We start from the raw sequence: 57105 nt of genomic DNA, 5'->3' as shown, positions 1-57105 counted from the left end.
CTGCGAACGGCCGGACCGGGCGCGGCGCGTCAGACGCCGTCGCCCGGCCGGCCGCCGGCGCCGGATCCGACCGCGGCCGGCACCGGCGGCGTGGACGGCACGGCGCGCAACGCCGGTGCGGTGAACCGCGGACGCGGGACACGGGCGAGCCGCGGCCGTCCCTCCGCCACGGAGTCCCGCAGCGCGTCGGCGAACCGCTCGATGTCCTCGGCGCGGTCGCCGGGGTGGACGGACGCGCGTACGGCCGTGCCGACACCGCGCCCGGGCAGGTACAGCGGGGTCTCCTGGGCGACCGTCTTCCACACGACGACTCCGCGGTCCGCCAGGCGACGGCGCAGCAGTGCGGCCGGCAGTTCCTCGTGCTGGAAGGTGACGATGCCGGACTGGACGCGGCCGGGGGCGATCAGTGCGGTGCCGGACGTGTTCTCCACGGCGGCGCGCAGCCGGGAACCGAGGTCCTCGGGCGCGGGAGCGGGCACGCGCAGGGCGAGGGCCGTGTTCAGCGCCGCGACGGCGGCGCCGTGCGGCGGCACGAGCGGCAGGCCGCCGTGCGGTGCCAGGACCTGGCGCAACCGCGGTGCCGCATAGGCGAACCCGACGGACTGCGGGCCGCGCAGGAAGCGCCAGCCGTCACCGGTGAGCAGGTGGCAGCCGACACGGTCGACGTCCACGGGGAGTTGTCCCACGGCGTACGAGGCGTCGACGGCGTACAGGCACCGGTGCGGAGCGAGGATGCGCCCGACTTCCTCGACGGGGTTGACGATGCCGCAGCTCGAGGGGACGTACGGGACGCTGACGAGGGCGACGTCGTCGCCGATGTGCTGCGCCATCCACTCCAGGTCCAGGTCCCCGTCCGAACGCAGCGGTACGACGTCCAGCCGGCAGCGGGTGCGGGCGCGCAGGGCGAAGAGGGCGCTGAGGTTGGCGGCCGACTCGTAGGGGGTCGTCCAGACACGGTCGCCCGGGCCGAGCGGGAGCCGGGACAGGACGGCGGCGAACGCGTCGGCGGCCCCGGTGCACACGGCGGTGTCGCCGGACGGCGCGCCGAGCAGGGCGCCCAGTCGCTCGTGGATCTCCCGGTGCAGGACGTCGTCGAGGCGTTCCGCCAGCTCGTACGGCCCGTACCGGTCCTCGAAGCGCGTCCATTCGGTGAGGACCTCGAGTGCGGCGGCGGGCATGCGGCCGAGACCGGCCGAGTTCAGATGGACCCTTTGGTCACCGTGGGACATCGCGTTCACTTCCGGGGCCTCCCCCGCGTCTCAGGAAATTTATTGCCGGGTAGTTGGCAATACATTGCCTCCATGGATGGGAAGTTGGCAACATCGGGCAGTACCGGCTCCGGCGGGGCTCGAGTTGAGGGGCCGCCGGCCCGGGGCTCTGCCGCGTCTGGCTCTCTTCACCAGGAATTGCCAAGCGTTGCCAGAGCGTCCGGGATTCTGCCAAGAATCAGCGTTTCCGCAGCTCAATAGGGTTTTCCTGCGGCAACTCCAGTGCGTGCACACCTCCTTTGGGGCACTCCTGGTGGCAATCTTGAGCAGAAATCCACCCATTTTCCAGCAATTCCCGAGATTCGCTTGCCAATCTTCTTGGCAAGAGGTTGCCAAGCAACGAACACGGAATTGACACCGAGGAGCCCGCCATGAACCGCATCGCCCGGATCGCCACCGCCGCCGCCATCACCGCCGTCGCCGCCTTCTCCACCGCCGGCGTCGCCGCCGCGAGCCCCGCCATCGACTGGCCGACCGCCCCGGCCACCGCCAAGGCCGCCACCGCCAGCCCGGCCATCGACTGGCCGGCCGCCCCCGCCACCGTCACCACCGCCGCGAGCCCCGCCATCGACTGGCCGGCCGCCCCGGCCACCGCCAAGGCCACCTCCGGTCCGGCCATCGACTGGCCGGCCGCCCCCGCAGCCGTCAAGGCCACCTCCGGCCCCGCCATCGACTGGCCGAAGGTCGCCTCCGTCTGAGGTGTGCCCCCGGGCAGCCGAGCCCGCCCCGTGACGCCCCCGCAGGCCGCCGTGCCGTAGCGGGGGCTTCGGCGTTTCCGGGGTCTCTCGCCTCCGCCCCCGCTTCCCCTCTCCCGCGGCCGGGCCCGCCCGGTGGGCCACCTGGCAACCCCGGCCCCCGTGCCCCGGCCACAACCCCGCCCCGCGACCTGCGACTCCATTGCCGCTCGACCGGCCCGAGACTCCTCCTCAGGCCGCCGTTGCCAACATTCAGGCAACGTTTTGCCAAGCCGGAAGTCGCTGTCGTTAAGGAGCGTGCCGATGTCCCTCTCCGGCCTCGTCGAGCAGCAGGTCCAGGAGCGTCCCGACGCGATCGCGGTCCACTACCCCCGGCACGCCGACGGCCGGGGCGACCGCCTCACCTACCGGGAGCTGAGCGGCGCGGCCAACCGTCTCGCCGCCCACCTGTGCGCCCGTGGCATCAGCCGCGGCGACCGGGTGGTGACCTCGCTGCGGCCGGGCCCGGAGATGGTGACCGCGTTCCTCGGGATCGTGCGGGCCGGCGCCGCCTACGTCCCGGTCGACCCCGCCGACCCGGCCGAGCGGCGCCGGCTGATCGTGCGCGACAGCGCGGCCGCCGCGGTGCTGACCGAGCAGCCGGACGCCGCGGACTACGCGGGCCTGGGCACGGTGGTCGTCGCCCTGGACGCCGAGGCCCACGAGATCGCCCGCCGCTCCGGCGCCCTGCCCGAGCAGACCACCGGCCCGGACGACGCCTGCTGCGTCCGCTACGCCACCGGCGCCTCCGAGGGAGTCGTCGTACCGCACCGCGCGGTGCTGGACTTCGTACGCTCCACCGACTGCCTGCGGCTGACACCGGCCGACGCGGTGGCCCAGGCCGCGGGTCCCGCCGCCGACGCGGCCACCTTCGAGGTGTGGACGACGCTGACCGGGGGCGCCCGGCTGGTCGGCCTCGGCGCGGACACCGTCGCCGACCCGGGCCGCTTCCAGGACGCGGTCCGCGCCCACGGCATCTCCGTGGTCCTGATGACGACCGCCCTGTTCGGCCTGATCGCCCGGGAGCGGCCGGCCGCCTTCGCGCCGCTGCGCACGGTCCTGTCCGACGGCGCGGCCTGCGACCCGCGCCGGGTGCGCCTCGGCGACGACGGCGCGCCGGAGTTCGTCGGCCGGGTGGACGCGCGGACCACCGCGGGGAAGGGGACGCACGAGATGCTCCACGACGGTGCCGCCGCGGCGCGCCCGGGCGACGACTTCACCGGGCTGGGCAACGACTTCACCGGCTGGAACAGCAGTTACGACGGCCTGCCGATCCCGGTCGAGCACCTGAGGCAGTGGCGGGACGCCACCCTCGACCGGATCCGCGAGCTGCCGCGCCGCCGGGTGCTGGAGATCGGTGCCGGCACCGGTCTGCTGATGGCCCGCCTCGCCCATGACGAGGAGGTCGACGAGTACTGGGCCACCGACTTCTCCCCCGCCGCCGTCGCCGCGCTCACCGAGCAGGTGGAGGCCGACCCGGTCCTGAAGGAGAAGGTCCGGCTCGACTGCCGGGGCGCCGAGGACATGGGCGGGCTGCCCGCGGGCCACTTCGACACGATCGTCCTCAACTCGGTCGTCCAGGACTTCCCGAGCCTGTCCCACCTGCGCGGCGTCGTCGAGCGGGCCCTGCCGCTGCTCGCCCCGGGCGGCTCGCTGCTCCTCGGCGACCTGCGCAACCTCGACCTCGCCCGCTGCTTGCAGACCGGCATCGCACTGGCCCGGCCCGGCGCCGCCCGGGGCGACCGGGAGGCGCTGCGCCGCACCATCGACCAGCGGGTCGCCGCCGAGCCCCAACTGCTGCTCTCCCCCGCCCTGTTCGACGCACTCGCCCGGGAGCTGCCCGCCGTGCGCGCGGTCGACGTACGCGCCAAGCGGGGCCGGCACCACAACGAGCTGACCCGCTACCGCTACGAGGCGGTGCTCTCCACCGCCGAGCCGGTCGCCGACCTCACCGCCGCGCCCGTCCTGCACTGGGGCCGGGACATCACCGGCGCCCTCGAGGCCGAACACCGCCTGAGCACCGCGCGCCCCGCCGTGCTGCGCCTGGCCGGGGTGCCCAACCGCCGGGTGCACGACGAGTACACGGCCATGCAGTCGCTCTTCGACCCCCTGGAGAGCATCGACCTCGCGCCGCAGGACGCGCCCGCCCCCGACCCGGAGGCGCTGTGCGAGCTGGCCGAGCGCCTGGGCTACCGGGCCCTGCCCACCTGGGGTGCGAGCCCCGACCTCCTCGACATCGTCCTCCTCGACCCCGAGCAGGTCCCCGCGGGCGCGCTGACCGGCGTGTACGCGGCACCCGTCACCGACGCCGAGAGCTGCGCCAACACCCCGGCCACCGGCACGATGCCGTCCGCGCCGACGAGCGCGGACGCCCCGCCGCCGACCGCCGGCGGCACGGTGGACCGCACGGCCCCGCCCGCGCCCGCCCGCGCCGCCGACCGCCCCGGCAGCCGGCCCGGGACGCCGGTCCAGGAGATCGTGCGCGACCTGTTCGCCGAGGCGCTGGGCCTGCCGCGGCACAGGGTGCACGCCGAGTCCGACTTCTTCCGCCTCGGCGGCCACGCCCCGGCGGCGGCCCGGCTGCTGTCCAGGACCCGCGCGGTCCTCGGCGTCGACCCGGGCAGCCGGGCGCTGCACGAGGCGCCGACCCCGGCCGCGTTCGCCGCGCTCGTCGGCGACGCCCCCGCCGCGGCGACCGGGCCGGGCGCCGCCGCCGGCGACACCGCGGAGTTCTCGGTGCGGCTGCGCGGCGCGCTGGACACCCGGATCCTGGGAGCGGCCCTGACGGACCTCGGCCGCCGCCACCCCTCGCTGCGCAACTCCCTGCTCGGCTCGGCCGGCACCCGGCTGCGCGCGCTGGCCGCCGACGACCACCTGCTGGAACTGGCCCTGCCCGCCGACTCGGTCGACCTGTGGTCCCACCTGCCGCTGGCCGCCGAACTCGCCCGGGCCTACGGGGCGCGGGCCACGGGGCAGGCCCCGGACCACTCCCCCGCCGCACTGGACGCGGCGCCCCGCGCGCTCTTCGGCGACCTGGCGCCCACCCCGCTGCCGGGCAGCGCACCGCAGGCCGGCGACGCCTCCTGCGGCCGCCTGGAGACCGAGCTGGACGCGGAACTGCACGCGCGGCTCACCCGGTTGGCCGCCGAGCACGGCACCACCCTGTTCATGGTGGTGCACGCGGCGGTCGCCGCCCTGCTGAACCGGCTCGGCGCGGCCGGCCCGGTCACGGTGGCCGCCCCCGTGCCGGCCCGGGACACCGCCGCGCTGCGCGAGGCGGTCGGCCCCTACGGGCGGGTGCTGGCCCTGACCGTGGACACCTCCGGCGACCCGGCCTTCGCCGAACTGCTGCGCCGGGTCCGCGAGCGGGACCTGGCCGCCTACCGGGACGGCGGGGCGGCGCTGGCGGCGCTGCCCGGCGGGATCGCGCTGACCGTGCTCCAGGAGTGCGCGGGCCGGTTCGAGGCGGCCGGGCTGTCCGTGCAGGCCGAGCACTGCGCACTGCCGGGCCCGGCCACCGACCTGGGACTGACGCTGACGGAACGGCAGAGCCCCGCGGGCGCTCCGGCCGGCATCACCGTCACCGCCACCTTCCGCCACGACACGGTCGGCGAGACGGCCGCCGCCTCCCTCACCGGTCAGCTCACCGCCGTACTGCGGTCGGCCCTCGCGGCGCCCGGGACCCCGCTCAGCCGGCTGCGACTGCTGCCCGGCCCGGCCGCCGTGAGCGGGGTGTGGGCGGGTGCGGACGTGCCGGTCGCGGGGCAGGACGTGGCAGCGCTGTTCGCGGCGCAGGTGGCACGGGCCCCCAGGGCGCTCGCACTGCCCGGCCTGGACTACGCCGAACTCGACGCCCGCTCCGACCTGTTGGCGCATGCCCTCATCGCGCACCAGGCCGGTCCCGGCACCTGTGTGCTCACCGCCCTGTCGTCACCGGCCGGGTTCGCGGTGGCGGCGATCGCCGTCGCGAAGACGGGAGCCGCGCTGCTGCCGGTCGACCCGTCGCTGGATCTCGCCGAGTCGCTGCGCCCCGCGGTGCTGCTGCTCGACGAGACCGCGGACCTGCTGCTGCCCGCCGTGCCCGGCGCGGCCCGCCTGGTCCGCGAGGACGCCGCGGACCGGCTGCCGCCGGCCGGGCGCTGGCCGGTGGCGGAGGCCGACCGGACCCGGCCGCTGCGCGGCGGCGACCCGCTCCTGCTGCTGCCCGGCGAGGGCGGCACCGTGGCGGTGGGCGGCGAGGCCGTCACCGCGGCGACGCTGGCGGCACCGGCCGACGCGGCCTGGCTGGTGCACGGCTACCCGGACGGGGACGCGGCGATCGGGCTGCTGAGCGCCCTGGCCTGCGGCGCCCGCGTGCACGTCCCGGACGGCTCGCTCAGCCGCGACGTGCCGCACGAGGTGCTGGGCTGGCTGCGCCGGCAGGGGGCCCGGGTGGTGCTGGGCGGCGCCGACGACGTGCTGTGCGCGCTGGTGTCGCTCGCCCGGACCGAGGGCACGGAGCTGACCGTGAGCGGTGGCTGGGCCGAGGGCCGGCTCGTCGTCGAGCAGCTGCCCGGCGTCCCGGCCAGGCCCGCCCCCGGCCACCGGGCCTACCTCCTCGACTCGCGGCTGCGCCCGGTGGCCCCGGGCCGCACCGGGGCCCTGTACATCGCGGGCGCGGGCGTGGCGCAGGGCTACGTCGGGGCGCCCGGGGCCAGCGGCGAGCGGTTCCTGCCCGACCCGTTCGGCGGCCCGGACGGCAGCACCGCCCGCATGTGGCGCACCGGCCGTGCCGCCCGCCTGGACCGGAACGGCGACCTGCGGGTGCTGGAGGATCCGGCTCATGACGACCCGTTCGACGACCCGTTCGCCACCTTCGTGGTGCTGGCCGACTCCACCGGGCACCGCGCCCTGTGGCCGGCGGCGGCCGCCGTCCCCGAGGGCTGGTACGAGACCCACGCCGAGGACGGGTACGAGCTGTGCCTCGACCACATCAACGACCACCTCGGCGACCACCTCGGCGACCCGTTCTAGAACGCCGGACCGGCCCGGTCCGTGGACCGGGGTGCGACGGCGTCACACCGCGGTGCCCCGCTGCGTCGCGGACTCGGCCAGGGACTCGGCGAGGATGCGCCAGATCTGCGCGGCCAGGTCGATGTTGGCATCGGCCTGGGCCTGCTCGGCGAGGGCCCGCAGGCCCTGGATACCGCTGTCGTCGCCGGAGCGGATGCACAGCTGGTGGCGCAGGATGTCCATCTGCACCCGCTCCCGGTAGGTCATCCGGGGCTCGGCCTGGGCGAGTTCGCGGAGCAGGGCGCGGGCGTCGTCGTACCGGGCGGTGACGAAGGCCAGGTCGGCCTTGAGGGCGAGCAGCTGCTGGCGCAGGCCGGGCGTGCCCACGAACGCGAGCGCCGACTCGGCCGCCGTGACGCACCGCTCGGCGGCCTCGGGGTCCGGCGGCAGCTTCTCCAGGTGCAGTCGGCCGGCCGTGAGCCGGAGCCGGAGCCAGAGCACCAGGTCCTCCCCGCTGGCGAACTTCTCCAGCGCCTCCTCCAGGTAGGCCTGCGCCGCGGTGTGGTCGCCCTGCCGGACCCGGACGACCGCCGCGGTCCACATCGCCTCCGCCCACAGCGCGTCCGACCGGCCCGCGACCAGCTCGACCAGCTCGTCGACGTGCGCCCGGGCGTCGGGCGTCCGGCCCGCCTCGCCCTCCACCGAGACCAGGGCCAGCAGGACCGCGGCGCGGTCCTCCACCTCCAGGTCGTCCTCGCGGGCCAGGTGGTGGGCGGTCATCGCGGCGTCGAGGGCGTCGTTGATGTCACCGAGCGAGCGCAGGCAGCGGGCGAGCCGGGTCAGCCCGCGCACGCGCAGCGCGGTCAGCCCGACCGCGTCGCCGAGCTGCACCAGCTCCTCCAGGTACTCCCGTTCGCCGGCGTGGTCGCCCTGGAGCCGCCGTTGGCCGGCCAGTTGCCACAGCGCCTGCCAGCGCAGCACCGGTGCCTCGTGTCCCTCGGCGGCCAGGGCCTCGCGGAGCGTCTCCATCGCCGTGCCGGAGCCGGTGGAGGCGACCAGGGACAGCGCGTTGGCGAGGGAACCGCCCGCGGGCTCCTCGAAGTCCGCCACGTCCAGGCCGAGTCGTCCGGCGAGGTAGGCGACGGCCCGCTCGGTGGGCTGGCGGGCGCCGGACTCCAGCCGGGAGAGGTATCCCGTGGACATGCCGTCACCCGCCAGCGCGGTCTGGGACAGCCCACGGGACTGGCGCAGTTTCCTCAGACGACTGCCGAAAGCGGGCTGCTGCAGCATGTGACCATTCCCTGGGGACGGACGAGTGGGGGCGGCCGCGGCGGGAGGGATCACCGCCGAAAGCCGCATCGAGCGTAGGGGGCCGGGCAAGAGCCGGGCAATGTTTTGCCAGGTGCCGTGCCGTGGGCCTCGTGCGAGTCTCACGGGGCTCTCATGCGTTCCTCGAGCGGTTCTTTACCGGTTACGGGCAGCATCTCGAGCGTCAGTGGCAGTGCCTGCGCACCAGCCCGCCGATTGTCACGGGAGCTGGTCCCGTCCATGTCCACGGGAGTCGTCCATGAAGCAGCCGGTTCCTGCCCGCCCCACTGCCCGGGAGGGCCGCGCGGGACGACCGGGACCCGTGCGCGGTACGGCCTCCGACGACGACATCGACTGGCCGTAGGAGGGGACATGACGCACCCCGCGCCGCACCCGGCCTCCCGCCCGCTCGCCCCTGTTCCGGACCCCGTGCGGGCCTCCGCCGGCGCCGGGACCGGCCTCACCGACCCGCTCGCCTCGGCGGTCTCACCGACCGGGGCCGCATCGGCGCTCCGGGCCGTCGCGCAGGACCTCGCCCGCCGTCGCGCGACCGGCGACGCCCGCACCCCGCGGCACACCTGACCTCCCGCCCGCCACGGGCAGCCGGGGCCCCGCGCGCGGCGGATGCGCCGAGGCCCGCCGCTTCCGGCACCGTGGAGCACGGCGGCCGCGGTGCCGGAGGTCGCTCAGCCGGGCCTGCCGGGCCGGGGCGGCCGCCGCCGTCGCTGCTGCGCGCGGATGGGCGGCCGGCGGGAACACGCCCGCCTCGGACTCCTGGTCGGCACCGGGGAAGCCGCCTCCACGCCCGCGTCGCCGTGACCGCCGGGGTGACGGTCCGGTGTGCGGGCATGCTCGGGGCCGGTTCCGGCCAGGTGTGCGGTCGCCGCCTCAGGACGGGGCAGGTGACGCGCTTGCTCGCTGCAGGGCTCTCGCCAGGCCGCGGGGACCGTCCGGATCGTCGCCGGCGCCGCCGACCACAACCAGGGGCGGGCGCGTTCCGGGTTCCGTGACGCTCCGGGCCAGTTCGCACGCGAGGGCGCCGGCGCCGGAGTATCCGCCGAGCACCAGCCGGCCGGGCGGGCGGGCCAGCCGGCCCAGGGCGGCGGCCGGGACGGCGTCCTCGCCGGCGGTGAACCGCAGCGCGGTGAGCGCCTCCGGCCCGCGGTAGTGCCGTACCAGCTCCCCGTGCCCGGTGCGCGGCGCGCCCGGCACCTCGACCAGGCACACGGTCGCCGCCGCGGGCGCCGTCGCGCCGCGCAGCGGCACCAGCGGCGCCGCGTCCCGGGCGGCGGGCCCGTCCGGCACCCGGGGCGTCACGGCACCCGGCAGCCAGGCGAGCACCTCCCCGACGGTGGTGTCCTCGGTCGCGGCGCCCGGCAGCAGGCGCAACAGGCGCGCGGTGTGCGCCAGCAGGGTGCGGGCGGCGGCGCCGTCGACGAGGTCGCGGTCGTAGGCACAGGTGAGCACCAGGCCGCGGCCGGCGTCGTGACCGGCGCGCAGCCGCAGGGCGTATCCGGCGGGCGACCCGGCGGCCTCCTGCTCCTCGAGACGTATCCCGTGCTCGGCGAGCGCGTCGCCGTACGCCTCCTCGGGGCGCGGGCCGCAGTCGAAGGCCAGCAGGCCACCGGCGCGGGCCCCGGCGCGGGCGCGGGGGTCGGGCGTCGCGGCCGCGAGCCATTCGTCCGCGGCCATGTCGATGACCCGGTCGCGCAGTTCGCGCAGCAGCCCGGGCAGCCCCAGCGCCGCGTCGACGGCGATGGTGAGGGACCGCGCGTTCTCGAACGGGCCGGGGATGCCCTCGATGCCCTCCAGGAGCAGCCCCCGCCCCGGAAGGTCCAAGCCGAAGCCGATGTCGGCCGGCTCCGGTGCCGCGTCCGACGCCCGGTACAGGAGCATCGCCCACACCGCCTGCAGCACACTGCTCTCCGCCACGCCCCAGCGGGTCGCCCAGTGGGCCAGCCGCGCGCTCTCGGCCGGGGACAGGGCGGCGCGGTGGACGCCGGTGCCGCCGCTGCCGGCGGGACCGGCCGCGGCGTCCCGGGACGGTGCCGGCAGGCCGGCGGCCCGAGGCGGGGCGCCACCGGCCGGGCCGGGCTCCTGGGCGGCGAGCCGGCGGGCGCAGTCGGCGAGGTCGGGACGGCGTTCGCCGCCGGGCAGCACCCCGTCGGCGAGGTAGGCGCGGCAGCACTCGCGCATCAGCAGCCGGACGCTCCAACTGTCCAGCAGGGCACGGTGATAGGTGAGGAGTACGTCGGTGAAGGGCGCCGCCTCCTCCCCGGGGCCGCTGTCCAGCAGCGCCACCCGCAAGGGCCCGGGGCGGCGCAGGTCGAAGGCGCGGGCCCGCTCGCGGACGAGCAGCGTGGCACGCCGGATCGCCGTGCCGTGGCGGTGGCGGACGATGTCCACGTGGCCCCGGTCGAAGACGACGGCACGCGGCCGCGGGTCCCAGAGGAAGGCGGTCCGCAGCACGCTCTCGTGCTCGCCCACGGCCTGCCAGGCCGCCGTGAAGCGGGCGGTGTCGAGGGGGCCGTACCAGCGCCAGACGACTTGTTCGACCTGGTGGCCGGGCCGGACCAGGGCGTCGGCGAGCCGCTGCCGCTGCAGCGGGGTGACCGGATGGGTGCGCGGCAGCGTCCCGCAGGGCCGGCCCGGCGCCGGGGCCTCGGACGGCCCGCCGCCGGGAGGGCCGTCGTGGACGGGCTCAGGTGCGGCGGTGAGCAGGTCGGCGAGCAGACCGACGGGATAGGGCACGGACGCGTCGGTGCCGGCGGGGAATTCGACGGTGTGCAGGTCGGGGCCGTGCCGCAGCAGCCGGGGCCCTTGGTGCCGGACGCCCGGGCAGATCTCGGCGATGCGGTGCAGCGCCCGGTGGAAACAGGCGGCGTCCAGCGGCCCGTGCAGTTCGAGGGCGCCGTGGGCCCCCCGTTCGGGGTCGATCACTGCGCATACGCCGGCGGACCGGACGTCGTTCATCGCCTCCCCCTTCCCCAGGACGACTGGACAGCTGCTGCGGACCGGGCCGTCGCCGCCCGGGGGCCGACGGGCCGCGGTGTGTGCCCGGCCCGAGGGGTGGGCGGCGGCCGGCCCGGACGGCGCAGGGCCGCGCCGCACGGGCCCGCGGCGCCCCGCAGCACGGCACCGCGCGCCACAGCACCGGACCCTGCCCACCGCGCCGCGGCGGCCCGGACGGCGCGCGGGTGTACGGCTCGGATCCCGGCGGCGGTACGCGCCGGCCGGTGTGACGCTCGCCCATGGCCGCCTCCTTCCCTCCAGCCTCCTCACGCTAGCCCCGCCGTGTCCCGTCGGTCCGTTTTCTCCAGCGGCGCGCGAACGGTGCCCGACCTGTGCTCGTTCGCCGGGGGGCGTAGCGCGGGAGCCGGTCGAGCCGCCAGCGGGCAGGGACGGTTGGGAAGGCGTCCCGCCGGGGTCAGGGGGATTGCGTCGGGCGTCGGGGAGATGGCGGTCGGGCGTCGGGGCATCAGCGTCCGGACGCCCGCACGGATGCCGGGCGCGCCTGCCGCACACGCGGTGCGTCGGCCGCCCGCGCCCTCCCGGGCGACCGCTGCGACCCGCCCGTACGTCACGAGGGACAGGGCTTTCAGGGCCAGCCGGACCACGCCGCTATTACGCCGTAATAGCCCGGCCGCGGCCCACGTGGCTGTGACGCCGTGACAGCCCGGCCCCGCGAGGCACCCTGCATCCCCCTGCGAGCCGGGCGAGATGGGGCCGAGCGGGTGGCGGTCAGGCCGCCCCGCGGGCCACCAGCATGTCGTGGTAGTGAGCGATGTGGCCGGCCGCGTCGAAGCCGAGCTCCGCGACCAGCGACCAGGCCGCCCGTCCGGCGCGCGCCGTCGCCCTCAGCACGACGGCGTCACCGTCGGCCAGGACGCTCTCGGGCGTCAGCGCCAGCCCCTCGGGCAGCGCCCGCCCGCCGGTGCCGGCGAGTCCGGCCCAGTGCCGGGTGAGCTGGTTGGCCTCGCCCCGGTTGCCCGCCGCGACCAGCGCGAGGACGAGTTCCTTGTTGCGCTCGCGGAGGCTGCGAGCGGTGAGGAGTTCGTGCAGCACCCCGCTGAGGGGCTCGGTCAGCGCAGACGCCATGACGAGGGGTCCTTCCTCATGGTCCGTCGTCCCGGACAGCTGTCGTCGCCACCATGGCCGACCCTGCTGGAGAGGCGGTGGAGAGCGGGTGAAACCCCCGCGCGCCGGGAAGCACGGAGTCGTCGCCCCGCTTCGGCACGGCGACACCGTTCCGCTCGGCCGGCCTGTTCATGCAGCAGCACAATTCGTCCACCTGAGGGAGACGGTGCCCGGTCAGCGGACGGCCGCCTGAGGCCCGTCGGGAGAACGCCGAACGCCCGGCCCGGCTGCCGCGGTCCGGACGGGGCCGTCCGTCACGCCGCGAACAGGTCGAACGTCGAGGTGTGGCGCGGCCCCGCCAGCACGTCCAGCTGCGGATCCACGGCCAGCATGGCCTGGTGCATGCGCTGCAACTGCGGGGAGGGCTCGACACCGAGGTCGTCGATGAGCCGCATGCGCAGCCTGCGGTAGACCTCCAGCGCGGTGGCCTGCCGGCCCGAGCGGTACATCGCCACCATGACCTGGGAGTGCAGCCCCTCGTGGTGCGGATGGCGGGCGGTCAGCTCGGTCAGCTCGGCGATCAGTTCCGCGTGGCGGCCGAGGCGCAGGTCGGCGTCGATGCGCCGCTCCACGGTGACCAGCCTGCTCTCCTGCAGCCGCATCACCTCGATGTCGAGGACCGGACCGAGCTTCACGTCGACCAGCGGTGCGCCGGTCCACAGGTCGAGTGCCGCGCGGAAGCGTGCCGCGGACACCTCGTCGTCGCCCTCCTCGAACGCCGCCTGTCCCTGCCGGACCAGTTCCTCGTACTGGTGCACATCGACACAGCTCCTGTCGATCTGCAGCAGATATCCCCCGTGCCGCGTGGCGAGAATGTCCTTGGCCCCGGTCGGCACGCCCGGGCCCATGGCCGTACCGAGCCGCCTGCGCAGTTGAAGAATGTATGTCTGCAGGGTCGTCAGCGCGCTTGCCGGCGGCTCGGTCCCCCAGAGTTCCTCCATGAGCGTGGGAACGGGCATGACCCGCCCCGGATAGAGCGCCAGCAGCGACAGAATCTGCCGCGGCTTACCGGCCGTCGGAACGATCGATCCCCCGTTGACCTCGGCACTCAACGGACCCAGAACCTGAATCTTCATGGTGTCCTCCCCACCTCGTCGAGTTCCTTGTCCAGTTCCTTTTGGTGGCCAGAAATCTCCGCCGCTACGCACGCTAGCCGTGTCCGTGCCCCTCAAGCGTTTTCCTGTAGCGGTCCTCTAGCGGTGCTCCAAGTGGGGTGTTGCACAAGGCTCTTTTCCCACTCAAGAACATATGTACCAATGCTGGAAATGAACTCCTGGTTCCGGTCGGGATTTGCGCGTGCCGGATAATCTCGCGCTGCCTGCGCGCTCTTTTCCCCGCGGCTGCGGGCGCGTTCCCGCCCGGCCGGCCTACTCGCGCGGCAGGCCCACGGGCTCGGGCAGGACGATGGTGTGCGGCGCGGACCGGTCCCAGGGAAATCCGTGGTGCAACTCCAGGTGCGTGGCGGGTTGTTCGTCCGCGGGTACGGCCACGGCGGCGAGCACGTCGGGCACCGGCTCCAGTTCCAGGAACCGCCAGCGCCCGGTCAGGTCGTCGGCGGGCGGCCGGAAGCCGCGCACCCCCCGGTCCTCGGCCAGGGAGAAGGAGAACTCGTCGAAGGGCAGCCCGAGTCCCAGTCCGCGGGCCTTGGAGTACGCCTCCTTCAGGGTCCACAGCCTGAGCACCCGCCGGTCGCGCCGCCGCCCCGGGGGCGCACCGGCCGCCCACCGCTGCTCCTCGGGGGTGAAGGTGGTCAGGATGGTCTCCAGGGACCCGGCCTCCCGCCCGAGTCCCTCGACGTCGACTCCGATGCGCTGCCTGCGGACGATGCCCAGCAGGCTGTAGCCGCCTGCGTGAGAGAGGTTGAAGTCCAGGTGGTCGCCGCCTCTGGGCAGGCCGCCGGGCAGCGGCTGCAGGAACGGCCGCCCGCGGGAGGAACGCCAGATGACCAGCTCGGACTCGGCGAGGCCGGCCTCCAGCGCCAGCGCCCGGCGGACCAGGGTGTGGGCGACGAGGTACTGCCGGCGGTCGCGTTCGAACAGGAACCGGCCCGCGGTCGTGTGTTCGCGCTCGTCGAGCCAGTGCGACGCCAGGACCTGCGCGATGGCGGGCGGGAGGGCGTCGTTGGGGCACAGCCACAGCTTCACCGGGGGCACCGTCTCGGTGCGCGGTGCGGGCCGGGCACCGAGGGACTCCGGTGCGGTGATGGTCATGATGTCGTTTCAGTCCGTCTCGGTTCGCCGTCCCACTGCGGGCGGCGCGACGACGCGGCCCGGAGGCCGCCTGGGCCGAAGCAGGCGGGGAGCCGCCGGTGCTCCACGGGTGGCGCCTTTCGTTCAGGCGGAACGGTCCGCCAGCAGCGCGGCGGCCTCGTCGACGCCGATCCGGTCGCCGCGCACCGCGTCGAGGAGCGCGACCAGCTCGTCCTGGGAGAGCGGGGGCCGCTGCCCGGCCGCGGCGGCCGGCGGCCCGGGCCTCGGGTCCGCCGCGGCCGGGGTGGCCGGGATGGCCGGGGCGGCCGGGGTGGCCGGGGTGGCCGGGATGGCCGGGTCGCCGCTGCCGGCGTCCGGCACCACGGGGGGCACCGCGCCTGCCGTGCGGGACGCGATGTAGGCGGCCATGGCCGCGAGGCTGGGGTGTTCGTGGACGGTGACGGGGCGCTCGTTCAGCCCGTAGGCCCGGTTGACCCCGGCGATGAAGTCCGCGGCCAGGATGGAGTCGATGCCCAGCTCGGCGAAGGCGGCGCCGCCGTCGATCTCCCACGGGTCGCAGTGCAGGATCCGCGCCAGCTGCCCGCGCAGCACCTGCAGCACCTCCGCCGAGGCACCGGCGCCCCGGACGGCGGGAGCGTCGTCGCCGCCACGGCGGACGGCGGCCAGGTGGCGGGCGAGGAGGGCCGGCGTGGGGTACTCGTAGAGGTCGGCGCCGGCGATCCGGACGCCGAAGCGCCGGGCGATGGCCGTGACGAACTCGACGGTCAGCAGGGAGTCCAGGCCGAGGACGGGGAAGGGCTGTTCGGGGTCGACCCGTTCGGGGTCGGCGTCCACGACACCGGCCAGCACGGCCGTGAGCTCGGCAAGGGTGTCTCCGTGGCCGGCGGAAGCTGCCGTCGGCTCACTGGTCATGGTGGTTGCCTCCAAGGATCTGGCGCCTCGCGCCGGAGGGTCAGTGGGTCGGTGCCAGGGGTCCGTCGTGCGGGTGCGCGGCTCGGGCGGCGCGGGCCGGTGCCGCCGGACCCGGCGCGGTCTCGGGCGCGGCCATCAGGATCGAGTGCTGCAGCCGGCGCAGCCGCGGCGAGGGTTCCAGGCCCAGGTCGCGCCCGAGGGTGGTGCGCAGCTGCAGGTAGGCGTCGAGCGCCTCGCCCCGCCGCCCCGAGCGGTGCAGCGCGATCATGAACTGGGCGTGCAGGTTCTCATGCGTGCGGTAACGGCTCGTCAGCACCGTCAGTTCGGCGAGCACCTCGCGGTGCCGGCCGAGCCGCAGGTCCGCCTCGATGCGCTGGTCGAGTGCGCACAGCCGGCTCTCCTCGAGGCGCTTGGCCTCCACGGTGAGCAGGGGCCCGGTCTGCACGTCCGCGAAGGCGGATCCGGACCACAGGTCCAGGGCGGCGGCGAGGGTGCGCGAGGCACCCGCGAAGTCACCGGCGTCCATGGCCCGGTAGCCCAGCCCCGCCAGCCGCTCGAACTCCCGGACGTCGCTGGTGCCGCCGCCGGCGGAGAGCAGGTATCCGCCCGGCAGCGTGAGCAGCACGTCCTTGGCGGTACGGCGCTCCGGCCCGGCGCCGGACTGCTGTCCGGGGCCGCGGGCGAGCGCCGTCGCGATGAGCTCGCGCAGTTGCAGCACATAGGTCTGCAGGGTGGTGCGCGCGCTGCGCGGCGGCCGGTCCGACCAGAGCTCCTCCACGAGTGAGGCGACCGGCACCACCCGGTCCGCGTGCAGCGCCAGCAGCGCCAGAACCTGGCGCGGCTTCGGCGCCGTCGGGGCGACGGACACCCCGTTCTCCCTCACGTCCAGTGCGCCCAGTACGTCGATGTCCACGCCGTCTCCCCTAGTCCGCGTGCGCTGCTGGCACTTCACGATTTAAAAACAGCACGTACGGTATGTCAATACGAGACCAGTCGTCCTGTTTTTAACAGCCTTCGAGCGGCAGTGCAGCAGACCTCGAAGACAGTCGCCCACCTGCCAACTCACCCGATCTGGCAGTCGACTTGGTGCCCGGCATGCACACCTGGAGACCGGTATGCGCCGCCACGAAGAGGACGGCTCGCCGCCAGGTGAACAGACCATCCGGCCCCAAGGGACCACCAAGAAACAGACCGTGAGTTCTTGTCGCGTGACCGGGGCGGTGCTTCCTCACTGCCAGCTGTGCGATCCGTGGTACCCCGTCGGCCGCCGCCACCAGCGCGGGGCGTCGACCGGCCGCACCGGTGCGACCGCGTCCGCCGGCCGGCCACGCAGGGCCAGCAGTACGACGGCCAGTGCGGCCAGTTCCTCCTCGGTCGCCGTGCCGCGCTCGACGCGCAGAGCCGGTCCGCCGCGGTCGGTGTCGCCCATGCCGCCTCCTCTTTTCGGCCACCGTCGGCCATGGCGCTCGAGAGACGCTCTCGGCGCGGTGGACGGAACGGGCGGCGGCACCACCGCTCAGGCGCTGCGCGCCTGCACCGCCCGCAGGGCCCGGGACAACGCCTCCGCGCTCTCGACGGCACCGCCGACCCCGGTCATGACCACGGCCGGAACCTCGCCCGTCCGCTCCGCCGTACGGCGGGCGATCTCGTGGGCGACCGGGCCGGCCGGACCGACACCGCACAGGGTCAACCGCCGCCCGCCGCCGAGCAGTTCCCGGAGGGGATCGGGCGGCACCTGCCGGCCCGTCACGCTGAGCGAGACGATGCGCTCCGGCCCCTCGTGCTCGCGCATGAGCGTCTCGTACGCGCCGGGCGTGACACCGGGAACGGTGACCAGGCACACGACGTCCGCCTCGGGCTCCCCGGCCCGCAGCACCGCCAGCGCCCGCCGGCTCCCGTCGGGCTCGGGCGCTGTCACGCGGGGCACCTCGGCGGTGCCCAGCAACCGCAGGGCGTCGCCGACGGTGAACCCCTCCTCCGAACGCTCGGGCAGACCGCGCAGCAGGCGCAGGCACTGCGAGAGGAGGCCGGAGGCGTCGGTGTCGGTGACCCTGGCCCGGTCGTACAGGACGGTCAGCACGAGGGCGCCCTCGGTGTCGTAGTGCGCGACGAGCGTGACGGGCGGAATCGTGTCACCGCCGGCGCTCTGCGGCGCCTCCACCCGGATGCCCTGCGCCGCCAGCTCGGCCCGCAGGTTGTCGGGCAGTTCGGGGTGGCTGTCGAAGCGGACGGTGGTCTCGGTGAGGCCGGAGCCCGGGGCGCGCCCGCTCCACTCCCGGATCCGGTCCCCGCCGACCCAGGCGTAAGGGGTGAGGTCGAGCGCGGCGTCCCGCACCCGGAGCAGCAGGTCCGCCAGCGGCGCGGCGGGGTCCACGGTGACCGTCAGCGGCAGCGGGTTGCCCAGCAGACCGGGGATGTCGGCCGCGGCCCGCAGCGACATGTCCCGCCCGGACAGATGCACGCCGAAGGCCACCGGCAGCGGTCCCTCGGCCCCGGCCGCCCGGTACAGCAACAGGGCCCACACCACGTGCAGGGCGCTGCTCTCCCCCGCGCCCCGCTCCGCGGCCCAGGAACGCAGCCGGGAGGTCCCGGGCGGCCCGAGCCGGCGCTGGAGCCGGCCCGGCCCCTCGGCGTGCCGCTGCGGTGGCCCGCCGGTGCGGCCCGGGCTGACGGCGGCGCCGGCGGGCGGTGCGGCCGTCGACCAGAACTCCCTGGCGCCGGCCGTGTCCTGGCGGGTCAGCCACTGGGCGTGGTCCCGGATGTCGGGCCGCCGGTCCCCGCCGGGCAGCACGCCGCCGGCGAGGTAGGAACGGTAGAACTGACGCACCAGCAGGCGTGCCCCGCGCTCGTCGAGCAGGGCCCGGTGATAGGTCACCAGCAGACGGGTGGACGACCGCCCAGCTCCGGCCGCGTCCGGCGATTTGTCGAGCAGGGAGACGCGCAGCAGACCCGGCCGGTACAGCTCGAAGCCGCGGGCCCGGTCCTGCCGGAGCAGTTCGCCCCAGCCGACGTCGGCCTGCACGTGGCGTACGACCTCCACGACCGCGCGCTCGTGGAGCACCAGGCGGGCGGCGCCGGCCCAGTCGAAGGACGCCCGCAGCACCGCCTCCCGCTCGGCGACGGACTGCCAGGCGGTGACGAACCGGCCGAGGTCCAGCGGCCCCGCCCAGTCCCAGAAGAGCTGCTCCACGTACCGGCCGGGGCCGTCCTGACCGCCGACCGCCGCCGCGAGCAGCGCCCGCTGGTCGCCGGTCACGGCGATCGTGTCCGCCGCGAGCGGCGCCAGCAGGTCGGCCAGCAGCTCGTCGCTGAGCGGCCCGCCGGGGTCGGCCGGGTCGCGGGGTGTGAGCCGCAGGAGACACCGGCCGAAGCGCCCGCCGTCCGGCACGTCGTCCGGCACGGCGTCCAGTTCGACGTCGTACGCCCGGTGGCGCTCGGCGACGCGCGCGGCGACCGCCTCGGCATCCGCGGGGGCGAGTCCGCACAGCTCGAAGACGAGCGGCGACCAGGCCTGGATGCCGAGCGGTTCGTGCACCACGGCGAGGACGGCGCCCCGTTGCGAGTGATGGCTCCTCATCCGCTCCCCGGGGTGCCGGACACCTCTGCCGCAGCAGCCGTCTCCGGCACCCCGACCTCCTTTTCGAATCGTTTCTGCACAGCGCGTCCGGCCGACACCCGCCAGTCCCGCCCGACGCGGCCCCGCCCGACGCTGCCGCTCATCGCTGCCGGGGGCCCCGCCGCCCCGGAAAGCCGATGACCCGGGCGCCGTGCGGCTCCTCCGCCGAGGGCGTCCGCACCTCCTCGGCCGCGGGTGACGGGGCCCGCGTCCCCTCCGCAACCGCGGGGGCGGGGGCCTGCCGGTGCGCCTCGCTCACCAGGAAACGCCCCTCGACGAGATGGGTGGCGAAGTCCCACTCCCCGGCCGTGTCCCCGGTCAGGCGGGCGGTTCCCGTCGCGTCCCACGCGAAGCCGAACGCCGAGAACCTGCGCCGCATGCCGTGCCCGAGCGCCTTGGTGTACGCCTCCTTCAGCGTCCACAGCCGCAGGAACCGGTCGGCGCGCTCCTCCTCGGGCAGGGCCATGAGCACTTCGGCCTCCTCGGCGGTGCACACGTGGTCGCGCAGCGCCGCCAGGGAGATCCGGCGCCCGGCGGGTTCGGCGTCCACACCGACCGGCCCGGTCCGGCTGACGCCGACCACGATCAGCTCGTCGGTGTGGCTGAGGCTCACCTGCAGGTCCGCGCCGAGCCCGCGCAGCACGGGCCGCCCGCCCGGCAGACAGCCGAGGTCGATCCGGTCGGCGGGGACCTGGAGAGCCGCGGCGGCCGTGTACTTGAGCACCACCCGGGAGACGGCGAGGGTCAGCCGGCCGGACGGGGCCGGATGCCGGCGGTAGCGGGGCCAGTCGCGGCCGAGCAGCGTACGCAGCCCGGGATCGAGCAGGGCCGGTGTCAGCCACTGGCCCCAGGTGGCGTGCACCACCGCCCGGCCCGTCCGCTCCATCCGCTCCTGGACCTCTTCCCAGGGCCCGTCCGGCCCGGGAACGTGGTGCGGCGACGGGAACGGCACCGCCGGTGCGCGGCCGTGCGCCGCGCCTGTCGTGTTCACCATGGCAGCCTCGTCGCATACAGGTCGCAGTCCACGCCGTGCGCCGCGCGCCCGGCCAGTTCCGCCCAGACGCCCGGCTGCGGGGCGGGCATCCGGTCGGGCAGCGGCAGTCCGAGCCGCTCGACGATCCGTCCGAGCGCCAGCAGCGCCCAGCCGGCACCGCCGAGAAAGGACAGCCGCCCCCCGGCCGCCGCCTCCCGCACCCCCAGCGTCGCGGCGGCCAGGACCAGCAGGGCCTGACGGTCCGCCAGGGCACGCGCCGCCGGGTCGGCGGGGTCGTGCACGGCGGTGGCCGCGCAGGCGGCCCGCAGCGCCCGCTGTTCGACGACCAGCCTGCGGGCGGCACGGCCGAGCGCCTCGGTGTCGGCGTCGCCGGCACCGGCGAGCCGGTCGGCGGCACCGGCGAGCGTCGCCGCGACGGCCTGCGGGCCGGTGCCCGGTGCCCCGGCGGGGGCCGCCTCGCTGATCCGGAACAGCGCCGCGCCGTCCGCGCCCTCGTCCGGCCACGAGCCGCCCGCCGCGCTCAGCCCCCGCACGATCCGGGTCTGGGCGGCACTGGCGGCCGTCCAGTCGGCCCGGGCGAACGCCCGGTCCCGGAGGATCTTGGCCAGCGTGCGCCGTTCGACGGTGTCGCCGTCGAAACCGCACTCGTTCAGCACCAGTTCGAGATCGCCCAGCAGCTCCCCGACCAACTCGGGCACGAGGTACCCGACCACGGCGGCGAGCGGCTCGCCGGCCTCCCGCTGCGGCGTCCCCGGGCCGGAGCAGGACCGCAGGGCCACGGCGGTCAGGCTCTCGCAGGCCAGCAGGTCCGCGAAGACGCAGGCCAGGACCGGCTGCCACGGCCGGGCCGTGGCCTCGTACCTGCTCAGGCCGTCCACGATGCGGGTCACGCTGCGCAGGACGCCGCCCGCCGACGCGAGGAGCGCCGCCGGCCCGAGCAACGCGGCCGCCGGGTGCGGCACCGGTGTGCTCAGCAGCGGACGGATGCTCCAGGCGTGGGCGAGGGCGAGGTCCCGGCGCAGGAGCGGGCGCAGGGCGCGGGCGAGCTGATCGGCGGCCGGCAGCTCCGCGGCACCGGGAAGGCCCGCGGGCGGGGCGGGCAAGGAGTCGTGGCCCGCGGCCCACAGGGCGGACCGGCCGTAGGGGTTGGCGGGGTCGCGGGGGTCGCCGAGCAGCGCTTCGAGGCGCGCCGCACACTGCGCCGCGCCTGCCGGTCCGTCCGCCGGGCCGGGCGGGATCCGGGTCGTCGGGGGCCGCCCGGCATGCGGGGCCGGCCGGGTCGGGGCCATCGCCGATCTCCTCGTCGTCGTGGTGCCGGGCGCCGTGCGGTCTGTCTCCGGCGGGCTCATCGCAGTCGGCGTACGGCGCTCTCGGCGTGCCACCGCGCCAGGCTCAGGGCCTCCGTGCTCGACCGGCCCAGCCATTCGCGCACGTACCGGCGGGCGTCCACGAGAAGAGCGCCCTCGCCGAGGACGGCCTCCACCGCGCTCTCCCGGAGCATCACGTGGTGGCCGGAGACGACCCGCACTCCGGTCGCGTCGGGCTCCAGGTACCACTCCCCGTAGTGCGCGGCGACGGGATCGGGCGTCACGGTCTCCTTGTGGACGATCCGTCCGGCGGCCGGGAAGCACAGCCGTACGGCCTCGGACACCAGCGTCCGCCCGGTGTCGGGGGCGCAGGTGTGCAGGACCGTCATCTGCACGCCCGGCTGGTCCTCGGTGACCTCGGCCCGCTCGACGTGGGGAACCAGGTCGACCCAGTCCTCGATGCGGTAGAGGATGTCGTAGACGAGTTCCGGGGAGCCGGAGACGTACACGCTGTCCTCGAAGGACAGCAGCAGTTCGTCCAGCCGGTCCCAGCGCTCGGCCGCCCCGCGCAGCGCCACCAGTTCGGTGGTCACGTCCGTCTCGAGTGCCTCGGGCGTCTCCCAGGGGTCGGCCGGGCGCTCATGGCGCAGGGTCAGCAGGCACCGGTCGGCGCCGTCGGGTGCCACGCTCCAGACGCCGGACGTCGGCGCGCCGGGCAGCAGGGCGTCCTGCAGTTCGAACTCGATACGGCGCTCCCGGGGCCGCAGCACGCGGCGGGCGAGCGCGGAACACACCTGGCCGTGCCGCAGGTGCCACAGCCGCAGGTTCTCCTCGGTGCCGTCGAAGTCGATGCGCTCGACGTGGACGAAGGGGGGCAGCAGGACCGGCCAGCGCGGGGCGTCGGCGAGCAGGCCGTAGACGACGCCGGCGGGCGCCGCGACCGGGACGGTGTGCTGGGCGGAGTGCACTCGCTGCGACGACATGCGCGACCCCCTCCTCCAGGTATGTGACCCACGCTGCACCGCCGGGCCTGAGCGGTGCTCGATTCCTGGTGGAGGGGGGCGAGGTGACCCGGTGTCAGCCCACGGGGGCCATGGACGCGCTCGCCGCGGGGCGGGCCGGGAGGGTGCCGGGGCCGGACACCAGGATGGAGCGCTGCAGCTTGGCGAGCGCGGGGGACGGTTCGAGGCCCATGGTGCGCACCAGGGTGGCGCGCAGCCGCTGGTAGGCGTCGAGCGCCTCGCCGCGGCGGCCGGAGCGGTACAGCGCGAGCATGTACTGACCGCACAGGCTCTCGTGCGTGGGGTACTGGTTGACCAGCACGGTCAGTTCGGCGAGCAGCTCACGGTGCCGGCCGAGCCGCAGGTCCGCCTCGACACGCTGGTCCAGGGCGCACAGCCGGCTCTCCTCCAGCCGTTTGACCTCGGTGCGCAGCTGGGGGCCGGTGTGGACGTCGGCGAGCGCGGGGGCGGTCCACAGCCCGAGCGCCTCGCGCAGCAGCCGGGCCGCCTGCGGGAAGTCCTCGGCGTCCATGGCCCGGTACCCGGATCCGGCCAGCCGCTCGAACTCCCGTACGTCACTGGTGCCGTCGCCGCCCTTGAGCAGATAGCCGCCGGGTACGGTCAGCAGCACGTCCTTGGCCTGGCGTCGCTGCCCGGCGCCGCCCCCGTCGCCGTTCGCCAGGGCGGCGGTGATGAGTTCGCGCAGCTGCAGGATGTAGGTCTGCAGGGTGGCGCGGGCGCTGCGCGGGGGCTCGGCCCCCCACAGCTCCTCGGTCAGGACACCCACCGGTACGACCTGACCGGCGCGCAGCGCCAGCAGAGCGAGCACCTGGCGCGGCTTGGGTGCCGTCGGCGCGATGGACACCCCGTTGAGCCGTACGGCGAGTGTGCCGAGCACGTCGATGTCCACGGCGTCTCCCCCATTCTTGGTGCCGTCTGCAGCGTTCCCCTAGCACCTCGAGTAAAAAACAGCATGCGCGGTATGTCAATACGGTACCGGCCGCCCTGTTTACCCTCGACGAGGACTCAAGACGCCCGCGAGCGCGGTGAATTGTCGGGACTTGTCGGGGCAGATGCCTCGGAAAGGGGTTCCGATGAGGACGCATGGTGCGGTCGCGGACCGGACCATTACCCGTCCCCTGGACGGTTTTCGGGGAAGGCCCGCCGCACCGGGGCCCGGTCACCCGGTGGCCGTCCCCTCACCACTGCGCCCGTGGGCCCACTCCGCCCCGTGGACCCACCCCGCTCCACGGGGCCGTCGCGCCCCGGCGGGCCACCCGGCCCCCCTCGGACCGTCCGGTCCGCCGGGGCCTGTCACGGCGGGGCCGCCAGCAGGGGCAGCAGAAGGCTCCAGAAGCGGGTCGCCCGCTCCCCCGACAGCCAGTCGCGGTTCCAGGTGCCCAGCACCTCGAAGCCGGCCGTCGCGGCGACGATGGCCGCGGCGGCGTCCTCGGGCGAGACACCCTGCGCCAGTTCCCCCTTCTCCTGGGCCTGGGAGACCAGGTCCTGCACCCACGCGCACCACCACCGCCACAGCCCCCCTTCCCCGCTCTTGCGCGAGGGATCCCGACCCAGCCTGAAGCCGGCCCTGACCAGGGGATCGCCGGCCACGGTGTCGAGCAGCCGGCAGGTGGCGTCCGCGAGCGAGTGCAGCAGGGTGTCGGCGGAGTCGCGGCAGCTCTCCGCCATCTTCTGCACGACCTCGGCCGCGGCCCCCTCGACCTCCCGCGCCAGCTCCTCCTTGCTGGCGAAGTGGAAGTGCAGGGCGCCGTTGCTCACCCCGGCCTGCGAGCTGATCGCGGTGAGCGACGCCAGGGCGTACCCCTCCCGCTCGAACACCTCGGCCGCGGACCTGATCAGGTTCTCCCTCGTCCGCACCGCCCGTTCCTGTTTGACCATCACGTACTCCGTTACTGAGGGAATTCCCGTGCTTCCTCGCCGGCGGGTCGGTGTGCTTGACGCGTAGGCATGGTCAGGGAGTCGATCAGCACCTTGCAGACGTCACGCTAACAAACCGCAGGGATGGTTTGTAAGTGGGTATAGAAACTAGTTGGGTCGCGGAGCATGTGCTCGGTGACGTCCGGGCGGGGGGATCACCGGCTGAATCGCCTCATCATCCACCGACTTTCGGCCATCTACCGCCCACCCGCTCAAAGATCGCTGCAGGGCGGCTTGAGCAGCGCAACGCCTGCGCGGGCAGTGCTTCCGGCCCAGAATCGCAGGGGGGCAGGGGTGGGCGCGCGAGCGGATGGATCGCCTCCACATCTCGCTCAGGCGGAAGCTCCGCTACCGGTAGAAACGAAACCGGTTGGTATGTATCTTCCTTGCTCGAGCGCCACACCCACCGCGCACAAACCCACCGCGCCACACTCACCGCGCCACGGCACCAGGGGGGAAGCCATGTCTGCGAGTACGTTCCAGGTCGAGCGCGCACCGCTGTCCGGGGTGAAGGGGGGTACAGCGGTCCCGACGCCCGAACCGGCTGCCTTCGCCTTCCCCGCGCTGACCACGACCGTTCCCAAGGAGTTCGTCCATCGCGCGGCGGTCGCCGAGGTCATGCTGACGAGCTGGAAGCGCCAGGACGACACCCGCTTCACGGTGACCGCGCAATGGCCGCGCGCGCACAGCTTCTTCACTCCGTCCGAGGACGGGCTGCACGATCCGCTCATCGCCGCGGAGACGGTCCGGCAGGTCGGCTCGCTTCTGGCCCACGCCGAGTACGGGGTTCCGCTCGGCCACCACTTCCTCATGTGGCGCCTCGACATCGCCGTGGAGCCCGCAGGGCTCCTGGTCGGGGGCGTGCCGGCCTCCCTGGAACTCCTCGTCACCGCCACCGACGTCAAGTGCCGCGGCGGGAGCCTCGCCCAGCTCGGCTACGAGGCGACGGTGCTGCGGGACGGGGCCCCCGTGGCAAGGGGCAAGGCCTCGTTCAGCACGGCGACGCCGACGGTGTACGGCCGGCTGCGGGGCCGCCAGGACCTGTCCCTCATCCGCGCGCTGCCGCTCACCGCGCCCGCCTCGCCGCAGAGCGTCGGACGCACCTCGCCGGTCGACGTCGTGCTGTCGCCCGCCGACGGGCCGCACCGCTGGCAGCTGAGGGTGGACACCCGCCATCCGGTCCTGTTCGACCACCCGGTCGACCATGTGCCGGGCATGGTCCTGATCGAGGCGGCACGGCAGGCCACGGCTGGTGTGCTGGAACGTTCCTCCTTGTCTCCTCTCCGCATGAACAGCACCTTCAAGCGGTACGTCGAACTGGACGCACCCTGCTTGATCGAGGCCACGCACCAGGGGCGTTCGGCTGACGGTACGACCGAGTCGGTCCAGGTGACGGCCCGGCAGAACGGCGCCGAGGTGTTCACCTGCCTCGTGAGCGCGATGGCCTCCCACACCAGGCCCTGAGACAGCGGCGCCAGGCCCGGCGCCGGGCGACCCGTGTCCGCCCCTCGCCGGGCGTGCTGTCACCTCGGGCACCGTATGCCGCACCCCCGCCTTCGCGCGGTCGAGCCGGCACCGGGCGCTGTGCGGCAACGCTTCGACGACCGGCTCCGGGTGCCGGGCCCGCGGCCCCACGCGGGTGGCGTCCTCACGCAGCTCCTCATAACGGAGCGGACGGCCCAGCAGCCGGGAGAGCCGGGCCGTCCTCCCTCGGAGGCCGCCCAGGACAGCGTGTTCGCGACAGTGCTCCCGCCCCACGGCCGGCAGCACGCGCATCCGGGGTACGGGCCCGTCGCCCCCGTCCTCGGCCGAGCTCACGCCGGACGGGCGTACACATGGGCCGATCACACCAAGGCCGCCCCAACGAGTCAGGTGTCCTCCCGTGCCCCGCTCACCGCATCGGGAGGCCGTACCGCCTGCGGCAGTGTGAGGGCCGGCCCCGTTGAGCCCGCCGAACGCCCGGTTTCGGGCACGGTCACAGGACGCCGGTTCGGGTCAGATGTGCCATGTACCAAGCGCGGCACTCGGCGAAGCGGTGTTCCAGACCGGGCCCCGGGTCGTCGGCGATGGCGGTCCACAGGCGAGTGCTGTCGTACCAATGGTCCTGGGTGAGCAGAGCGTACTGATGGGGCGAGAGTCCGGGCATGGCCCGGGCGGTCAGCGCACGGTGCTCGGCCACCGGCATGGTGTACTCGGGCAGCGGCAGGCCGAGGGTGCGATGCATGACCTGCAGGAGTCGGTCCATCTGCACGGGCTCCGGATCCGCCGCGTGGTAGACATCGGGACCATGCGGCGTCTCCCGGCCGTGCACCAGGGACACCACACAGCGCGCGAGATCGTTCACGCTGATCATCGACAGGCGCGGCAACGCGTCCGCCGGCCAGTAGGGCACCCGCGCCAGCAGACGGGCGATGGCCGGGACGACCCAGATGTCCCCCTGGCCGTAGACGAGATGGGGGCGCAGGACGATGCCCCCCGCGTCGAGCACCGCTTGTTCCGCCCGCAGACGTGACGCGCTCGCCGCAGACTCCGGATGCGGCGTCAACTGTCCCTCCCGCGCCTCACGGTGAGGCCCCGTGCCGTACACGGAGGTGGTGCTGACATAGACGCAACGCTCGACGCCCGCCCGGCGGGCCTCCTTGAGAAGCGCCTGAGTGCCACGGTGGTTGACCGCCTCACAGCGCTCCTCGTCACGCCCCACGTAGGACGCGACATGCAGGAGAGATGTCACACCCTCGCACACACCACGGAGGGTGTCCGGTCGGGTCAGATCGGCCCGCACGTGCCGCACCCCGGCGACGGACGTCGCCGGCACCACGCGGGAGGACAGCACACGGATGTCCGAGCCGGCGGAGGAACCACCTCGTGAGAGCAGTTCCCGCACCACGGCGTTGCCGACGAATCCTGTGCCCCCGACGACGAGCACGGCGCCCCGCGAGGTCCGCGGGGCCCGGACGGAAGCGGTCACGAGCGGCTCACCCTTTCCGTCCATGAGCACCGGGACCCGGCGGACGCCGGCCCGCGCATGCGCCTGGTGAACGCGGATGGTGGGCGAACGCGGGTTCGCGGTGCCCGCTGTACCGGGCCGAGCGTCCTCACAGTCGCGATCCTCCAGACGCGTCGATGCACTGACCGGTGATCCAGCGCGAAGCGTCGGACGCGAGAAACGCCACTATGTCGGCGACGTCCGAAGGCTGTCCGATGCGGTCGAAGACGGACCACGACGCCAGTTGTGCCGCCGCTTCGGGTGTGCTGCGCTTCGCTCGGTTCATGTCTGTCTCGATGAATCCGGGACGCACGGCGTTCACCGTGATGCCACGCGGTCCGAGCTCCTTGGCCAGAGCGAGCGTCAGAGTGTCCACCGCCCCCTTGCTCATCGCGTACGCGACGGACTCCGGGTACGCGATCCGGGTGGCCGCCGACGAGACATTGATGATGCGGCCGCCCTCGCGCATCCGCTGCAGCCCCTGTTGCACGACGAAGAGGAGCGCCTTGGCGTTCACCGCGAAAATCCGGTCGAAGAGCTCAGGAGTCACCTCGTCGATGCGGGCCGACCCGCTGGTTCCCGCGTTGTTCACCAGTATGTCGAGCCGGGGAGCCCGGCCGTACCTCGCCAACCCGGCATCGAATTCGCCGTACAACGTCTCGGCGTCCTGTGGAACGCCCAACTGTGCTTTGAGGGCGAACGCCTGCCCTCCGCTGGACGCGATCGTGTCCAGCGTCTTGTCAGCCGCAGCCCGGTCAGCATGGAAGTGCACGGCGACCAGGGCGCCTTCCTGCGCCAGCTTCGTCGCAATGGTTCGACCGATACCTCTGCTGGCACCGGTGACCAGCGCGGTTTTCCCCGTCAGGACACCCATGTCCGCCTCCCCCCGTGACGACCATCATTATGAGCAGTCCCGGGTCGTTCCCGGGTGCTGATCCGCTGGTCGCTGCTCAGCGGCTTCGGGGACGGCGGCTTGCCGCCGTGGGCAGCCGCAGGAGGACACGAGTGAGCGGCTCGATCGGATCGATTTCCTCCGCATCTCGGCCAGGCGGAGTCTGCGCTACCGGTAGAAACGAAACCGGTTGGTATGTATCTTTCTTCACCGGGAAGCGCCACACCGCGCGTCGCCACGGCCCAGGGGGAGCCATGTCCGCGATCACGTTCCAGGTCGAGCGCACGTCACCCCACGAGGCGGAGGGGGGCGCGGTGGCCTCACCCTCAAGACGACCGTCTTGGCCTTGCGCGCACGGCTTTTTCACACGCCTTCAGGGCTGGCTCCACGACCCGCTCATCCTCGCTGAAACAATCCGGCAGGTCGGTTCTCTGCTCGCCCACGCGGAGCACGAGGTGGCTCCGGCTTCGCCGCAGCGGGTCGGACGCACCTCGCCGTCCGACGTCGTGCTGGCGGGCATGGTCCTGGTCGAGGCGGCCCGGCAGGCTGCAGCTGCAGCGCTGGAACGTTCCTGCAGGGTGCCTCTCAGCATGAGCAGCACCTTCAACCGGTCCGTCGAACCGGACGAGTGCTGTCTGATCGCGGCCGCGCATCAGGGGCTGTCGCCCGACGGCACGACGCAGTCGGTCCTGGTGACCGGTCGTCAGAACGCATGCGAGGTGTTCCAGTGCCTTGTCACCGCGGCAGCCTGTCCCCGCTAGATCCGGTGCCGACGACGGCCGGTGCGGGGCGATCCGCGGCCCGCCCCGGACCGAATGGCCACGAGACTCAGGCGACAGCGGACGGACGGTCCTCGGCCTGCGTACGGAAAGGCCGGGCCGGGAACCGTGTCGCCTCGGACACCGCAGGACGCGCCCCGACCGGGGTACCAGTTCCCGATGCCGCGTCGCACAGCCCCGGCGGCCGGCTCCCGGGCCGGGCCACCCGGCACGGTGCGCGCCGGCTCCTCCCCCGGCGCCTCACGGCGCTGCGGACGGCCGGGCAGCCGGGCGGGCGGGACGATCTGCCCGACGGCGGCGACCAGCTCGAGGCCGGTTGCCGCCGCGGTCGCCGTGCCCGGCGTCGGTCGAAGTCCGCACAGGGCCCGCTCGCGCAAGCAGGCGCACAGTACTTGCCCGTCGGCGCGCCGGCGGCAGGCGATGGGGCCGTCCGCACCGAGGTCGGTGTCGGCGGCTGCCGGCAGTTCCACGATCCGTCGGATTCCGGTCAGACGCGCGACACCCACGAAGCGCTCGCCGCCGCCTCGGTCGCCAGGACCGGTGACGAGAAACGCACGCTGCGACCCCTCCGGGGAATGCGTCGAACGGCCCTCGCCGGAGCCGGCGTACGACGTGCCACCTCACGGTTCCGCCGTCTCCGGTTACGCGGGGCACGGGTGTTCCGCCTTCCACCCTGTCGGCAACTGGTTAGCGTGTTTTGTTCCCTCTCGGCGTGGCCGGTCCCGGACCTTCGGTCCCACGTGGCGGACGGTCTGATTCACAGCGGGCCGTTCGCGTGTAATATACAAACTGGGCGGTTTGTTTGCCCTGGCAAGAGTACGGCGCACCGGACGGAGTGTTCATGGCAATGCAGGACCGTGCGATCCGCACCCGCCGGAAGATCCTTTCCGCGGCGGCCGAAGTCTTCGAGTCGCGCGGCTACCGGTCGGCGACCATCAGCGAGGTCCTCAACGCCGCCGGCGTGACGAAGGGGGCCCTCTACTTCCACTTCCAGTCCAAGGAAGACCTGGCGCAGGGCGTGCTGAGCGCCCAGGACCAGGTGATCAGTCTGCCGGAACGCCCGAGCAAGGTGCAGGAGCTCGTGGACGTGGTGATGCTCCACGCGCACCGGCTGCAGACCGACCCCATGGTGCGCGCGGGCGTGCGGCTGGCCATGGACCAGACGTCCCACGGACTGGACCGCAGGACGCCTTTCCTGAAGTGGAGCACCCTCGCGTCCCAGCTGCTCGAACAGGCCCGCGCCCAGGGCGAGTTGCTGCCCCATGTCGTACCGGAGGAGACGGCCGACGTACTGACCGGTGCCTTCGCGGGCGTCCAGTCCATGTCGCACGCGATGAGCGACTACGACGACCTGATGCAGCGCTCCTGCGCCCTGCTGCGGCACATCCTGCCGAGCGTGGTCACGCCCTCGCTGATCACCGCTCTGGACCTGTCGGAGACGCGAGGGGCCAGGGTCTTCGCCGAAGTACAGGCCTCGCTGGACGAGGTGGCCGGGGTCACCGTCGCCTAGGAGAGCGCGCGGACGCCGCCGATCGGGCCGGCCCACGGGCGCCGGGGACGCGGACCGCCACCCTCGGGCGGCCGCCGTGCTCGTGCCGGAAGGCGCTCCGGGCCCGTCCGGGATCCGTCCGGCCGTGTCGCGCCTACCGCGGCGACGACACCGCCCCGCCCTCCGACCGCTGCGTCTTGCGCCCCTTGCTCCCCGGCGCCAGGGTGCGCGGGTCGATGGCCTCGGCGGGCGCCCCGGTGGCGTACAGCCCGTCGGGGACGGTGTCCCGGTCGTGCGGCAGCAGCCAGAACACCCGGCGGCGGAAGGTCCCCGACGAGCGGGACGGCTTGGCCTTCGGGCCGAGCAGCGCGTAGCCGACCATGCGGCCGTCGCGGTGGTAGGCGGGCCTGCCCCGGCGGGTCGGCAGCCGGTCCAGGCTCTGCCGTACGTAGTCCAGCCCGCTGATGTCCTCGAGCCAGACGAGGTCGACCTCGTGGACGATCTCGTCCTCGGCTATGAGGGCACTCATACTGTCTCCTCGTCGGCTGCCAACCCGATGCCCGGATAGTACTTGCGCTGGTTGGACAGGATCATCTGCTTCGGAGACGCCAGTCCCACCACCTCCCGGACCCGCGCGGCGAAGGACCGGGACGAGACGGCCGGGGCTCCCTCATTCTGGCACCACGTCCTGTAGGCCGCGTAGAGACCGGCCTGTTCCGCCCTCAGCCCCGGCTCGCGCCGGCAGGACTCGCCGAGGAAGCGCCCGATGTGGTCCTCGGTCTCCGCGTACGCCGTGGTGGCGATGCGCACCGCCTCCGGGCCCAGCAGGTCCCGCTCCCCGCCGAGGTAGCGCCGTGCCCCGGCGACGAGCCAGTTGAGGATGCCCGCCCCCTCCTCGGTCACGAGGATGTCCGCCAGGTTGTCGACCTTCCGGTGGTCCGGCACGACCCGCTCGAACGGGATCAGCCGCATCCGCCGCCAGAACGCGAACCCGCCTGTGCCCACCTCGGGCCGGTGGTTGCCCAGCAGCCACAGCTTGTGGGTCGGCTGGAAGCTGAAGAAGTCCTGCCGCATCCGCCGTGCCTTGATGCGGTCGCCGCCGGTCAGCAGCTTCACCCGGGCCTCGTCGAACCGGTCCCCCGGCTTGACCTCGCTGCACACGATGACCCGGCGCCCGTGCAGTTCGGCCAGGTCGGTGGGGTGTCCCTCGTAGGGGCGGGCCATGAGGAACCCGGGCGGCGCGGCGTCCGCGTAGTCGCCGACGAGCTTCATCACCACGTCCAGCAGCACCGACTTGCCGTTCTTGCCGGAGCCGAACAGGAACGGCATCACCTGGGCGCCGACGTCGCCGGTGATGGAGTAACCCAGCAGCAGCTGCAGGAAGTCGGTCATCTCCCGGCCCCCGGCGTCGTCACCGAAGGTGTCGGCGAGGAACCGGTCCCAGCGGGGCGTCGGCATCGGTTCGGGTGTCACGGTGGTGGAGCGGGAGTGGAAGTCCTTGTCCGGGTCCGGCACGCGCTGCAGCCCGGTGCGCAGGTCGACGATGCCGCCGGGCGTGCACAGGGCGTACGGATCGGCGTCCAGCAGCGCCGCGTTGAGCACCATGCCGGGGGCGGATCTCGCCTGGGTGAGCATCGCGTTCATCCCGCTGGTGCTCAGCGCCCGCCGGCGGTGCTGCTGCAGGGCGGTCGTGCTGTGCACGCCCCGCGGGTCGGTGGTGGCGAGGGACTCCGCCAGGTCGCCGGCGGCCCACAGCACGGTGTCGTCCTCGTCGATCTGCCAGCGGGTGCTGTCCCACCGGAACCAGCCGAGCCCGGGCACGTGCCGGTAGTCGTTGGCGTAGAGGCTGACGAACAGCTTGGCGTTGCCACGGTCGCTGAGGGTGTCGGGCAGCAGCCCGTCGGCGCAGGCCGCCCCCGCGGGCCGGGGGCCGCCGTGGCCCTCCGTACGGCCCTGGGTGCCGCCCTGGGCCTCTCTGCGCGCCTGGGGGACGGTCTGGGCCAGGATCTGCGCGGCGACCGAGCCGGCGTCGAAGAGGGCGTTGTCCTGGCCCGTCACTGGCGGCCTCCCGGGGACAGCGGACGGGTACGGCCCGCGCTCAGCCCGCCGCGGATGACGGCGCCGTAGCGCCGCTCCTGCCCGGGCCGCGCCTGCGCGGCGGCTTCTCGCAGGACCCGCTCGGCGCTCTCCTCGTCCAGCAGGCCGGCGGCGACGAGCCCGCCCGCGGTGTACGCCGCCCGGTTGAGCTTCTCGGTGAATCCCGCTCCCTCCGGTACGGCACCGCAGGCGGCCACCTCGGCCAGCAGCGGGGCCAGCGCCCGGCCCGCGGCTCCGCGGCCGCCCGAGGCGGCCAGGACGGCCTGCCGGGCCCGCGGCGGCACCGGGCGGGGCGCGGGCAGGTGCGCGGGCGGCAGATGGCCGGTGCGCTCCAGTTCCCGCGCGAGCCAGCCCGGCAGCGGAGCGGGCTCGCGTGCCGTGCCCAGGGCCTCGTACGGACCGGCCGCGGTCACGGTGCCCGGGGCGACGATGTACCCGCCGTGCGCCCGTACGTCGACCTGCCAGGCCAGCGCCCGGCCGCCGCCCGAGCCGGCGGAGCACTGCCAGCGGTGCCCGCCCAGGGCCCGGTACCACACGTGCAGCCCGCCGGAGGGCGTGCGCACCCGCAGGGTCGTCCCGTCGTCCGCGGGAGAGACCGCGCCGCGCAGCGCGGCCAGCACCCCGAGCGTGTGGAAGCCGTTGGCGAGCCCGGTCAGGTCGACGGTCTCGGCGATGTCGATGCCGGGCAGCAGACGGTCGCGTCCGGGCAGCTGACGGGCGTGGGCATCGATGTCGACGACGACCAGTCCGGCGGGGCCGCAGGCGATCCCGACCCCCAGCTCCGGGTGGTTCCCCCACCACTGCTCGATCCGGGCGAAGTCCAGTGTGGCGGCCCGGAATCCGTGGCACCAGCGACCGGCGGCGGGACAACCGCAGCCCCGGTGGGTGTGCCCGGGCTCACGGCAGACCGCGCAGTTGCCCGCGGGCGTCTTGCGTCCCGGGGCCAGTGGGTGAACCGGCCAGCCGCGGCTGGCGCACCACCGGGCGATGGCCAAGGACTGCGAGGCGCCCGCCCGGTCAGTGGCGGATCGCCGTGAGTCGCTGCGTAAAGCCCGCAGCTCATCGGTCATGTGTTTCCCCCGTCAGCGACCGAAGCGACTCAAGGATAGGAACACACTAGCGAAGCGCTGACAAAGGTGGGGCCAAGTGAGCAAGAAGTGATTCCGCATCCGGGGAGCGGCAGCGACCCAACGACGGCCCGCAGCGACCGAAAGCGACTCGGCCAGTGCTTCGGTCGCTGCTTCAGTCGCTGACAGAATCGCAGGTCAAGGCCCAACTACCCGCCAATCAGCGACTGAAGCGACTCAAGTTCCCTCCATATGACGCCCACACGCGCACGCACGCGCATACGCGCACACACGCGAATGTCTCCATATACCCGGAACTTGAGTCGCTTCAGTCGCTGTCCGGCCGCCAACAGGCCTCTGACCTGGCCTTCTACCCAGCTGTCGAGCAGCGACCCAACAGCGGCCCGGCCCTCGTCCGGTCGCTTTTCCTCAGTCGCTGCGCCCCGGCCGCCGCCCTTGGGTCGCTGTCCCCTGAGCGACCCAAGCGACTCAAGCGACTCTGGACCGAACTTGGATGACCGTTTCTGCATCGGGCTGTCCACCCGGCACCAGCGACCGAAGCGACCGACCGACCGACCACCCACCCAACCGAGCGGGGCTGGGTTCAAGACGCGGCGCCGGCTATGGCGGACGGCCCGCGCTGGGACCGGGGCGTCTTGCTGCCGGGCTTCCTGGGCTCGATGGTGCGCGGATCCACCGCCTCACCGGGCGCCCCTTCCCGGTACAGGCCCTCGGGAAGGCTGTCCCGGTCGTGGGGAAGCAGGAAGAACACCCGCCGCCGGTACAGCCCGCTGTCGGGATCGGCCTCCGCCGCGTCGTCCAGAACGGCGTAGCCGACCATGCGCCCGTCACGGGCGTACGGGGGCTTGGTGCCCCGGCGTCTGGTCTTGTCGAGCGCCTGGCGCACGTAGTCCAGGCCGTCCACGGGCTCCAGCCACACCACCTTCGCTTCGTGGATGAGGTCGCTCTCGTTCAGAAGCGAGCTCATGGCTCCAGCCCCTCCTTCGGCGGCCGGCCCTCCGCAGCGGGCCCGGCCTGGTGTGTATGTGTCGTGCTGTGGTCCGCGTCCCGGCGACCGGGGCGGGAGAGCGCCGCGGGAACGGCCGTTCGCCCCCCATCGTAGGAGGCCTCCCGCGCGGGGCGGAGATGCCGCCGTACGGCCCGCGGACGGGACGGGGCGGTCATTCCGCCCCCGTGAGGGCGATCCCCGGGTAGTACTTGCGGCCGTTGGACTTGATCATGGCGGCGGGCGAGGTGAGGCCCAGTTCCTGCCGGACGCGCGTGGCGAAGGCCCGCGGAGTGGCCGGGCGGATCCCCTCGCCCGCGGTGCACCATCCCTGGTACGTGGTGTAGAGCAGGCCCTGCTCGACCCGCAGTTCGGCCGGGCCGGCGCTCTCCCGGATGCAGCACTCGCCGAGGAAGCGGCCGATGTGGTCCTCGGTCTGCGCGTACTCCGTGGTCGCCACCCGTACCCGGTCGGGGCCGTCCAGCGGGTCCCGGGTGGCCAGGTAGCGGCGCGCGCCCTCGACGAGCCAGTTGAGGATGCCGGGCCCCTCGTCGCGGACCAGCTCGAAGGCGAGGTTGTCGATGCGGCGCTCGGCGGGCACGATCCGGGTGAACGGGATCAGCCGGATCCGCCGCCAGAACGCGAACCCGCCCGTCGACACCTCGGGCCGGTGGTTGCCCAGCAGCCACAGGTGGTGGGTGGGCGTGAACGAGAAGTAGTCCTGCCGCATCCGCCTGGCCTTGATCTTGTCGCCGCCGGTGAGGAGGCGGACCCGGGCCTCGTCGAACTTGTCGTTGGGCTTCAGCTCGCTGCACACCACCAGCCGCCGGCCGTGCAGCTCCGTCAGCTCGGTGGAGTGCTCGGAGAAGGCCCCACGGTCCATCAGGAAGCCCGGGGGCGCGGCGTCCGCGTAGTCGCCCAGGATCTGGATCATGGTGTCGAGCAGGACGGACTTGCCGTTCTTGCCCTCACCGTGCAGGAAGGGCAGAACCTGGGCGCCGACGTCGCCGGTGATGGAGTACCCCAGCAGCAGGTGCAGGAAGTCGACCATCTCCCGGCCCTCGGCGTCGTCACCGAAGGTGTCGGCCAGGAAGCGTTCCCACCGGGGGGTGGGCATCCGCTGCGGCGCGACACCGGTGGCCCGGGAGTGGAAGTCCCGTTTCGGATCGGGCTTGCTCAGCTGACCGGTGCGCAGATCGACCACGCCGGACGGCGTGCACAGCGTGTACGGATCGCCGTCCAGCGTGTCGGGATCCACGGACAGGTCCGGAGCGGCCTTGGCCTGGGTGAGCAGCGCCTTTATCCCGGTCGTGGACAGCGTCCGCCGCTTGTGCGTGGTCAGTTCACGGTCGCCGTACCGGCCGAGCGGGTCGGTCTCCGGCAGGTCCTCGGCCATCTCGCCCGCCGCCCACAGGGCCGCCTTCTCCCCGCCGGTGCGTTTCCAGCGGTAGCCGTCCCAGGCGAACCATCCCAGCCCCTCGACATGGCGGAACCGGTCGCGGTACAGCTGCACGAACAGCCGGGCGTTGCCGCGGTCGCTCAGGTGCGGGGGCATCCGCACCGGCTCCTGCCGTGCGCTGTCCGGCGCGCAGAAGTCCTGGGGCGGGGCGGCCTGCGCGGGCAGGACGGCGGCGGGCGGCTCGTTCTCCTGCAGCTCGAGCATCTGCTGAGCGGCAGCCTGGGGATCGAACCGCGGCGTGCTCTCGGCGCTGCTCATGTACGTCCTTCGAGGTGGAACGGGCGCGCGCGGCCTGCGGCCAGCCCGTCGTCGATGATCTTCTCGTTACGGCGATCCTGCCAGGGACGCGCGCTGTGTGCCGCGGCCAGCAACTCCTCGCGTATCCCGGCGTGCTCGAGGTGCCCGGCGGCCGCGAGCCCGCCCGCCGTGTAGGCGGCCCGGTTGAGCTTCTCGGTGAACCCGGTGCCCTCCGGTGCGGTCCCGCAGCGCACGACCTCCGCCAGCAACGGCTCGAGAACGCGCCGTGCGGCCGTACCCCGCCCCCTGCGCCGCGCGGCCCCTCCCCCGACGGTCTGGGGCGCACCAGCGGCCTGTTGGCGCCCAGCGGGCGGCTGTGGCCCCACAGGCGGCTGCGGCCCGGCGAGGGTGACCAGATGCCCGGTGCGGACCAGCTCGGTGTGCAGCCAGGCGGGCAGCGGTGCCGGCGTCCGGGCGGGCCCCTGAACCTCGTACGTGCCCTGAGCGGTCCGTGTGGTGGGCGCGACGATGTACCCGCCGTGCGCCCGCACGTCGACCTGCCAGGCCAGCGCCACCTTCGCACTGGACCCCGTCGAGCAGCGGAACCGGGTGCCCGGCTCGGGCACGCGGTACCAGATGTGCAGGCCGCCCGACGGTGTGCGCACCCGCAGGGTGTCCTCGTCCCGGGCGGGGTCGGGCTGCCCGCGGAACGCCGCCAGCAGCGCGAGCGTGTCGAACCCCGAGGCGAGACCGGCCAGGTCCACAGTCTCGTGAATGGGTATGCCGGGCAGGAGCCTGCTGCGGTCGGGCACCGGAGCCGGGTGGGCGTCGACATCGAGGACGACGAGTCCCGCGGGCCCGCAGGCCACTCCGACACCGGCCGCGGGACTCCGCCCCCACCAGGTGTCGATGCGTTCCTGATCGGTCGTCGCCGCGTGGAAGCCATGGCAGGCCCGGCCCTCTGCCGGGCACGGGCACGTCCGCGGGTCATGGCTGCGGCCCCGGCAGGCCGGACAGTTCGCGGCGGGCGTCTTGCGGCCCGGGGCGAGCGGATGCACCGGCCACCCCTGCAGGGCGCACCAGCGGGCCACGGCATGCGGGGTCACCTGCCTGGCCTGCGCGGCGGGCGCGGCGGTCTGACCGGGGCACGGCACGTGGATCGTCCTCGTCGCTCTTGAGTCTCGGTCCCCGCGGACGGCGAAAACACCGGGCCGGGCGGGAGCGTGAGGCGTTCTCAGGGACCGAAGGGACTGTCTTTCGCGCAAAGTTTAGGGCCGTGTCCGCCGGGCGCGACGCAGCTCCCCTCCCGCGTGCCGCCCTGTCGGTCGGGCCGGTCCCTTGAGTCCCTGCGGAGGACCTTAGCGGCCCAGGGACTCACCGGAACAAGGCGGTTTATCGCATTTTCTGAGTGACTGAAGGGACTTTCGAGCGAGGTTCGAGCAAACCTCCGACGCGGACCGCCGGTCCAGGGCCAGGGACCGAAGAAGGGCCCCTGCCAGAGTCCCTTCGGACCCTTGCGTCCCTGCGGAGAAAACCACAGGTCAGAGCGTTCTTACCGGGCCTCGCAGGGACTGAAGGGACTAGACACGCCCAATTATGAGCTGAACTAGCAATATTGATCTTGTGGTCTGTTCACATGCGCACGCGCGTACGAAAGATCACCCTCCCCTACTCAGTTCACGTCATAATGGGGGCAGTTGAGTCCCTTCAGTCCCTGAGAAGGCTGCTGCACCCCCTCTGACCAGGCAAAACGCTTCAGGGACCAAAGCCCCTCCAGGCCCTGGGCCTTCAGTCCCTGATCCCTCGGTCCCTCCCCCTTCGGACCCTCCGCCGCGCACCCGCGTACGGACAGCCGTACAGACAGCCGTGTGCGATCCACCGTCGATTCGAAGCGTGATCGAGAGAGCGATCGGGATAGGGTGGGCACGGAGGTGAGCTCCGTGCCCACTCAGGACGAGCTGTTCAGCGCGGTCGACGCGCTGCTGGAGGAAGTCGCCCAGAACGACCTGCCCTCGCCCGCCGAGCGCAGGCGCCTGCGGGAGGCCGCGGGGCTGAGCCAGGCCCAGGTCGCGACCGCGCTGGCGACCCGCCGGGAGACGGTCGCGAGCTGGGAGTCGGGCAGGAACGAGCCCCGGCCGCCCCAACGGGCCGCCTACGCCCGCTTCCTGGAGAAGCTGGCCGAACGGTTCCCCGCCCCGCCCCCGCCGCCCCAGGAGCCCTCCACCCCTCCCCCCGCGCCCTCACCCCCCGCGCCCGGGGAACGCCGGCCCGCCGCCCCCCTCCCCCCGCAGCAGGACACACGCACGCAGCCGAACGCCACGCCCGCACCCGCGCCCGCCCGGCGGACCGGGGCGAGCCCCGCCCCCAGGCCCCGGCCGGAGCCCGCACCGGGAAAGCCCTCCAGGACACCGGCGGCCTCCGGGACCGCGGCCGCCCCGCCCCCTCCCCGCTTCGAGAACGGCCCCCTCGCCGTCATCGGCCTCGACGGCGACCAGGTGGTGGCCTACTGCGTGGGCGGCCTCGTACTGGACGTCCCCGCCCGGAGCATCCCGGCCCTGGTGGACTGGACGCTCACCGAGGCCGGGCTCGGCCAGCCCCGGCTGCACCGGCACGGCCGCGACGCCGATCCCGTCCTGGTCCTCACCCCCGCCGCCCTGGAGCGCTACGGCCTGCCGGAAAACCTGTCCGCGGAGGAACGGCGCGCCGGCCGGCTGGAGGACGGTCACAAGGTCGTCCGGCAGGTCAAGAAGGCCGGGCTGCAGCTGACCCAGCTCGGCTTCGGACCGTGGGCGCGCCTGTACCGCGACCCGGAGGGCGCCCGCCGCCGCTGCGTACAGCTGTGCATCCCGTCCTGGGGCGCGCTGCCCGTGGAGGAGTGGGACGACAGGAACGACCCCCGCCTTCCCGCCATGCCGGCCGCCGACCTCGCACGGTTCCTCGGCACCTACGCGGAGCGAGTGATGACCCCGCGCGGCACCACGGCGGTCACCGGCCTGGAACTGATGACGGCCCTGCGCCCGCCGACCCGCGCCGAGAAGGCCCCGGACACCGGAGAGTTCCGGCAGGCCTTCAACGCCGACGCCCTCACCGAGGTGTACGACGTCGTCGAGTGCGAGGTGCCGGACGAGCACCCGCTGCTCAAGGGCAGGTTCGCCCGCCACCACCAGCGCACCCCGGCCGAGATGCTGCTGGAGGAACCGTACGACTGGTGCCGGGAGCTCACCGACGACGAGTGCATGCAGCCGTACCTGGTCGCCATCGACGTCAACATGGCGTTCGCGGCGGCCGCCAACGGCCTGACCGTCGGGCTGAACGGACCGACCCACCTCACCGGCAACCCCCGCTTCGACCCCGCACTGCCCGGCTCATGGCTGGTGGACCTCTCCCACGTCGACCTCTCCCGGGTGGAGGTGGCCGGCCGCACCCTGGACGCCGGCCGGCTGCCGTCACCGTTCACGCCGAGGGGCGACCGGCCCGAGGGCCCGGCCTGGTACGCCACGCCGACCGTGGCGTACGCGGTGGAACTCGGCTTCGACGTCGCGCCGATCGAGGCCTACGTCCGCACCCGCACCGGCCGTTACCTCGACCCCTGGTACAAGCGGCTGCGCGACGCGTACATCGCCACCATGGCCGACCTCGGGGTGAGCACCGCGCTGGACGGCGAGGAGTTCCTGCAGGCCATGGCCCGCTCCCGGCACGCCGATCCGACGCTGGCCCTGGTGCTCAAGGCCATCAAGGCGACGGCCAAGGGCGGCATCGGCAAACTGCGCCAGCGCAACCGGGGCCAGGTGCCGTACTACGAGCCGTGGCCGGCGCTCTCCCGGCCGACCTGGCGCCCCGACATCCGGGCGGCCGTCCTGGCCACGGTCCGGGTCAGCATGCACCGCAAGATCATGAAGACGGCGGCCGCCACCGACCGCTATCCCGTGGCCATCGGCACCGACGCCCTTGTCTACCCCTCCCCCGGTCCCAGCCCCCTGGACTTCCTGCCGTACACCCCCGAGGGCAAGCCCGTGCCGGGCACCTTCCGGCTCGGCGTGAGCCCCGGCATGATCAAGCACCAGGGCACCCGGACCGTGCTGTGGGCGGAGGAACAGTTCGAGCAGCACGGCGGTGTGTTCAACATCGCCAACCACATCAAGAACGACGGCACCGCCGCCGAAGGGGAGTAGCCCGCCATGGACTCGGTAGGGGACAGCCTGGACCGCGCGCTGGAGCAGGCCTTCACCCGCCCCATCCCCAGGAGCGCCCCGGCCCGGATGCGGTTCCTCGTCAAGCAGCTCAAGGGCACCCGGCCGGTCGCCGAACTGCTGGGCGTCTCCCAGCGCACCGTGGAACGGTATGTGACCGGCCAGTTGAAGCACCCCCGCCGGGAGCTCGCCGCCAGCCTGGAGCGCGAGGTACGCAGCCGCTGGCAGCCGCAGGTCCGGGCCAGGGCGAAGCAGAAGGCCGTCACCACCGACGGCCTGGTCTTCGCCACCCGGGGCAGATTCGGTTTCACCGCCGCCCCGGGCACCACCGACGACGCCCGCGTCCGCGACATCACCCAAGCCCTGCCGCCCCGCTGGGCCGAGCGGCTCTTCGAGGCCCGGGACGCCGGAGCCGCCGAGGACCAGCTGCTGCGGATCGCGGCGGAGGGCCTGGGGGAGATGTACTTCCGGGCCGACAACACCCGTGCCCAGGGCCTGGACGTGGAGTTCACCGACGTCGAGCAGATCGACATCTCCCTGTAGAGCCTGCGCCGCCCCGGCGGCGGGGCGGGCTATTACGCCGTAATAGCGGGTCGGCCTATTACGGCGTAATAGCTCCGGGCCCTGGGTCCCCGGCGGTCAGTCGCCCGGTACGGCGGCCTGCTCGGCGAAGGCCCGCGCCAGCTCCGCGAGCCGGGCGGGATCCCGCTCCGCCCCCTTCTTGCACAGGAACCGGAGCAGGTCGAAGAAGGTGTCGTCACTGTCGATGTTCCGGTCCAGCAGCATGGCGAGGGGACCGGGCTCGTCGTACGGCACCCGGCGCGAAGGGGAGCCGATCGAGGCATCCGCCTGCGAACCGATGACGGACGTCTCCGTCCGCGGCTCCGGCACGGGCTGCTGCCCCTGCCCCTCCGCCTCACCGGCGGCCGGTGCCGGCGACCCGCTCGGGGCGGACGCGCCCGGCTCGGCGCCCCCTATTACGCCGTAATAGCCGTCGGACACCCCGGCCCGCCGCTCCGGCCCGGCACCGCCGCTCCGTTCCACCTGACCGGTCACCGCGGGCGCGCCCGGCTCGCCGTCTCCTATTACGCCGTAATAGCCCTCCGGCTGCTCCGGCTGCTCCGGCTGCCGCGGGGCGGCGAATCCCGGGGCCTCGCTCTCGTCCGCCTTCTTCCGGCCGCGCCGGTCCTCCTCCTTCCGGGCCCGCTCGTCCTTGAGGTCCCGCAGCGCCGCCTCCTGCTCCGCGGCCGGCCTGTTGGCCACGGCACGCAGCAGATCGATGGGCTCCTGCCCGATACGGCTCTGCAGTTCGGGGGTCAGATTGAGCAGCGCGAGACGCTGCGACACCCAGCCCTGGGACCGGTGCAGCCGCTTGGACAGCGCGGTCTGGCTGCCATGGATGGCCAGCAGCCGCCGCAGGGCCCGGGCCTCGTCGAGTTCCCCGAGGTCGCTGCGGTGGATGTTGGCGACAAGGGCGGACTCGAGGAGTTCCTCGGAGTTGGTGCCCTGGTCGTCGCTGACCATCACCTTGACGGTGGGCAGGTGCGCCTCGCGGGCAGCGGCGAGACGGCTGCTGCCGTCGATGACCACATACGTGGTGTCGGGCTCGAGGTCGGCCTCACGCTCGGGATTGGCCTTGACGTAGGCGTCGCGGTTCATCACCGTGATCGCCTGCTTCTGGCCGTGCGTCTTCAGGCTCCCCGCGAGATCGGTGAGGTCACCGAGACTCGAGCGGGGGTTGTCAGGGTTGAGGCTGATGCGATGCGGCGGAAGCTCGGTGGGCGGGGCGACTCCCTCGGTGGGCACCCCGGTGGCGGCGGCCACTGCCTGGCGGCGCGCGCTCACCGACCGCACTCCCCCGCCGAACCGGCCGGCCCCCAGCTGATCGGCCTTGCTCATACGATCTCCCGGGCCAGCGCGCGCATCCCGATCGCCTGCTGCGACTTGGGGGCGTAGGACAGCAGAGGCCGCTTCATCCGGACCGCTTCTTTCTGCTCTTTGAGATCTCCGATGAGCCCGACGACCCGGGGATCCTTTATGTCGACCCACCCCTGGAGCGAGGACGTGGCGATGAAGCCGCGGCGCGAGTCGTAGAGGTTCACGACGATGCCCAGGTAGTCGATGTCGACCTGCAAGTCGCCGCGCAGATCGTCGATCTGAGTGGTCAGCAGCTCATAGGCGTCGGCCGAGCTGTCCTCGGCCTGCACGACGATCAGTGCGCCGGACTGCCCGAGCGTCTCACCGGGGCGCCGGCGGCCGTAGTACGCGGCGGCGTCCATGCTCAGCCCGAGGCTGGGCGGGCAGTCGACGAGGATCACGTCGTAATCGGCCTCGAGCGGGGCGAGGGCGCGTTCCAGCGCCGCCTCCCTGGCGCGTACGGCGGAGAGCCGGACGTCCAGCAGGAAGGCGTCGTTGCAGGCGGGCAGCAGGTGGAGCCGGCCGCCGAAGGTCTCGTCGTCGACGGAGACGACGAGGTCGCGGAGGTCGCCCTTGGGGTCGCCCGCCATGTGGTTGGTCAGGCTGTCGCCGTTCATGGGCAGGGGCGCCGCCCCGAGCTGGTTGGTGAGGTGGCACTGCGGGTCGAAGTCGACGAGCAGGACCCGCAGCCCGAGCCCCGGCAGGTTCTCCACGCTCAGCGGGTCGTCGCCGCCGGGCACTTCGTCGGACTGGGTGTCGCTCGCGCGCAGTGCTTCGGTGAGCGCCTTGGCCACCCTGACGGCGTGCAGGCTGTCGGAGTCCTCGGCCAGCGCCTCGCCGAGGCCCGCCGTGATCGCCGTCTTGCCGACCCCGCCCTTCTGGTTGCAGACGATGATGCGCCGGGTGATCTCGGGCCGCTCCACGTGCGGCGCCGGATTGGCGTCGAGCCACAGCTGGACGGACTGTGCCAGGCCCTGGATGAGCGAGACACGGCGTTCCGTGGCGACTTGGCGGAACTCGTCCCACTGGCCAGGCGGCAGGAAGGTGGAGAACGAGTCGGCGCCCGAGGTGTCGACGGCCGGGGGAGTGGAGGCGAGCGTGCACCAGTCCCGGATGCCTTGCTCGACGGCCGCCTGGATCTCGATGCCGTGCTGGGCGGCTCTGACTTTCAGGTTCTGCCGGAGCCATCCCGGCAGCTTGGAGACGACCTTCTCGCGGTCGCTGGACGTGGCTGGCGAACTCATGGACGACACCTTACTAACGTTCAAGATCCTTGGAAGCACCGACACGTTAGTTGAAGCATTTCTGAGGGGGCGCCAGGAGCCGCGTCGGCATCCGAGGGCTCGAGGGCTATTACGCCGTAATAGCCCGCTGCCACGCGAGCGACTCTCCGGAGCTATTACGCCGTAATAGCCCGGGCCCAGAGCTCTCCTGCCGGTACCGCCGTGCACGGGTGCGGCTCACCGACCCCCGTTCGGCATCCGCCGTCATGCGGGCATCGGCCCGTTTGCCCAGGTGGCTCGGCTGCGTGGTACCAGGGGCCTTCGCCGGCCCCTGGACCCCGCTGCCCCGCCACTTCCCGGCGCGAACCCGTTTCGTCGTGGACCGGGCCGTGCGCGCCGGGAAGCGACGGGTCGTGGGTGCCGAGAGCCGTTGTCGGGCGCGGCTCGACCGGGGTTCGGTGCGGTGTCGAGCAGCGGGCCGTCCGGGCCGACCGGTCGTGGGCCGAGGCCGGTTGGGTCCCGCCGTTCAGTGCCAGTCGCCGCCCCCCTATTACGCCGTAATAGCCCTCCGCCACACCCCGGTCGAGCCGGGCCGGGTGCCGACGGATAGCCGAAGTAAGAGAGCGCACCCCCCGAAAGGGCCGGTGACCTGCATAAACGCACCGAACGACCAAGACCGTGGGAACTGGCAGGCAGTTCGACCGATCGTGGAGCACGATCCGCCGATCCGGGTACCCGGATCCCTCGGACGTACCACCCGGTTCCACCAGCCCCACACCACGTCTCACGGAACCGGGACCACGACCAGAGAAACCGCCACCACGATCGAAGGAACCGGGTACCACGATCCTGCGACCGCACCAGATTGACGTGACGTACATGAGTCCGGCTCCAAGGACAGTCGTCGGTGCACGGCGGGAGCATGGACGGGGCGGCAGCCGACACGGCCGACAGGCGGAGCTGATTGACTTCATGCTCATGTACGTTAAGTTCATCTGGTCGGCCTCAGCGCCGTCCTTCATGAACCACCAATCACCCCCCTTCCACGGAGGGCCCGTTGGGAGCAGTACGCAGACTGGTCGACGCCGACACCGGCGAGCCGGTCCCCTATGCGCCGTACGCCTTCTCCGGCCGGCACACGCAGGTCGACAAGGCCCGAGTCGAGGCGATCACCGAGTCCAAGGCGTTCACGCCCAGTCAGAAGTTCCTCGTCCTGTGGTGGATCGGGGTCTCCCCCGAAGGCATGGAGCCCCTGCGAGCCACCGGAGCGGACATCGCCAAACGCGTGGGCATGTCCGCCGACGCCGTCGGAAAGATCAATAGGAAGCTGGCCAAACACCGCATCCTGGTCATCCGTGGACGCATCGGCAACTACAACTTCTACCGGATCAGCCCGTACATCGCCTTCCACGGCACAGGGATCGAGCAGCGCGAAGCGGTGAAGACCTGCAATCCGCCGGACATCCCCGGATTCGACGACAATGTTCCTGCACGGTGGGAGGTCCAGTGATCAGCAGCGACGACAAGCAGAAGAACCTCAAGCTGCTTGAGAAGACAGCCGGCATGAGCGCCAACCAGCGTCTCGTCGTCATGCTGTACGCCCTGCACCCGACCGACCGGTCCGGCGCCGTCCTCGAGACCGCGGCCAACCTGGCCAAGCTCGTCGGCATGGCCCCTCCCGTCTTCTCCCGCACCCGCAAGCAGGTCATCGAGGCCGGCTGGCTGGAGGAGACCGAGAGGATCGGGCACATCAAGTACTACCGTCTCGACCCCAAGCGCCTGGGCGAGAACGTCGTCGTCCCGCTGCGCCGCGCGACCTGACGTCCGGGGGAGCGCACCTCATTGACGTGACGTACATGAGCCAAGCTCCCTCAGCCCGTCCCGCTTCACCCCGACGCAAGGACAACGGGTGCGGGACCCGGCCGGTGCGGGACCGGCGCGGGCCCCGGCCGGTGGGGGACCGGCGCGGGCCCCGGCCGGTGGGGGGCCCGCAGCCGGGCTATTACGCCGTAATAGCCCGGGCCTCTATTACGGCGTAATAGCCGACGCACCTCGCGGACGCGCACCCGGCCGTCACTCCTGTGCACCCACGGCCCGGTCCGGGCTCCACCGCAGCAGCGGCCGTGCGGTCAGCGCACACACCACGGCCAGCCCCGCACTCACCGCCAGCAGCGCGGACCGCGCACCGATCGCGTCGGCCAGGGCACCGAAGACCAGCGAACCGACCGGGAGACTGCTCATGATCAGGACGCGGGCGGAGGCGTTGACACGGCCCAGCATCTTTCTGGGCGTCATCTTCTGGCGGAGCGTCACCAGGCTGATGTTCATCAGCGGCCCGCTGAAGCCGAAGAGCGCCTGAGCAGCCGCGAAGAACCAGGCCGCCCCGCTCTTCGGGGCGAGGGCCAGGCAGAGCGCGCCGCCCAGCGTGATCGCGAAGGCCGGCGCGATGGTCCTGCTCTCGCCCAGGGCCGCGCCCGGCTGCGCGGTGGTGGCGGCCCCCAGCAGCGCGCCGCCCCCCGACACCGCGATGCACACCCCGATGAGCTGCGCCGACAGCCCCAGATCGCGGCTGCCGTAGAGGATCTGCAGGGATTCGGCACCCGCGATGAAGGCATTGGACAGCGCCGCCGTGGCGACGACCATGAGCAGGAGCCGCTGCCGTACGACGAACCGCAGCCCTTCGGCGATGTCGGCACCCATAAAGAACTCGATTGGTGAAAAATCTCCGCCCGTCCGTCCCGGCGCACGGCGCTGACCTGCGGCAACACCCTTACGGACCTGACGCGAAGTCACCCCGTCGGGTCATCCGCTCGTTCAGTGTGGATGCACCCAGCTCGGCCTCCAGGTCCCGGCGGCGTCATGGCCGGCGGTGGTGGCGGTGAGGTGGGCGCGGAGGGTGGCCAGCGCCGGATGGGGGTTGTCACGGTGCCACAGGAGCGAGTGCGGGTAGACGGGTGTCGGGTCGGTCACCGGGATGCGGCGCAGGCCGTGGTCGGCGGGCCAGACGAGGCGGGTGTGCGCGCCCATGAAGGTGGCCAGCGCCGGGGTGTCGGCGATGGTGTCGAGCAGCGCGTCCGAGCCGAAGTTGGGGCCGGTCGCCTCGATGGTGAGGCCGAACTCGGCGACGAGGTCGTCGTAGTAGGCGGCCCACTCGGTACCGGGGACGATGCCGGGCATCCAGATCCGGTGCCCGGCGAGCCGGGCGAGGGTCACCGAGCGGGCGCCCGCCAGCGCGTGGGCGGGGCCGGTGAGGAGATCGAGGGGCTCGTCGAGCACCCGGACGGACTCGATGTCCTCGGGCAGGGGCCGGCCGGGCACGGCGACGGCGCGGAAGGACGCGTCGATCGCACCGGACCGGAGGGCGGCGACGGCGGTGTCGACGTCGAACAGCATCACCACGTCGAGGTCGATCCCGGGGTGGGCGCGATGGAAGTCGCGCATCAGGCCCGACGGCGCGACGCGCGAGGCGATCACGTCGACACGCAGCGGACGGCGGCCGGTGCGCACGGAGGCCACCGCGCGCTCGGCGACGCGCAGCAGGTCGCGCGCGTGGGGCAGGAACGCCTGCCCGTCGATGGTGAGCTCGGCGCCGCGCGCGGTGCGGGTGAACAGCCGCACGCCGAGGCTGCGTTCCAGCACGGCGATGCGTTTGGAGACGGCCTGCTGGGTGACGGCCAGCTCGGCGGCGGCCTCCTGGAACTGCCCCGCGTCGGCGGCGGCGACGAAGGTCCGGACGGTGTCGAGGTCCATGGCGGCCACTCTATGGCCACAACCATCGGTTGTGGCTGACGGCGCCGGGGTTGTTTGATCCCTGGGTATGGCGCTCGCTTTGATGCTTTTGGTCGCGGATCGGTTGTACGAGGTGAGTGCGAGGGGCGTCGGGCATGAAGAGCGGACACCGGCTGGGGCATCTGCTGGGGCATGTGCTCGGGCACCGGCTGGGGCGGCGCTTCGGGTGGCTGTGGGCAGCGTACGGGACCAGTGCGCTCGGCACCTGGCTCGCCTTCGGCGCGTTCCCGCTGATCGCCATCCGGGTGCTGCGTGCCGGACCGGCCGAGGTCGCCGCGCTCTCCTCCGTGGGGACTGCGGTGGGCGCGGCCGTGGCGGTGCCGCTCGGCCCGTGGGTGGAGTTCCGCCGCAAGCGGCCGGTGCTGATCGCGATGGACCTGGTGCGGTTCGCGGCGCTGCTGACGGTCCCGGCCGCGTTCGCGCTCGGCGTGCTCACCTTCCTCCAGCTGCTGCTGGTCTCGGTCGTCGTCGCGGCCGCCGACATCACCTTCCGCGCCGCTTCGGGCGCGTACCTGAAGACGCTGCTGCCGGCGGGGGACCTGCTCGTCGCGAACGCCCGGTTCGAGTCCACCACCTGGACGACCACGATCATCGGCCCCCCGCTGGGCGGCGCGGCGACCGGGCTCCTCGGCCCGGTGGCGACGGTGGTGGCCGACGCGGTCAGCTACCTGCTCTCGGCCCTGGGCATCCGCGCGACGGGCGGGCACGAGGCGCGGCCCGAGCCTCGGGAGGACGGGCGGATGCGGGCCGGGGACCTGCTGGAGGGCTGGCGGTACATCCTCGCCGACAAGGCGCTGCGTCCGCTGTTCCTCAACACCGCCTTCTTCAACGGCCTGGTGATGGCCACCCAGCCGCTGCTGGCCGTCCTGATGCTCGGCCGGCTGGGCTTCGTCCCCTGGCAGTACGGCCTGGCCTTCGCCGCGCCCTCGATCGGCGGGCTGCTCGGTTCACGGCTGGCCCGGCCGCTGGTGACCCGGTTCGGGCAGTACCGGGTCCTGGCCGTGACGGGGGCGCTGCGCGCGCTGTGGCCCGTCGGCCTGGCCTTCCTGGGGCCGGGCACCGGGGGGCTGTTCCTGGTGATGGGCGTCGAGCTCGGGCTCATCTTCTGCTGCGGTGTATTCAACCCCGTCTGCGCCACCTTCCGCCTTCAGCGCACCGCGACCGACCGGGTCACCCGCACCCTGTCCGCCTGGGCGGTGACGACGAAGGCGTCGGCCGCGCTGCTGACGGCCGTGTGGGGCGTGCTGGGCGCGCTGCTCGGCCCGCGTACGGCCGTCGGTCTGGCCGGCGTGCTCCTGCTGGCGACCCCGCTGCTGCTTCCCCGCCGCGCACCGGCGCTCGTCCCCGGCCCGGCCGCGGCACCGGGCCGCGCCTGAGCGGGCGGCCACCGCGTGGTGACCGGCTGGGAGGCCGCAGTCAGGCGGTTTTTCGGGGGAGGAGGCGCGTGACCAGGGCGTCGATCAGGGCGTCGAGCCGGTGCGGGGCGAGGAGTTCGGGGACGGTCAGGTCGTCGACGATCAGCCCCAGCATGGCCAGGTACAGCAGGATCACCCCGGTACGGTCGCCGGGCAGGCCACGCCCCAGGTGGAAGTCGGTGTTGGCGTCGAGCTCGGCGCTGAGGAAGCGCGTCAGCTCCGTGTGGAGTTCGGGCCGCCGGGTGGCCTCCAGGCGCAGTTCGAGCATGGCCAGGTGACTGCTGCGGTCACGGCGCATGCGCTCGACGAGCTGCAGCATCAGGGTTCTGACCAGCTCGTGCGAGGGCTCGGCGGTCATCGTACCGGCGAGCTCGGCCGGATCGGGGGTCAGACGCTCTCGGGTGCGTCCCATGACCTGGGCCAGCAGGTCGGCGCGGTCGGCGAAGTAGTTGGACGCCGTCCCGGTGGGGACGGCCGCCTCCTTGTCGACGGCGCGCAGCGTCAGGCCCCGGGAGCCCTCGCGGGCGAGGACCTCGATGGCGGCGTCGAGCAAGGCGGTGCGGCGGGCGGGGTTCTGACGCATCGACAGCTCCTCGGAAAAGTCCTGGACACCACTGCAGTTGAAGTACTACATTCAAACCACTTCATCCACAGTACATGACAGGGGTCCGGAACCGCTCAGGCCCGGCCTGCCCCGTCGCCACAGGAAGAGAGACCGGATGCGCAAGCTGATCTACTACGTCGCTGCCAGCCTCGACGGCTACATCGCCGCCCCGGACGGCAGTTACGACTTCCTCCCCTTCGAGGGAGAGGTCCGGGAGGCGATCCTCGCCGAGTATCCCGAGACGATGCCGGTGCACGTCCGCGGGCCGTTCGGCCTGACCGCCGTCCCGCACCGGCACTTCGACACCGTGATCATGGGCCGCGGCACCTACGAGCCGGCCCTGAAGGCAGGCATCACCAGCCCCTACGCCCACCTGAAGCAGTACGTCGTCTCCCGCACCCTCACCCCGGCCGACCCGGAGGTGGAGATCGTCGCCGGGGACCCGGCGGCGCTGGTGCGCGACCTGAAGAAGCAGGACGGCCTGGACATCTGGCTCGCCGGCGGCGGCAAGCTGGCCGCCGCGCTCCGCGACGAGATCGACGAACTGATCATCAAGCAGAACCCGGTCGTCATCGGCACCGGCATCCCGCTGTTCGACAGCCCGTTCGCTCCGACCGGCTTTGTGCCCACCGCACGCCGCGACTTCGACTCCGGCGTCAGCATCGTCACCTGCACGAGGAAGTGACCCGAGGGGCGCCACAGCCGACCGGTGGCCCGGACCGGCCCGATCCATGTGAAACGGCCGACGAAACTCCCCATCACGCGCACCGCTGAACGACTGCTCGTACCTGCAGATCCAGCGGGCCGTCAGCACTGCGACGGCGACCCGCGAGGACATCAGCGGTGTGCTGCGCGACGGCTTCACCGCCCCTCGGTCCGGTGAGCTCGTTCTGCAGGCCGCGGACGCCTTGCGCTGGAATATTGAATTCCGGCGCCGGCGGCCGTGTCGGCAGGCGGCCAGGTGGCGTCGCGCAGCAGCTCGGCCGTCGCGGTGTCGGCCGGGTAGAACGACTCGATGGACAGCTCGGCGACGGTGATGTCCAGCGGGGTGCCGAAGGTCGCCACGGTGCTGAAGAAGGCCAGTTCACGGCCCTCGTACCGCAGCCGCAGCGGGATCGCGATGTCGCCGGGGCCCGGCAGCTCGATCTTCGGTTCGTGCTGGTCACAGGGGTAGCGGACCAACTCGTCGTAGAGCTTGACCAGATCCGGGTCGGCCGTCATCGTCACCTGCCGGCGCAGCCGGCTCAGCAGATGGGCACGCCACTCCCCGAGATTGGCGATGCGCGGTGCCAGGCCGTCCGGATGGAGGGCGACACGCATCAGGTTGACCGGTTCGCGCAGCAGCTCTTCGGCGACGCCCTGGCCGAACAGCCAGGCGGGGGCGTTGGCCTCGACCCGGTGCCAGTACCGGTCGAGCACGACCGCGGGGTACGGCTCGTGGGCCGCCAGCACCTGGCGCACCATGTCCCGCACGGCGGACATGTGCGGGGCCTGCAGGCTGGTGTGCTGGTAGACGGGGGCATAGCCTGCCGCGAGCAGCAACTCGTTGCGTTCGCGCAGCTCCAGGCCGAGGTTCTCGGCGAGGCGCAGCACCACCTCCCGGCTGGGCTCCGAGCGACCGTTCTCGACGAAGCTCAGATGCCGTGCCGAGATCTCCGCCTTCACCGCCAGGTCGTTCTGGCTGAGCAACCGTTGCTTGCGCCACCTGCGCAGCAGATCACCGATGGACCGCACCGCCTGCGGGGTCGTGGTCACCTGGTCCTCCCCGGTCCTTCCGGCGGACGGCCGTCCGTCGTGCTTGTCCTCATTCTTCGTCAGCTCCGGCCGCCCCCACCACGGACGAGAGCCCTGCCCACTGGTTCCGGCACACCGTCCGCCGCAGCCGCGTGTGCTCGGGCGGATCCATCCGCATGAAGGACTGGGCCCGCGGCACGGGCGGGACGGGCAGGTGCTGAAGGAACCCGGGCAGGGTGTTGTCGACACTCGGCGCCGGGTTCATCATCGCCTCGCGCACGTCCTGGTAGCGGCTGACGATCCAGGCCGGGGTGCCGTCGTCCAGGCGGACCCGCTGGGGCGGCACCGAGCGCAGCTCCGCATACCGGTCGGGGGGGAGCAGAGGGCAGAGCCGTGGCATGGGCCAGTCGAGGACGCTCTCTTCATGAGTGGTCATCTCGTTTCCTCACACGTCGTATGCGGTGGCGGCACCGCGGTCGGGCGACGCGCGGCGCCGTCTGTGTCTCAGGCCTGCGCCGACGCCTTGGGCAGGGCCTGCACCAGGACGGCGGCGGCCACGGTGAACGCGGCCAGGACGGCGACGCTCCACTCGAAGGCGTGCGCGTAGGAGCCGCTGTGGCCATGGCCGAGGACGCCGAAGAAGACGACGCCGATGGCCGCGACGCCCAGGGCGTTGCCGCCCTCCTGGGCGGTGGAGAGCACACCGGCCGCCGCCGCGGCATGGTGCGGGGACACTGCGGCCAGGACAGTGGGCGTGACCGGATTGGCGAACAGGGCCATGCCGGCTCCCGCGACGAACAGGCCCGGCATCATCCACGCCGAGGGTCCGGTGACGCCGATCTCGGCCGCGGTGACGATGAGCAGCCCGTACCCGGCCGCCACCACCAGGGCGCCCAGCGTCAGCACCTGCCTGCCCAGCCGGACGGCCAGCTTGGGCGCCGCGAAGGCCGCGGGCACGTATCCGATGCCCAGGGCCCCGAAGACCGCCCCGGAGCCCAGCGCGGACAGGCCGTGGCCGTCCTGCAGGTACAGGGCCAGGACGAGCATGAAGGACGCCATCGCCGCAAAGAAACCCAGGATGATCACGATGCCGACCGAGAAGGCCCGCTCCCGGAACAGGGTCAGCGAGATGAGCGGAGCCCGGTCCTGCCGCTCGAGGCGGTGCTGGCGCACGGCGAACGCGCCGAGCAGGGGCAGCGCCGCGGCCAGGCATACCCACGACCATGCGGGCCAGCCTTGCTCACGCCCCTCGACCAGCGGAAAGACGATCGCCAGCAGCCCGGCGGAGCCGAGCAGCGCGCCGATCAGGTCCAGCTCCGGGCGGCCGCCGCCGCGCGACTCGGGGATGAAGGAGCGCATCAGCGGCAACGACGTCACGCCGATGGGAACGTTGATCAGGAAGATGGTGCGCCAGCCCAGGCCGGCGATGTCCAGGTGGATCAGCGCACCGCCGATGAGCTGACCGAAGGTGGCACCCACGCCCATGGACAGAGCGAACGCGGTGAACGCGCGCACGCGCTGTTCCCCGGTGAACGCGGTGTTGAGGATGGCGAGCATCTGTGGGGTCATCACCGCGGCACCCACGCCCTGCACCACGCGCGCGGCCATCAGCACCCCGGCGCTGGGCGCCATCCCGGCGACCAGCGACGCCAGGGTGAACAGGACCATGCCGCAGGCGAACATCCGCCGCCTGCCGTACAGGTCACCGAGGCGGCCGGCCGTCAGCATGCTGGCCGCGTAGGCGAGGCTGAAGCCCGAGACGATGAACTCGACTGCCGCCGCGCTGGCGTGCAGGTCCGCGCGGGTGGACGGAATGGCCACGTTGACCACGAAGAAGTCCAACGTGATCATGAACATCCCGGAGACCACGATGAGCATGCGGATCAGGGCGGCCCGGTCGAAGCCCGAGCCGGCTGCCTGTGCGCTGTCGAGGGCGGATGGACGGACGTTGGTGTCAGCCGACATGAGTGGACTCCCGATGGGTCGGTTCGGTGCTGCGGGAACTCCGGTTGCGCGGCCGGTCACTTCTGCGTGCCGACCGGCGCCCGGTCGAGGAACCGGCGGTCGTTCAGCATCCGGCCGGACGGTCGAGAACTACGACCTGGGTACCGATCGCCTCGGATTCCTCGCTGCCGGCGAGCAGCATTTCCCAGGCGTGGCGCACATGTCTTCCCACGGCTCGATTCCGCTGACCGCTCTCCTCGGGGAAAAGGACAAAGGGGTGCCGTGTTCGACAGGGGATACGCCGATTGCCGCCTCGATGTATCGAGCCTCGCACCCCGAAGTGGGCCATGTCGATTACCTCATAGGTAATAAAGTCGGGGCCCGGCTGCCGGAACCGGCCGGTGCGGCCGGGCCTTGGAGTGCCGGTGTGCTGCTGGTCCTTCGAGCGTGGGCGGGAGCAGGGCCGGAGTGCTCCGGGGGCGGGCCGTCCGCACCAGCGCCGTTTCAGCCGGGCGTCAACACCGGCTGCCGTTGCGGGCGATGAATGCCGGCCCGGAACTTCCCGGCTGGTGAATCATCTCCGGATCAGGAAACTTTCGATTTCGGCCTGAGTCTCTTCGAGGTCCCCAATTGCACGCCACAACGGCCCTTGTTCCGGTCTCCGGCTCTGAGGCCATCCGAGAATGGGCGCGGGCAAACGGATACGACGTACCGATGCGTGGCCGCATTCCCGCCGCTGTCCGACAGGCCTGGGAACAGGCACACGGCAGCAACTGATCGCACCGACACACTCGGCGCACACGGTCGTCGCGCGTGCGTGGGCGGGACCTGCGGTCCGTGAGAGGGCAGGTGGCTGCACTGCGCCGAGCTTCACCCGTTGGTCGATCAGAGGGGACCTGGCTCTGGGCGCATGCGGATGCGCCTGAACCTGCGGCCGCTCAGGGACGGGGCGGCCGGCAGGCGGGGACGGTGGTGAAGCGGCGCGCGAAGCAGCTCTGGGGACGTTGGCGTGGGGCGCGCGGTTGGGGGCCCGCGTGAGGCGCCCGAGGCATGTGTCGGATACGAGCACCGGTCAGGGGGCGGCGCCTTCCCGGGATCAGACGACTGTTGTTACTCACTTTCGTGTGAAGGCTGTCGTGGTGGTGGGTGGCGGGAGGTGTTGGGTGGTTGCCTCAGGCCCCGTTTTTCAGGCCGCAGGGGCGCTGACAGCTGCCTAAAACCACACATTCAGGGCTTAGATGGTGTTTACGTGCGCGAGTTACAGAAATATGCAGGATTGGTAATAGCCTCCGCATTTCCTTCACTGTGTAGAGGTCGGGGAGGAGGGTGTGCCTGTGCGGCCGACCGGCCACACACCAGCACAACCCACCCAGCCGGCCCGGGAGTTCTTGGTCGTGGCCGGCTGGGTGTGGGCACCCTCGAAGGAGGACCTCGTGTCCGTTTCTTCTTCCGTCCGTCGCCTGACCGCCGTCACTGCCGTCGCGGCCGCCGCCGTGGGCGCGGTGGCACTGCCGGCCGCGGCCGCTGATCACCACACGGGTTACCCGCGGCATGCGGAGGTGTACATCAGCGGTGTGCAGCACGGCTTGCCGGGCTGGGACGAGCGTTCCAACCGCTCGCTGAACAGGGAGTGGGTGGACATCACCAACGCAACCCGGCGGGCGGTGAACCTGGACGGCTGGACCCTGTCGGACGAGGACGGCCGTACCTACACCTTCCGCCATGTGTGGCTGGAGGGCCGGGCCACGGTCCGCGTCCACACCGGTTACGGCCGGGACACCCGCACGGATGTGTACCAGGACCGGCGGCGCGAGGTGTGGGAGGACCACGGTGACACCGCGACCCTGCGCAACGACCGTGGCCGCTTGGTCGACGCCGTCTCCTGGGGCCGCGACGACCACCGTGGCGACGACCGCGATCATTGGGGTGACCACCGCGGTGACCACCACCGTGGCGGGTACCGTCACTGACCTGATGGCGGGTGGCGTCGGCGTGTAGCCGCCTCGACAGCGCGCAGGTCGCCTTCTGCGGTTGCGGAGGAAGGCGACCTGCGGTGTGTGGCGGGCTACTTGAACTAGTGCCGCGGACGCGACCCGCTGGAGCGGATCAACCCCGCCTGGGGCAGCAGATTCCACCGGGTCCCACTCTCCCACGAACCTGCCCCTGCGATCCCGGCCGGACCCGCACAAAGCCCTGGTCGTCGCTTCGGGCGGATCCGCCCGAAGCGACGAGCCGCTGAGCTGCGTCAACAGACCCATCGACTTGTCACGCAAGGACCTGGCACAGGCACTAGAACAACTTCCAGTGGCCCTCGGAGACCACTTCGACGGCGTCGTCGGTCACCTTGATGGCAGTCTGCTCGTCAATCGCATACGCCGGCCCCGCGATCTGGGCCGCCCACCGTTCCGCCGCGGCCATGGTGTTGGCCGGGCAATCCGGATGATCCAGGTGCGGGAAGATCGAAAAATCAACCACGCCCAGCGCACGGTCGCCGCCGGTGGGCGGCTTCCAGCCCACGAACTCCTCCCCGACGCGGGGGGTCATCACACAGCTGCCGGCGCTGAGTCCCACGTAGACGGTGTCGGGCAGCGACGGCAGGAGATCAGCCAGCCCGGACTCCCGCATCCAGTGGCACAGGTACAGCGTGTCGCCGCCATTGACCAGCAGGACGTCGGCCTCCCGAACCCAGGAGACCCAGAGCGCTTCGTCGATGCTGGGCAGCGCGGTGAGCTCCAGCACGCCCACCGACTTCCACCCCAGCTCGGTCATGGGGCTGGGAGATCGTCCACTGATGAATCGCCATGGCCCGCCCGGATCGGCGTACGGGCCCCCGTACCCCGCGGTGGGGATGCACAGGGCACTGGACTCGGCGATCGGCTTACCCAGGAGATCGACCAACGCATCCTGGATGCTCGCGTTCTTGATACCGGAGTCGGTGAGGAGAAGCTTCATCATGTCCATTCAACGTGCGGCGTGATCACAGCAAGCGTCCTGACAGGGACCGCCAGCGGTTGCTACCTGGGCTGCCACTTGTCGAATACCCAGCCTGGGTGGGAAGAGCCGAGGTAGGGCAGGTGCGCGTCCCAGTCCACAGCTGTCAGTGCCTGAACCTCTTGCAGTGTGATGCGACTGGCCGAATCAATGTTGAACCCCCAGGAGAAGCCGGCCAGCGGCACGACGCGACGCTCGGTGTCATCCATCGGCGTCCATGCCAGGTAGCTGTGCGCTGTCCAGTCCAGGGCGCCCCGCTCAGCCCGTGACGGCGCGTCAAACAGGGTGGGATTGATGCCGAAGAACGCGTAGGGCGACGACGCGTCCTCGAAAAGGTAGAACGGGTCCATGTCGAATGCAGCCCCCGCAGAGGAGTTGTCCGTCGAACGCACCAGCTGGACCCAGCCGAACAGGGCCCGGAATGATCACAGCTTCACCCTGCCGCTCGGACACGTCAGTGGCAAGAGGTGGGATACCCGAAAGCCCACTTCAGGAACAGGCCCTCAGCTTGTCGTTTAACCGCAGGCGTTCGGCGGGGGCGCGGCAACGGTCACCTGGGCGGTCCAGGACCCGGCTTCCCGAGGCGGATCCCAGGTCACGACGACGCGTACTTCGTGGAAGTCGTTTGCGAGTCCCACCACCATTGCCGCCGCGGCGGCCCGTGCCTCGGCTGGTCCGGCGTTGACAGGAATGTCGGCGAGGCGTCCGCAGAGCATCCCGCCTTCAGCGGTGAGGACACTGTGGCGCCAGCCTTCCGGCGTCGCGAGCAGGACGATGCCCGTCGGCATGCCGAAGGGATGTCGTCTCTTCCTCTCCCGCTTCCGTCTCACCATGGAGCCATCCAACCTCGTCGGCTTCCTGACGGTTCA

At 72.8% G+C, this 57105-nt stretch carries 48 protein-coding genes; 14 read left to right on the top strand and 34 right to left on the bottom strand.

Annotation, left to right across the window (positions count from 1 at the left end):
• Positions 1–29: 29 nt before the first annotated feature.
• Positions 30–1229 (bottom strand): aminotransferase class V-fold PLP-dependent enzyme, encoded by a 1200-nt coding sequence (locus ABB07_RS39675; RefSeq protein ID WP_208903993.1) that lies wholly within the window; start codon positions 1227–1229, stop codon positions 30–32.
• 410 nt (positions 1230–1639) lie between these two features.
• Here ABB07_RS39675 and ABB07_RS39670 point away from each other — a divergent pair, with 410 nt between their 5' ends.
• Both ABB07_RS39670 and ABB07_RS39665 read left to right on the top strand, forming a co-directional pair.
• The gene (locus ABB07_RS39670; RefSeq protein WP_208903899.1) at positions 1640–1966 is read left to right on the top strand and encodes a hypothetical protein; all 327 of its coding nucleotides are present in this window, start codon (positions 1640–1642) and stop codon (positions 1964–1966) included.
• 300 nt (positions 1967–2266) lie between these two features.
• Positions 2267–7015 (top strand): AMP-binding protein, encoded by a 4749-nt coding sequence (locus ABB07_RS39665; protein ID WP_208903898.1) that lies wholly within the window; start codon positions 2267–2269, stop codon positions 7013–7015.
• 42 nt (positions 7016–7057) lie between these two features.
• Here the strand turns inward: ABB07_RS39665 and ABB07_RS39660 are convergent, their stop codons facing one another.
• Positions 7058–8284, bottom strand: coding sequence for a helix-turn-helix domain-containing protein (locus tag ABB07_RS39660; RefSeq protein ID WP_208903897.1), 1227 nt, complete (start codon positions 8282–8284; stop codon positions 7058–7060).
• A gap of 390 nt (positions 8285–8674) precedes the next feature.
• On the opposite strand from ABB07_RS39660, the gene ABB07_RS39655 reads away from it, so the two are divergent.
• Positions 8675–8884 carry a hypothetical protein gene (locus tag ABB07_RS39655; RefSeq protein ID WP_208903896.1) on the top strand — a complete coding sequence of 70 codons (210 nt, stop codon included), beginning with the start codon at positions 8675–8677 and terminating at the stop codon, positions 8882–8884.
• A gap of 306 nt (positions 8885–9190) precedes the next feature.
• Here the strand turns inward: ABB07_RS39655 and ABB07_RS39650 are convergent, their stop codons facing one another.
• From ABB07_RS39650 to ABB07_RS39590, 13 genes are all read right to left on the bottom strand, one after another.
• On the bottom strand, positions 9191–11275 hold the full coding sequence (locus tag ABB07_RS39650; protein WP_208903895.1) for a condensation domain-containing protein: 2085 nt from the start codon (positions 11273–11275) through the stop codon (positions 9191–9193).
• Between the two features lie 768 nt (positions 11276–12043).
• The gene (locus ABB07_RS39645; protein WP_208903894.1) at positions 12044–12400 is read right to left on the bottom strand and encodes a hypothetical protein; all 357 of its coding nucleotides are present in this window, start codon (positions 12398–12400) and stop codon (positions 12044–12046) included.
• Positions 12401–12693: 293 nt separating this feature from the next.
• Positions 12694–13515 (bottom strand): AfsR/SARP family transcriptional regulator, encoded by an 822-nt coding sequence (locus tag ABB07_RS39640; RefSeq protein ID WP_208903893.1) that lies wholly within the window; start codon positions 13513–13515, stop codon positions 12694–12696.
• Positions 13516–13806: 291 nt separating this feature from the next.
• Positions 13807–14649, bottom strand: coding sequence for a 4'-phosphopantetheinyl transferase family protein (locus tag ABB07_RS39635; RefSeq protein WP_208903892.1), 843 nt, complete (start codon positions 14647–14649; stop codon positions 13807–13809).
• Between the two features lie 123 nt (positions 14650–14772).
• On the bottom strand, positions 14773–15561 hold the full coding sequence (locus tag ABB07_RS39630) for an acyl carrier protein (RefSeq protein ID WP_208903891.1): 789 nt from the start codon (positions 15559–15561) through the stop codon (positions 14773–14775).
• Positions 15562–15601: 40 nt separating this feature from the next.
• Positions 15602–16474 (bottom strand): AfsR/SARP family transcriptional regulator, encoded by an 873-nt coding sequence (locus tag ABB07_RS39625; protein WP_208903890.1) that lies wholly within the window; start codon positions 16472–16474, stop codon positions 15602–15604.
• A 315-nt stretch (positions 16475–16789) separates the two neighbouring features.
• Positions 16790–16990 (bottom strand): acyl-CoA carboxylase epsilon subunit, encoded by a 201-nt coding sequence (locus ABB07_RS39620; RefSeq protein ID WP_208903889.1) that lies wholly within the window; start codon positions 16988–16990, stop codon positions 16790–16792.
• Between the two features lie 87 nt (positions 16991–17077).
• The gene (locus ABB07_RS39615; RefSeq protein WP_208903888.1) at positions 17078–19138 is read right to left on the bottom strand and encodes a condensation domain-containing protein; all 2061 of its coding nucleotides are present in this window, start codon (positions 19136–19138) and stop codon (positions 17078–17080) included.
• A gap of 139 nt (positions 19139–19277) precedes the next feature.
• The gene (locus ABB07_RS39610; protein ID WP_208903887.1) at positions 19278–20171 is read right to left on the bottom strand and encodes a 4'-phosphopantetheinyl transferase family protein; all 894 of its coding nucleotides are present in this window, start codon (positions 20169–20171) and stop codon (positions 19278–19280) included.
• On the bottom strand, positions 20165–21460 hold the full coding sequence (locus ABB07_RS39605) for a hypothetical protein (RefSeq protein ID WP_208903886.1): 1296 nt from the start codon (positions 21458–21460) through the stop codon (positions 20165–20167). Before ABB07_RS39605 ends, ABB07_RS39610 begins: the two co-directional genes overlap by 7 nt.
• Before the next feature lie 56 nt (positions 21461–21516).
• Positions 21517–22461, bottom strand: a complete 945-nt coding sequence (locus tag ABB07_RS39600) for an SRPBCC family protein (protein ID WP_208903885.1) — start codon at positions 22459–22461, stop codon at positions 21517–21519.
• A 94-nt stretch (positions 22462–22555) separates the two neighbouring features.
• Positions 22556–23389 carry an AfsR/SARP family transcriptional regulator gene (locus ABB07_RS39595; protein WP_208903884.1) on the bottom strand — a complete coding sequence of 278 codons (834 nt, stop codon included), beginning with the start codon at positions 23387–23389 and terminating at the stop codon, positions 22556–22558.
• 404 nt (positions 23390–23793) lie between these two features.
• Positions 23794–24378: a ScbR family autoregulator-binding transcription factor gene (locus ABB07_RS39590; protein ID WP_208903883.1), complete on the bottom strand. Its 585-nt coding sequence runs from the start codon at positions 24376–24378 to the stop codon at positions 23794–23796.
• A 501-nt stretch (positions 24379–24879) separates the two neighbouring features.
• On the opposite strand from ABB07_RS39590, the gene ABB07_RS39585 reads away from it, so the two are divergent.
• Complete coding sequence (locus ABB07_RS39585) at positions 24880–25881, top strand: ScbA/BarX family gamma-butyrolactone biosynthesis protein (RefSeq protein WP_208903882.1); 1002 nt, start codon at positions 24880–24882, stop codon at positions 25879–25881.
• A 511-nt stretch (positions 25882–26392) separates the two neighbouring features.
• On the opposite strand, the gene ABB07_RS39580 is transcribed toward ABB07_RS39585, so the two are convergent.
• Positions 26393–27385 (bottom strand): NAD-dependent epimerase/dehydratase family protein, encoded by a 993-nt coding sequence (locus ABB07_RS39580; RefSeq protein ID WP_244189844.1) that lies wholly within the window; start codon positions 27383–27385, stop codon positions 26393–26395.
• A gap of 127 nt (positions 27386–27512) precedes the next feature.
• Positions 27513–28277: a glucose 1-dehydrogenase gene (locus tag ABB07_RS39575; protein WP_208903880.1), complete on the bottom strand. Its 765-nt coding sequence runs from the start codon at positions 28275–28277 to the stop codon at positions 27513–27515.
• 272 nt (positions 28278–28549) lie between these two features.
• Here ABB07_RS39575 and ABB07_RS39570 point away from each other — a divergent pair, with 272 nt between their 5' ends.
• Together ABB07_RS39570 and ABB07_RS39565 are read left to right on the top strand one after the other, a co-directional pair.
• The gene (locus ABB07_RS39570) at positions 28550–29056 is read left to right on the top strand and encodes an AfsA-related hotdog domain-containing protein (protein WP_208903879.1); all 507 of its coding nucleotides are present in this window, start codon (positions 28550–28552) and stop codon (positions 29054–29056) included.
• A gap of 859 nt (positions 29057–29915) precedes the next feature.
• A complete protein-coding gene (locus ABB07_RS39565; protein WP_208903878.1) occupies positions 29916–30584 on the top strand; it encodes a ScbR family autoregulator-binding transcription factor in 669 nt (222 codons plus the stop codon).
• A gap of 133 nt (positions 30585–30717) precedes the next feature.
• On the opposite strand, the gene ABB07_RS39560 is transcribed toward ABB07_RS39565, so the two are convergent.
• From ABB07_RS39560 to ABB07_RS39535, 6 genes are all read right to left on the bottom strand, one after another.
• Entirely contained in the window at positions 30718–31092 is a 375-nt protein-coding gene (locus tag ABB07_RS39560) for a DUF6009 family protein (RefSeq protein ID WP_208903877.1), read from the bottom strand.
• Positions 31089–32621: a DNA primase family protein gene (locus ABB07_RS39555; protein ID WP_208903876.1), complete on the bottom strand. Its 1533-nt coding sequence runs from the start codon at positions 32619–32621 to the stop codon at positions 31089–31091. The genes ABB07_RS39560 and ABB07_RS39555 overlap by 4 nt, the downstream gene beginning before the upstream one ends.
• On the bottom strand, positions 32618–33730 hold the full coding sequence (locus ABB07_RS39550) for a bifunctional DNA primase/polymerase (RefSeq protein ID WP_208903875.1): 1113 nt from the start codon (positions 33728–33730) through the stop codon (positions 32618–32620). The genes ABB07_RS39555 and ABB07_RS39550 overlap by 4 nt, the downstream gene beginning before the upstream one ends.
• Before the next feature lie 601 nt (positions 33731–34331).
• Positions 34332–34715, bottom strand: a complete 384-nt coding sequence (locus ABB07_RS39545) for a DUF6009 family protein (protein WP_208903874.1) — start codon at positions 34713–34715, stop codon at positions 34332–34334.
• Positions 34716–34908: 193 nt separating this feature from the next.
• Positions 34909–36450, bottom strand: coding sequence for a DNA primase family protein (locus ABB07_RS39540; protein WP_208903873.1), 1542 nt, complete (start codon positions 36448–36450; stop codon positions 34909–34911).
• Positions 36447–37520, bottom strand: coding sequence for a bifunctional DNA primase/polymerase (locus ABB07_RS39535; protein WP_208903992.1), 1074 nt, complete (start codon positions 37518–37520; stop codon positions 36447–36449). Before ABB07_RS39535 ends, ABB07_RS39540 begins: the two co-directional genes overlap by 4 nt.
• An 849-nt stretch (positions 37521–38369) precedes the next feature.
• Here ABB07_RS39535 and tap point away from each other — a divergent pair.
• A complete protein-coding gene (gene tap, locus ABB07_RS39530; protein WP_208903872.1) occupies positions 38370–40601 on the top strand; it encodes a telomere-associated protein Tap in 2232 nt (743 codons plus the stop codon).
• A 6-nt stretch (positions 40602–40607) separates the two neighbouring features.
• Positions 40608–41162, top strand: coding sequence for a telomere-protecting terminal protein Tpg (gene tpg / locus ABB07_RS39525; protein WP_208903871.1), 555 nt, complete (start codon positions 40608–40610; stop codon positions 41160–41162).
• 96 nt (positions 41163–41258) lie between these two features.
• On the opposite strand, the gene ABB07_RS39520 is transcribed toward tpg, so the two are convergent.
• Positions 41259–42518: a ParB/RepB/Spo0J family partition protein gene (locus ABB07_RS39520; protein ID WP_208903870.1), complete on the bottom strand. Its 1260-nt coding sequence runs from the start codon at positions 42516–42518 to the stop codon at positions 41259–41261.
• On the bottom strand, positions 42515–43780 hold the full coding sequence (locus tag ABB07_RS39515; protein WP_208903869.1) for a ParA family protein: 1266 nt from the start codon (positions 43778–43780) through the stop codon (positions 42515–42517). Before ABB07_RS39515 ends, ABB07_RS39520 begins: the two co-directional genes overlap by 4 nt.
• Positions 43781–44816: 1036 nt before the next feature.
• On the opposite strand from ABB07_RS39515, the gene ABB07_RS39510 reads away from it, so the two are divergent.
• Together ABB07_RS39510 and ABB07_RS39505 are read left to right on the top strand one after the other, a co-directional pair.
• The gene (locus tag ABB07_RS39510; protein ID WP_208903868.1) at positions 44817–45269 is read left to right on the top strand and encodes a MarR family transcriptional regulator; all 453 of its coding nucleotides are present in this window, start codon (positions 44817–44819) and stop codon (positions 45267–45269) included.
• Entirely contained in the window at positions 45269–45580 is a 312-nt protein-coding gene (locus ABB07_RS39505) for a cyclic nucleotide-binding domain-containing protein (RefSeq protein WP_208903991.1), read from the top strand. The genes ABB07_RS39510 and ABB07_RS39505 overlap by 1 nt, the downstream gene beginning before the upstream one ends.
• Positions 45581–45832: 252 nt before the next feature.
• Here the strand turns inward: ABB07_RS39505 and ABB07_RS39500 are convergent, their stop codons facing one another.
• Together ABB07_RS39500 and ABB07_RS39495 are read right to left on the bottom strand one after the other, a co-directional pair.
• Complete coding sequence (locus tag ABB07_RS39500) at positions 45833–46459, bottom strand: MFS transporter (RefSeq protein ID WP_208903867.1); 627 nt, start codon at positions 46457–46459, stop codon at positions 45833–45835.
• Between the two features lie 114 nt (positions 46460–46573).
• On the bottom strand, positions 46574–47509 hold the full coding sequence (locus ABB07_RS39495; protein WP_208903866.1) for a LysR family transcriptional regulator: 936 nt from the start codon (positions 47507–47509) through the stop codon (positions 46574–46576).
• A gap of 134 nt (positions 47510–47643) precedes the next feature.
• Here ABB07_RS39495 and ABB07_RS39490 point away from each other — a divergent pair, with 134 nt between their 5' ends.
• Positions 47644–48924, top strand: coding sequence for an MFS transporter (locus ABB07_RS39490; protein WP_208903865.1), 1281 nt, complete (start codon positions 47644–47646; stop codon positions 48922–48924).
• Positions 48925–48964: 40 nt separating this feature from the next.
• Here ABB07_RS39490 and ABB07_RS39485 read toward each other — a convergent pair whose 3' ends face one another.
• Positions 48965–49546: a TetR/AcrR family transcriptional regulator gene (locus tag ABB07_RS39485; RefSeq protein ID WP_208903864.1), complete on the bottom strand. Its 582-nt coding sequence runs from the start codon at positions 49544–49546 to the stop codon at positions 48965–48967.
• Between the two features lie 136 nt (positions 49547–49682).
• Between ABB07_RS39485 and ABB07_RS39480 the strand changes: the two genes are divergently transcribed.
• Positions 49683–50252, top strand: coding sequence for a dihydrofolate reductase family protein (locus ABB07_RS39480; RefSeq protein ID WP_208903863.1), 570 nt, complete (start codon positions 49683–49685; stop codon positions 50250–50252).
• Positions 50253–50428: 176 nt separating this feature from the next.
• Here the strand turns inward: ABB07_RS39480 and ABB07_RS39475 are convergent, their stop codons facing one another.
• The 3 genes from ABB07_RS39475 to ABB07_RS39465 all read right to left on the bottom strand — a co-directional run bounded on the left by ABB07_RS39475 (position 50429) and on the right by ABB07_RS39465 (position 53266).
• Positions 50429–51322 carry a helix-turn-helix domain-containing protein gene (locus tag ABB07_RS39475; protein WP_244189843.1) on the bottom strand — a complete coding sequence of 298 codons (894 nt, stop codon included), beginning with the start codon at positions 51320–51322 and terminating at the stop codon, positions 50429–50431.
• Positions 51323–51371: 49 nt separating this feature from the next.
• Entirely contained in the window at positions 51372–51737 is a 366-nt protein-coding gene (locus tag ABB07_RS39470) for a cytochrome P450 family protein (RefSeq protein WP_208903862.1), read from the bottom strand.
• Between the two features lie 68 nt (positions 51738–51805).
• Positions 51806–53266 (bottom strand): MFS transporter, encoded by a 1461-nt coding sequence (locus ABB07_RS39465; RefSeq protein ID WP_208903861.1) that lies wholly within the window; start codon positions 53264–53266, stop codon positions 51806–51808.
• 609 nt (positions 53267–53875) lie between these two features.
• On the opposite strand from ABB07_RS39465, the gene ABB07_RS39460 reads away from it, so the two are divergent.
• Together ABB07_RS39460 and ABB07_RS39455 are read left to right on the top strand one after the other, a co-directional pair.
• Positions 53876–54022 carry an Lsr2 family DNA-binding protein gene (locus tag ABB07_RS39460; RefSeq protein ID WP_244189842.1) on the top strand — a complete coding sequence of 49 codons (147 nt, stop codon included), beginning with the start codon at positions 53876–53878 and terminating at the stop codon, positions 54020–54022.
• 656 nt (positions 54023–54678) lie between these two features.
• A complete protein-coding gene (locus ABB07_RS39455) occupies positions 54679–55215 on the top strand; it encodes a lamin tail domain-containing protein (RefSeq protein WP_208903860.1) in 537 nt (178 codons plus the stop codon).
• 319 nt (positions 55216–55534) lie between these two features.
• Here the strand turns inward: ABB07_RS39455 and ABB07_RS39450 are convergent, their stop codons facing one another.
• The 3 genes from ABB07_RS39450 to ABB07_RS39440 form a co-directional block, all read right to left on the bottom strand.
• Positions 55535–56197, bottom strand: coding sequence for a Type 1 glutamine amidotransferase-like domain-containing protein (locus ABB07_RS39450; protein WP_208903989.1), 663 nt, complete (start codon positions 56195–56197; stop codon positions 55535–55537).
• Positions 56198–56259: 62 nt separating this feature from the next.
• Positions 56260–56586, bottom strand: a complete 327-nt coding sequence (locus ABB07_RS39445; protein ID WP_208903859.1) for a hypothetical protein — start codon at positions 56584–56586, stop codon at positions 56260–56262.
• 165 nt (positions 56587–56751) lie between these two features.
• A complete protein-coding gene (locus ABB07_RS39440) occupies positions 56752–57024 on the bottom strand; it encodes a hypothetical protein (RefSeq protein ID WP_208903858.1) in 273 nt (90 codons plus the stop codon).
• Positions 57025–57105: the final 81 nt, after the last annotated feature.

Origin of the sequence: Streptomyces incarnatus (assembly GCF_001027185.1) — a bacterium.
Taxonomy (GTDB): Bacteria; Actinomycetota; Actinomycetes; order Streptomycetales; family Streptomycetaceae; genus Streptomyces; species Streptomyces puniciscabiei.
The sequence above is the reverse complement of the archived record's forward strand: the minus strand, read 5'-3'. Positions and strand labels throughout refer to the sequence as shown.

Coding starts and splice junctions, on each gene's coding strand:
- ABB07_RS39620 (WP_208903889.1), bottom strand. CDS start 16,990: ATGGGCGACACCGACCGCGGCGGACCGGCTCTGCGCGTCGAGCGCGGC.
- ABB07_RS39500 (WP_208903867.1), bottom strand. CDS start 46,459: ATGGGTGCCGACATCGCCGAAGGGCTGCGGTTCGTCGTACGGCAGCGG.
- ABB07_RS39570 (WP_208903879.1), top strand. CDS start 28,550: ATGTCCGCGATCACGTTCCAGGTCGAGCGCACGTCACCCCACGAGGCG.
- ABB07_RS39660 (WP_208903897.1), bottom strand. CDS start 8,284: ATGCTGCAGCAGCCCGCTTTCGGCAGTCGTCTGAGGAAACTGCGCCAG.
- ABB07_RS39610 (WP_208903887.1), bottom strand. CDS start 20,171: ATGGTGAACACGACAGGCGCGGCGCACGGCCGCGCACCGGCGGTGCCG.
- ABB07_RS39645 (WP_208903894.1), bottom strand. CDS start 12,400: ATGGCGTCTGCGCTGACCGAGCCCCTCAGCGGGGTGCTGCACGAACTC.
- ABB07_RS39465 (WP_208903861.1), bottom strand. CDS start 53,266: ATGTCGGCTGACACCAACGTCCGTCCATCCGCCCTCGACAGCGCACAG.
- ABB07_RS39615 (WP_208903888.1), bottom strand. CDS start 19,138: ATGAGGAGCCATCACTCGCAACGGGGCGCCGTCCTCGCCGTGGTGCAC.
- ABB07_RS39585 (WP_208903882.1), top strand. CDS start 24,880: ATGTCTGCGAGTACGTTCCAGGTCGAGCGCGCACCGCTGTCCGGGGTG.
- ABB07_RS39640 (WP_208903893.1), bottom strand. CDS start 13,515: ATGAAGATTCAGGTTCTGGGTCCGTTGAGTGCCGAGGTCAACGGGGGA.
- ABB07_RS39540 (WP_208903873.1), bottom strand. CDS start 36,450: ATGAGCAGCGCCGAGAGCACGCCGCGGTTCGATCCCCAGGCTGCCGCT.
- ABB07_RS39675 (WP_208903993.1), bottom strand. CDS start 1,229: ATGTCCCACGGTGACCAAAGGGTCCATCTGAACTCGGCCGGTCTCGGC.
- ABB07_RS39445 (WP_208903859.1), bottom strand. CDS start 56,586: ATGGACCCGTTCTACCTTTTCGAGGACGCGTCGTCGCCCTACGCGTTC.
- ABB07_RS39470 (WP_208903862.1), bottom strand. CDS start 51,737: ATGACCACTCATGAAGAGAGCGTCCTCGACTGGCCCATGCCACGGCTC.
- ABB07_RS39605 (WP_208903886.1), bottom strand. CDS start 21,460: ATGGCCCCGACCCGGCCGGCCCCGCATGCCGGGCGGCCCCCGACGACC.
- ABB07_RS39550 (WP_208903875.1), bottom strand. CDS start 33,730: ATGACCGATGAGCTGCGGGCTTTACGCAGCGACTCACGGCGATCCGCC.
- ABB07_RS39480 (WP_208903863.1), top strand. CDS start 49,683: ATGCGCAAGCTGATCTACTACGTCGCTGCCAGCCTCGACGGCTACATC.
- ABB07_RS39520 (WP_208903870.1), bottom strand. CDS start 42,518: ATGAGCAAGGCCGATCAGCTGGGGGCCGGCCGGTTCGGCGGGGGAGTG.
- ABB07_RS39665 (WP_208903898.1), top strand. CDS start 2,267: ATGTCCCTCTCCGGCCTCGTCGAGCAGCAGGTCCAGGAGCGTCCCGAC.
- tpg (WP_208903871.1), top strand. CDS start 40,608: ATGGACTCGGTAGGGGACAGCCTGGACCGCGCGCTGGAGCAGGCCTTC.
- ABB07_RS39635 (WP_208903892.1), bottom strand. CDS start 14,649: ATGACCATCACCGCACCGGAGTCCCTCGGTGCCCGGCCCGCACCGCGC.
- ABB07_RS39495 (WP_208903866.1), bottom strand. CDS start 47,509: ATGGACCTCGACACCGTCCGGACCTTCGTCGCCGCCGCCGACGCGGGG.
- ABB07_RS39600 (WP_208903885.1), bottom strand. CDS start 22,461: ATGTCGTCGCAGCGAGTGCACTCCGCCCAGCACACCGTCCCGGTCGCG.
- ABB07_RS39450 (WP_208903989.1), bottom strand. CDS start 56,197: ATGAAGCTTCTCCTCACCGACTCCGGTATCAAGAACGCGAGCATCCAG.
- ABB07_RS39670 (WP_208903899.1), top strand. CDS start 1,640: ATGAACCGCATCGCCCGGATCGCCACCGCCGCCGCCATCACCGCCGTC.
- ABB07_RS39545 (WP_208903874.1), bottom strand. CDS start 34,715: ATGAGCTCGCTTCTGAACGAGAGCGACCTCATCCACGAAGCGAAGGTG.
- ABB07_RS39630 (WP_208903891.1), bottom strand. CDS start 15,561: ATGACCAGTGAGCCGACGGCAGCTTCCGCCGGCCACGGAGACACCCTT.
- ABB07_RS39590 (WP_208903883.1), bottom strand. CDS start 24,378: ATGGTCAAACAGGAACGGGCGGTGCGGACGAGGGAGAACCTGATCAGG.
- ABB07_RS39440 (WP_208903858.1), bottom strand. CDS start 57,024: ATGCCGACGGGCATCGTCCTGCTCGCGACGCCGGAAGGCTGGCGCCAC.
- ABB07_RS39565 (WP_208903878.1), top strand. CDS start 29,916: ATGGCAATGCAGGACCGTGCGATCCGCACCCGCCGGAAGATCCTTTCC.
- ABB07_RS39485 (WP_208903864.1), bottom strand. CDS start 49,546: ATGCGTCAGAACCCCGCCCGCCGCACCGCCTTGCTCGACGCCGCCATC.
- ABB07_RS39655 (WP_208903896.1), top strand. CDS start 8,675: ATGACGCACCCCGCGCCGCACCCGGCCTCCCGCCCGCTCGCCCCTGTT.
- ABB07_RS39515 (WP_208903869.1), bottom strand. CDS start 43,780: ATGAGTTCGCCAGCCACGTCCAGCGACCGCGAGAAGGTCGTCTCCAAG.
- ABB07_RS39575 (WP_208903880.1), bottom strand. CDS start 28,277: ATGGGTGTCCTGACGGGGAAAACCGCGCTGGTCACCGGTGCCAGCAGA.
- ABB07_RS39650 (WP_208903895.1), bottom strand. CDS start 11,275: ATGAACGACGTCCGGTCCGCCGGCGTATGCGCAGTGATCGACCCCGAA.
- ABB07_RS39490 (WP_208903865.1), top strand. CDS start 47,644: ATGAAGAGCGGACACCGGCTGGGGCATCTGCTGGGGCATGTGCTCGGG.
- ABB07_RS39560 (WP_208903877.1), bottom strand. CDS start 31,092: ATGAGTGCCCTCATAGCCGAGGACGAGATCGTCCACGAGGTCGACCTC.